General features: G+C 31.2%; 60 protein-coding genes and 1 tRNA gene (2 of these 61 only partly in view). 20 read left to right on the forward strand and 41 right to left on the reverse strand.

Going from position 1 to position 57671, the window contains the following annotated elements:
• Window positions 1-105: the final stretch of a PA0069 family radical SAM protein gene (locus tag BM549_RS03290; RefSeq protein ID WP_290468955.1), read on the forward strand. Its footprint begins 969 nt before the window's first position; the window shows 105 of its 1074 coding nt (coding positions 970-1074); its start codon lies beyond the left edge, outside the window; the stop codon is at window positions 103-105.
• A gap of 66 nt (window positions 106-171) precedes the next feature.
• Here BM549_RS03290 and BM549_RS03295 read toward each other — a convergent pair whose 3' ends face one another.
• On the reverse strand, window positions 172-768 hold the full coding sequence (locus BM549_RS03295; protein WP_290468956.1) for a hypothetical protein: 597 nt from the start codon (window positions 766-768) through the stop codon (window positions 172-174).
• A 202-nt stretch (window positions 769-970) separates the two neighbouring features.
• Here BM549_RS03295 and BM549_RS03300 point away from each other — a divergent pair, with 202 nt between their 5' ends.
• Window positions 971-1840 carry an AraC family transcriptional regulator gene (locus BM549_RS03300; RefSeq protein ID WP_013869759.1) on the forward strand — a complete coding sequence of 290 codons (870 nt, stop codon included), beginning with the start codon at window positions 971-973 and terminating at the stop codon, window positions 1838-1840.
• A 2-nt stretch (window positions 1841-1842) separates the two neighbouring features.
• Here the strand turns inward: BM549_RS03300 and BM549_RS03305 are convergent, their stop codons facing one another.
• The 3 genes from BM549_RS03305 to BM549_RS03315 all read right to left on the reverse strand — a co-directional run bounded on the left by BM549_RS03305 (window position 1843) and on the right by BM549_RS03315 (window position 3721).
• Entirely contained in the window at window positions 1843-2499 is a 657-nt protein-coding gene (locus BM549_RS03305; protein WP_290468957.1) for an HD domain-containing protein, read from the reverse strand.
• On the reverse strand, window positions 2492-3232 hold the full coding sequence (locus BM549_RS03310; RefSeq protein ID WP_290468958.1) for a 1-acyl-sn-glycerol-3-phosphate acyltransferase: 741 nt from the start codon (window positions 3230-3232) through the stop codon (window positions 2492-2494). Before BM549_RS03310 ends, BM549_RS03305 begins: the two co-directional genes overlap by 8 nt.
• Before the next feature lie 78 nt (window positions 3233-3310).
• Window positions 3311-3721: a BrxA/BrxB family bacilliredoxin gene (locus BM549_RS03315; RefSeq protein ID WP_290468959.1), complete on the reverse strand. Its 411-nt coding sequence runs from the start codon at window positions 3719-3721 to the stop codon at window positions 3311-3313.
• A gap of 261 nt (window positions 3722-3982) precedes the next feature.
• On the opposite strand from BM549_RS03315, the gene BM549_RS03320 reads away from it, so the two are divergent.
• Together BM549_RS03320 and BM549_RS03325 are read left to right on the forward strand one after the other, a co-directional pair.
• On the forward strand, window positions 3983-4768 hold the full coding sequence (locus tag BM549_RS03320; RefSeq protein WP_290468960.1) for a TerB family tellurite resistance protein: 786 nt from the start codon (window positions 3983-3985) through the stop codon (window positions 4766-4768).
• Window positions 4769-4810: 42 nt separating this feature from the next.
• Window positions 4811-5611 carry a hypothetical protein gene (locus BM549_RS03325; RefSeq protein WP_290468961.1) on the forward strand — a complete coding sequence of 267 codons (801 nt, stop codon included), beginning with the start codon at window positions 4811-4813 and terminating at the stop codon, window positions 5609-5611.
• On the opposite strand, the gene BM549_RS03330 is transcribed toward BM549_RS03325, so the two are convergent.
• From BM549_RS03330 to BM549_RS03355, 6 genes are read right to left on the reverse strand one after another with little or no spacing between them, the layout of a single operon-like run.
• Window positions 5608-6768 carry a metal ABC transporter permease gene (locus BM549_RS03330; protein WP_290468962.1) on the reverse strand — a complete coding sequence of 387 codons (1161 nt, stop codon included), beginning with the start codon at window positions 6766-6768 and terminating at the stop codon, window positions 5608-5610. The two genes, BM549_RS03325 and BM549_RS03330, sit on opposite strands and share 4 nt — an antisense overlap.
• The gene (locus BM549_RS03335; RefSeq protein WP_290468963.1) at window positions 6761-7888 is read right to left on the reverse strand and encodes a metal ABC transporter permease; all 1128 of its coding nucleotides are present in this window, start codon (window positions 7886-7888) and stop codon (window positions 6761-6763) included. The genes BM549_RS03330 and BM549_RS03335 overlap by 8 nt, the downstream gene beginning before the upstream one ends.
• Window positions 7888-8625, reverse strand: coding sequence for a metal ABC transporter ATP-binding protein (locus tag BM549_RS03340; protein ID WP_290468964.1), 738 nt, complete (start codon window positions 8623-8625; stop codon window positions 7888-7890). Before BM549_RS03340 ends, BM549_RS03335 begins: the two co-directional genes overlap by 1 nt.
• Complete coding sequence (locus tag BM549_RS03345) at window positions 8625-9533, reverse strand: zinc ABC transporter substrate-binding protein (RefSeq protein ID WP_290468965.1); 909 nt, start codon at window positions 9531-9533, stop codon at window positions 8625-8627. Before BM549_RS03345 ends, BM549_RS03340 begins: the two co-directional genes overlap by 1 nt.
• A 33-nt stretch (window positions 9534-9566) precedes the next feature.
• A complete protein-coding gene (locus BM549_RS03350; protein WP_290468966.1) occupies window positions 9567-10367 on the reverse strand; it encodes a transporter in 801 nt (266 codons plus the stop codon).
• Complete coding sequence (locus BM549_RS03355) at window positions 10354-11013, reverse strand: metal-dependent transcriptional regulator (RefSeq protein ID WP_290468967.1); 660 nt, start codon at window positions 11011-11013, stop codon at window positions 10354-10356. Before BM549_RS03355 ends, BM549_RS03350 begins: the two co-directional genes overlap by 14 nt.
• Window positions 11014-11135: 122 nt before the next feature.
• Here BM549_RS03355 and BM549_RS03360 point away from each other — a divergent pair, with 122 nt between their 5' ends.
• Window positions 11136-11558 carry a hypothetical protein gene (locus BM549_RS03360; protein WP_290468968.1) on the forward strand — a complete coding sequence of 141 codons (423 nt, stop codon included), beginning with the start codon at window positions 11136-11138 and terminating at the stop codon, window positions 11556-11558.
• Between the two features lie 136 nt (window positions 11559-11694).
• Here the strand turns inward: BM549_RS03360 and BM549_RS03365 are convergent, their stop codons facing one another.
• The 4 genes from BM549_RS03365 to BM549_RS03380 all read right to left on the reverse strand — a co-directional run bounded on the left by BM549_RS03365 (window position 11695) and on the right by BM549_RS03380 (window position 14902).
• The gene (locus tag BM549_RS03365; protein ID WP_013869775.1) at window positions 11695-11826 is read right to left on the reverse strand and encodes a FeoB-associated Cys-rich membrane protein; all 132 of its coding nucleotides are present in this window, start codon (window positions 11824-11826) and stop codon (window positions 11695-11697) included.
• On the reverse strand, window positions 11826-13928 hold the full coding sequence (gene feoB / locus BM549_RS03370; RefSeq protein WP_290468969.1) for a ferrous iron transport protein B: 2103 nt from the start codon (window positions 13926-13928) through the stop codon (window positions 11826-11828). The genes BM549_RS03365 and feoB overlap by 1 nt, the downstream gene beginning before the upstream one ends.
• On the reverse strand, window positions 13921-14154 hold the full coding sequence (locus tag BM549_RS03375) for a FeoA family protein (RefSeq protein WP_013869777.1): 234 nt from the start codon (window positions 14152-14154) through the stop codon (window positions 13921-13923). The genes feoB and BM549_RS03375 overlap by 8 nt, the downstream gene beginning before the upstream one ends.
• A 76-nt stretch (window positions 14155-14230) precedes the next feature.
• Window positions 14231-14902 (reverse strand): SCO family protein, encoded by a 672-nt coding sequence (locus BM549_RS03380; RefSeq protein ID WP_290468970.1) that lies wholly within the window; start codon window positions 14900-14902, stop codon window positions 14231-14233.
• 167 nt (window positions 14903-15069) lie between these two features.
• Between BM549_RS03380 and rseP the strand changes: the two genes are divergently transcribed.
• Together rseP and BM549_RS03390 are read left to right on the forward strand one after the other, a co-directional pair.
• Entirely contained in the window at window positions 15070-16416 is a 1347-nt protein-coding gene (rseP, locus tag BM549_RS03385; RefSeq protein WP_290468971.1) for an RIP metalloprotease RseP, read from the forward strand.
• A gap of 70 nt (window positions 16417-16486) precedes the next feature.
• Window positions 16487-16560 (forward strand) — tRNA-Asn (locus tag BM549_RS03390).
• Window positions 16561-16679: 119 nt separating this feature from the next.
• On the opposite strand, the gene BM549_RS03395 is transcribed toward BM549_RS03390, so the two are convergent.
• Entirely contained in the window at window positions 16680-17627 is a 948-nt protein-coding gene (locus BM549_RS03395; protein WP_290468972.1) for an NAD-dependent epimerase/dehydratase family protein, read from the reverse strand.
• Window positions 17628-17764: 137 nt separating this feature from the next.
• On the opposite strand from BM549_RS03395, the gene BM549_RS03400 reads away from it, so the two are divergent.
• The 5 genes from BM549_RS03400 to BM549_RS03420 all read left to right on the forward strand — a co-directional run bounded on the left by BM549_RS03400 (window position 17765) and on the right by BM549_RS03420 (window position 25212).
• Window positions 17765-18289, forward strand: coding sequence for a lipoprotein (locus tag BM549_RS03400; protein ID WP_290468973.1), 525 nt, complete (start codon window positions 17765-17767; stop codon window positions 18287-18289).
• Window positions 18286-18831 carry a nuclear transport factor 2 family protein gene (locus BM549_RS03405; protein WP_290468974.1) on the forward strand — a complete coding sequence of 182 codons (546 nt, stop codon included), beginning with the start codon at window positions 18286-18288 and terminating at the stop codon, window positions 18829-18831. Before BM549_RS03400 ends, BM549_RS03405 begins: the two co-directional genes overlap by 4 nt.
• A gap of 86 nt (window positions 18832-18917) precedes the next feature.
• Window positions 18918-22352, forward strand: a complete 3435-nt coding sequence (locus BM549_RS03410) for a T9SS type A sorting domain-containing protein (protein WP_290468975.1) — start codon at window positions 18918-18920, stop codon at window positions 22350-22352.
• 147 nt (window positions 22353-22499) lie between these two features.
• Entirely contained in the window at window positions 22500-24581 is a 2082-nt protein-coding gene (locus BM549_RS03415; protein WP_290468976.1) for a M13 family metallopeptidase, read from the forward strand.
• Window positions 24582-24738: 157 nt separating this feature from the next.
• Window positions 24739-25212, forward strand: coding sequence for a CBS domain-containing protein (locus BM549_RS03420; protein WP_290468977.1), 474 nt, complete (start codon window positions 24739-24741; stop codon window positions 25210-25212).
• Between the two features lies 1 nt (window position 25213).
• On the opposite strand, the gene BM549_RS03425 is transcribed toward BM549_RS03420, so the two are convergent.
• Genes BM549_RS03425 through BM549_RS03440 form a run of 4 tightly spaced genes read right to left on the reverse strand, consistent with a single transcriptional unit; the run spans window position 25214 to window position 27951 of the window.
• The gene (locus BM549_RS03425) at window positions 25214-25903 is read right to left on the reverse strand and encodes a hypothetical protein (protein ID WP_290468978.1); all 690 of its coding nucleotides are present in this window, start codon (window positions 25901-25903) and stop codon (window positions 25214-25216) included.
• Window positions 25904-25952: 49 nt separating this feature from the next.
• Window positions 25953-27068, reverse strand: coding sequence for a DUF2891 domain-containing protein (locus BM549_RS03430; protein ID WP_290468979.1), 1116 nt, complete (start codon window positions 27066-27068; stop codon window positions 25953-25955).
• A 3-nt stretch (window positions 27069-27071) separates the two neighbouring features.
• A complete protein-coding gene (locus tag BM549_RS03435; RefSeq protein ID WP_013869791.1) occupies window positions 27072-27419 on the reverse strand; it encodes a hypothetical protein in 348 nt (115 codons plus the stop codon).
• Window positions 27400-27951 carry a GNAT family N-acetyltransferase gene (locus BM549_RS03440; RefSeq protein WP_013869792.1) on the reverse strand — a complete coding sequence of 184 codons (552 nt, stop codon included), beginning with the start codon at window positions 27949-27951 and terminating at the stop codon, window positions 27400-27402. Before BM549_RS03440 ends, BM549_RS03435 begins: the two co-directional genes overlap by 20 nt.
• Before the next feature lie 200 nt (window positions 27952-28151).
• On the opposite strand from BM549_RS03440, the gene BM549_RS03445 reads away from it, so the two are divergent.
• Window positions 28152-28487 carry a single-stranded DNA-binding protein gene (locus tag BM549_RS03445; protein ID WP_013869793.1) on the forward strand — a complete coding sequence of 112 codons (336 nt, stop codon included), beginning with the start codon at window positions 28152-28154 and terminating at the stop codon, window positions 28485-28487.
• 46 nt (window positions 28488-28533) lie between these two features.
• Here BM549_RS03445 and BM549_RS03450 read toward each other — a convergent pair whose 3' ends face one another.
• Window positions 28534-29499 carry an endonuclease/exonuclease/phosphatase family protein gene (locus BM549_RS03450; RefSeq protein ID WP_290468980.1) on the reverse strand — a complete coding sequence of 322 codons (966 nt, stop codon included), beginning with the start codon at window positions 29497-29499 and terminating at the stop codon, window positions 28534-28536.
• 80 nt (window positions 29500-29579) lie between these two features.
• Between BM549_RS03450 and hflX the strand changes: the two genes are divergently transcribed.
• Together hflX and BM549_RS03460 are read left to right on the forward strand one after the other, a co-directional pair.
• Window positions 29580-30809: a GTPase HflX gene (hflX, locus tag BM549_RS03455; RefSeq protein WP_013869795.1), complete on the forward strand. Its 1230-nt coding sequence runs from the start codon at window positions 29580-29582 to the stop codon at window positions 30807-30809.
• 208 nt (window positions 30810-31017) lie between these two features.
• The gene (locus BM549_RS03460; protein ID WP_290468981.1) at window positions 31018-33279 is read left to right on the forward strand and encodes a transglycosylase domain-containing protein; all 2262 of its coding nucleotides are present in this window, start codon (window positions 31018-31020) and stop codon (window positions 33277-33279) included.
• An 18-nt stretch (window positions 33280-33297) separates the two neighbouring features.
• Here BM549_RS03460 and BM549_RS03465 read toward each other — a convergent pair whose 3' ends face one another.
• The 19 genes from BM549_RS03465 to BM549_RS03555 form a co-directional block, all read right to left on the reverse strand.
• Window positions 33298-33792, reverse strand: coding sequence for a DUF6265 family protein (locus tag BM549_RS03465; RefSeq protein ID WP_290468982.1), 495 nt, complete (start codon window positions 33790-33792; stop codon window positions 33298-33300).
• Window positions 33793-33874: 82 nt separating this feature from the next.
• Window positions 33875-34819: a DUF3078 domain-containing protein gene (locus BM549_RS03470; RefSeq protein ID WP_290468983.1), complete on the reverse strand. Its 945-nt coding sequence runs from the start codon at window positions 34817-34819 to the stop codon at window positions 33875-33877.
• Window positions 34820-34931: 112 nt separating this feature from the next.
• Entirely contained in the window at window positions 34932-35435 is a 504-nt protein-coding gene (locus tag BM549_RS03475) for a DUF2480 family protein (RefSeq protein ID WP_290468984.1), read from the reverse strand.
• A 17-nt stretch (window positions 35436-35452) separates the two neighbouring features.
• Window positions 35453-37288: an ABC transporter ATP-binding protein gene (locus BM549_RS03480; RefSeq protein ID WP_290468985.1), complete on the reverse strand. Its 1836-nt coding sequence runs from the start codon at window positions 37286-37288 to the stop codon at window positions 35453-35455.
• A gap of 10 nt (window positions 37289-37298) precedes the next feature.
• Window positions 37299-37625 (reverse strand): SUF system Fe-S cluster assembly protein, encoded by a 327-nt coding sequence (locus BM549_RS03485; protein ID WP_013869801.1) that lies wholly within the window; start codon window positions 37623-37625, stop codon window positions 37299-37301.
• A 40-nt stretch (window positions 37626-37665) separates the two neighbouring features.
• Window positions 37666-38091: a SufE family protein gene (locus BM549_RS03490; protein WP_013869802.1), complete on the reverse strand. Its 426-nt coding sequence runs from the start codon at window positions 38089-38091 to the stop codon at window positions 37666-37668.
• 39 nt (window positions 38092-38130) lie between these two features.
• Complete coding sequence (locus BM549_RS03495) at window positions 38131-38943, reverse strand: META domain-containing protein (protein WP_290468986.1); 813 nt, start codon at window positions 38941-38943, stop codon at window positions 38131-38133.
• A gap of 52 nt (window positions 38944-38995) precedes the next feature.
• Window positions 38996-40210 carry an aminotransferase class V-fold PLP-dependent enzyme gene (locus tag BM549_RS03500; protein WP_290468987.1) on the reverse strand — a complete coding sequence of 405 codons (1215 nt, stop codon included), beginning with the start codon at window positions 40208-40210 and terminating at the stop codon, window positions 38996-38998.
• A gap of 3 nt (window positions 40211-40213) precedes the next feature.
• Window positions 40214-41452: a hypothetical protein gene (locus BM549_RS03505; RefSeq protein ID WP_290468988.1), complete on the reverse strand. Its 1239-nt coding sequence runs from the start codon at window positions 41450-41452 to the stop codon at window positions 40214-40216.
• Between the two features lie 171 nt (window positions 41453-41623).
• Window positions 41624-42937 carry a Fe-S cluster assembly protein SufD gene (gene sufD, locus BM549_RS03510; protein ID WP_290468989.1) on the reverse strand — a complete coding sequence of 438 codons (1314 nt, stop codon included), beginning with the start codon at window positions 42935-42937 and terminating at the stop codon, window positions 41624-41626.
• A gap of 77 nt (window positions 42938-43014) precedes the next feature.
• Window positions 43015-43767 (reverse strand): Fe-S cluster assembly ATPase SufC, encoded by a 753-nt coding sequence (sufC, locus tag BM549_RS03515; RefSeq protein ID WP_290468990.1) that lies wholly within the window; start codon window positions 43765-43767, stop codon window positions 43015-43017.
• A gap of 4 nt (window positions 43768-43771) precedes the next feature.
• The gene (locus BM549_RS03520; protein ID WP_290468991.1) at window positions 43772-44185 is read right to left on the reverse strand and encodes a hypothetical protein; all 414 of its coding nucleotides are present in this window, start codon (window positions 44183-44185) and stop codon (window positions 43772-43774) included.
• A gap of 33 nt (window positions 44186-44218) precedes the next feature.
• Complete coding sequence (gene sufB, locus BM549_RS03525; RefSeq protein WP_013869808.1) at window positions 44219-45667, reverse strand: Fe-S cluster assembly protein SufB; 1449 nt, start codon at window positions 45665-45667, stop codon at window positions 44219-44221.
• Between the two features lie 17 nt (window positions 45668-45684).
• Window positions 45685-46014, reverse strand: coding sequence for an iron-sulfur cluster assembly accessory protein (locus tag BM549_RS03530; protein ID WP_290468992.1), 330 nt, complete (start codon window positions 46012-46014; stop codon window positions 45685-45687).
• Window positions 46015-46143: 129 nt separating this feature from the next.
• Window positions 46144-47202 (reverse strand): cytochrome c peroxidase, encoded by a 1059-nt coding sequence (locus tag BM549_RS03535; protein ID WP_290468993.1) that lies wholly within the window; start codon window positions 47200-47202, stop codon window positions 46144-46146.
• Between the two features lie 6 nt (window positions 47203-47208).
• Window positions 47209-47991 carry an MbnP family protein gene (locus BM549_RS03540; RefSeq protein WP_290468994.1) on the reverse strand — a complete coding sequence of 261 codons (783 nt, stop codon included), beginning with the start codon at window positions 47989-47991 and terminating at the stop codon, window positions 47209-47211.
• Window positions 47991-49340: a hypothetical protein gene (locus tag BM549_RS03545; RefSeq protein ID WP_290468995.1), complete on the reverse strand. Its 1350-nt coding sequence runs from the start codon at window positions 49338-49340 to the stop codon at window positions 47991-47993. The genes BM549_RS03540 and BM549_RS03545 overlap by 1 nt, the downstream gene beginning before the upstream one ends.
• 2 nt (window positions 49341-49342) lie before the next feature.
• The gene (locus BM549_RS03550; protein WP_290468996.1) at window positions 49343-50824 is read right to left on the reverse strand and encodes a choice-of-anchor B family protein; all 1482 of its coding nucleotides are present in this window, start codon (window positions 50822-50824) and stop codon (window positions 49343-49345) included.
• A 42-nt stretch (window positions 50825-50866) separates the two neighbouring features.
• Complete coding sequence (locus tag BM549_RS03555; RefSeq protein ID WP_290468997.1) at window positions 50867-52432, reverse strand: choice-of-anchor B family protein; 1566 nt, start codon at window positions 52430-52432, stop codon at window positions 50867-50869.
• 176 nt (window positions 52433-52608) lie between these two features.
• Between BM549_RS03555 and thiL the strand changes: the two genes are divergently transcribed.
• Entirely contained in the window at window positions 52609-53655 is a 1047-nt protein-coding gene (gene thiL / locus BM549_RS03560; protein WP_290468998.1) for a thiamine-phosphate kinase, read from the forward strand.
• On the opposite strand, the gene BM549_RS03565 is transcribed toward thiL, so the two are convergent.
• Window positions 53652-53930: a hypothetical protein gene (locus BM549_RS03565; protein WP_365336924.1), complete on the reverse strand. Its 279-nt coding sequence runs from the start codon at window positions 53928-53930 to the stop codon at window positions 53652-53654. The genes thiL and BM549_RS03565 overlap by 4 nt on opposite strands.
• 54 nt (window positions 53931-53984) lie before the next feature.
• On the reverse strand, window positions 53985-54764 hold the full coding sequence (locus BM549_RS03570; protein ID WP_290468999.1) for an alpha/beta hydrolase: 780 nt from the start codon (window positions 54762-54764) through the stop codon (window positions 53985-53987).
• Between the two features lie 35 nt (window positions 54765-54799).
• Here BM549_RS03570 and brnQ point away from each other — a divergent pair, with 35 nt between their 5' ends.
• The 4 genes from brnQ to BM549_RS03590 form a co-directional block, all read left to right on the forward strand.
• Entirely contained in the window at window positions 54800-56086 is a 1287-nt protein-coding gene (gene brnQ, locus BM549_RS03575; RefSeq protein ID WP_290469000.1) for a branched-chain amino acid transport system II carrier protein, read from the forward strand.
• A 7-nt stretch (window positions 56087-56093) separates the two neighbouring features.
• Window positions 56094-56933, forward strand: coding sequence for an AraC family transcriptional regulator (locus BM549_RS03580; protein ID WP_013869819.1), 840 nt, complete (start codon window positions 56094-56096; stop codon window positions 56931-56933).
• 242 nt (window positions 56934-57175) lie between these two features.
• Window positions 57176-57322, forward strand: coding sequence for a hypothetical protein (locus tag BM549_RS03585; RefSeq protein WP_290469001.1), 147 nt, complete (start codon window positions 57176-57178; stop codon window positions 57320-57322).
• Window positions 57323-57347: 25 nt separating this feature from the next.
• Window positions 57348-57671, forward strand: the 5' portion of a protein-coding gene (locus BM549_RS03590; protein WP_290469002.1) for a carboxymuconolactone decarboxylase family protein. The gene runs 213 nt beyond the window's last position; 324 of the gene's 537 nt are visible here — the first part of the coding sequence; the start codon lies at window positions 57348-57350; the stop codon falls past the right edge of the window.

The raw sequence follows: 57671 nt of genomic DNA on the forward strand, positions 1-57671 counted from the left end.
ATGGTAAGGCTTGCTAAAATAAAATACTTTAAAAACAAAACAATGCCTGTACTAAATAATACACTTCATGAGCAATGTAAAAATGGTCAATTCAAATTGTTTTAAAAATAAAAAAAGTGAGCACAAGGCTCACTTTAACTAACTAACTAAATTAAACTTCGTGTCTAAAGTTTAAAGATTTATATATTTTGTAAAAGTTCTGTTTTGAGTTTCAAACTGAAATAGATATGTTCCTTTTTTTGTACTATCTAAAGTAAATGCTTTTTGAATATCCATAGTATCTTTAATTTTTTCATTATAGATAACTTCTTTAGAACCAGCATTGTCATAGTAAATTGAAATGGTTACTGGTGATGCATTTAAAGATAAAGCTGTAACATATACAGTATTATTTTTAGCATCTACATGTGGTTTAAAAATTTTAGATTTTTCACTCTTTTTAAAATCTACAACGTTATTTAATACACTAAAAGGAATAACCTCAATAACTGTATCTTTATTTAATTCAAAAAAGTACTTTCCATCTGGTAAGGCTGTTAAATCAAACCCTTTTTTATAATCTCCAGATTTAGAGATGTTTTCTTTATATAAAATAATTTGGTTATAATCTTTAATTAACAATTGTTGTCCTTCCTTAACGTTCTCTAAAGTTAAAACGGTTTTCTTGCTGTCATCGTCCTTATTTAACGTAGTAATATTGGCTGCATAGTTTACCATAGTTACTAATAAAGCAACTAATACTAAATGATTTTTTACTGCTTTTTTCATAATGTTATTTGTTTATAATTAACACTACAAAGGTATATGCAAACACGCTTGTATAAAACGCCTATTTTAGCATATTTATATGCTATATTAACCTTTAAATAAACTCAACACGCTTATAAAGTTAAAATAAGCAACAAAAGGGTTAATTTAGCATAGATTTATATTTTTATATTATTTTAATTTTACAAACAAATAGATAGTTTTGAATAATAAGCCAATATTAGAGAAAATTTCACCTGGTTTCGGGAATTCTATTCTTGCAGTAAATAAACTTAAGAAGAGAAGGCGAGATCAAGCATTTTGGCATTTTCATCCAGAAATAGAATTGGTTTATGTTAATAAAGGAAAAGGGAGAAGGCATATTGGTAATCACATGTCTTACTTTAATAATAGCCAACTTATTCTTGTAGGTTCAAACTTACCGCATAACGGTTTTGAAAATAGACTAACTGCTAAAGGAAAAGAAACACTAATACAGTTTCATCCAGATTTTTTAGGAAAAGACTTTTTTAGTTTGCCTCAAATGAAAAGTATTGCTGCTCTATTAGAAAGAGGAAAAAAAGGAGTTCTTTTTCATACAGACACAAAAAAAAGAGTAGGAGAGAAAATAACTAAATTAACCAAATACGAAGGATTTAAACGTGTTATTAAGCTACTTGAAATACTTCATATTTTAGCAGAAGCCCAAGACTACGAGTTTTTAAATGCAGATGGTTATGCATTTGAGGCACAACCACAAGACAATGCAAAAATTGACATTATATATAAATATGTATATAGCAATTTTAAAAACCATATAAGTTTAGATACTATTGCAGAGCAGGTGAGCATGACAGTTCCAGCCTTTTGTAGATACTTTAAAAGAGCAACAGGAAAAACATTTACAAAACTAGTAAACGAATATAGAGTAGTGCATGCAACAAAATTATTGGTAGAAAGCCAATTAAGTATAACAGATGTTTGTTTTGAGTGTGGCTTTAATAACTTCTCACACTTTAATAAGCTATTTAAAGAAATAACAGGTAAAAATGCTTCAAAATATAGAGGTGAGATGAAACAAATTATACAATAAGTTTATTTTTTACCATTCCATTCTGCATAAAACTGTTCAAGAAAACCAAGCATATAATTATGGCGTTCTGTCGCAATTTTCTTACCAGTTTTAGTGTTCATTTTATCTTTTAACAGCAAAAGCTTTTCGTAAAAATGGTTAATAGTTGGCGCGTTAGAAGCTTTATATTCAGCCTTACTTAAATTTAAGTTTGGTTTAATATCTGGATTATAAAGAGACCTATTTTTAAAACCACCATAATTAAATGTACGGGCAATACCAATAGCGCCAATAGCATCTAAACGGTCTGCATCTTGTACAACTTGTAACTCAATAGAATTAAAAGTATTGGTTTTGTCAATGTTAGAGCTGTAAGAGATATTTTCAATAATTTTTACAACATGCTCAATAACACTAGAGTCTACGTTGTTTTTAAACAAAAATGTTCGCGCCATTTTAGGCCCAATAGTATCATCTCCATTATGAAATTTGCTATCTGCAATATCATGTAACAAAGCACCAAGAGCAACAACTAAATCATCAACAGGTTCTTGTTTAGCAATAAGTAAACTATTATTGTACACTCTTTCTATATGAAACCAGTCGTGGCCGCCTTCAGCATCTTTTAAAGTGTTTTTTACAAATAATTTAGTGTCTTCTATAAGTTGTATATTACTCATTAATTACAATGTCTTTTTTAATGGTAGCTTCAATAAGTGCTAGTAAATCATCAGAATTATAATCACTAATTTTTAAAGGCTTGTGTATTTTATATTTCATAGTAATACCAATACCATAAGGGAACTTGCCATATATTAATGTTTTCCAAGAATTGTTAATACTAATAGGAATAACATAAGCATTTGGAGCCTCGGCAAACAAAGTTCTTAAACCACGAGTTTGAAACGGTTTAGGTTTTCCATCACGGCTACGAGTACCTTCAGGAAAAATAACTACACCTCGATTATGTTTTTCAATATAAGCAGCCATTTTTTTAATAGCATTAACAGCTTGCATTGGGTCTTTTCTGTCAATTAAAACCGATCCGCCGTGACGTAAATTATAACTCACACTAGGTATGCCTTTTCCTAATTCTTTTTTACTAATAAATTTAGTGTGACATTTTCTTAAAAACCAAATTATTGGCGGTATGTCGTTCATGCTTTGGTGATTGGCAACAATAATAGTTGGTACATTTTTAGGTAAGTGCTCGCGACCCTTAATATCAAATCTAATACCTAAAAGATGTAGACAGCGAGTTAAAAAAAAGTTGAGATAATCTACACTTTTTTTATGTGCTTGATAACCAAAAACATTAAAACAAAGCCATTGTATTGGATGAAAAACCAATAAAAAAAACCCGAAAAACAGGAAGTAAATGCACGTTAAAGGATAAGCAATTAATTTTCTCATGTGTTGTAAAGTATCAACAACCAAAAATAAAAAAACCACGTTTAAAAAACGTGGTTTTTTTTAAAATTCTATATTTTATTAGCAGTGCTCATTGTAAGCATCCATAAGGTTTTCTGCAATTAACTCTGCAGGACGACCTTCAATATGGTGACGCTCTAGCATGTGTACTAATTCTCCATTTTTAAATAAAGCCATACTAGGCGAACTTGGAGGAAAAGGTACCATGTGAGCACGAGCTCTATCTGTAGCCTCTTTATCTACACCAGCAAAAACAGTAACGATGTTGCTAGGTTTTTTATCATTATTTAAACTCATTTTTGCACCTGGACGTGCATTTGCTGCCGCACAACCACAAACCGAATTTACAACCACTAAAGTAGTTCCTTCCTTTTTAACTGCTGCATCAACTGCTTCTGCAGTATGTAATGCTTCAAAACCTGCGTTCGTTAAATCTTCGCTCATAGGTTTTACTAATTCTGCTGGATACATATATTTTAAAATTTTATATTATTATTAAGCTCATGCAAAGTTAATCAAAAATAATGCTAAACTAGTTTTGGGCGTTACCTTATGTCACTTTGGTGCCATAAGGTCAGGCTGTTCGCTATATCTTTTTTGTGCATAAGCGCACACAAAAAAGGATGCCGCTACCATCCTTAACGCACATGTAAGTTAAGAGTCGTAACAGAACAGAGTTCTTGACAACTAACAAAGTATTATATTTACAGTTCTAAAAAATAAAACAATTACATGAGCGGATTAAAATGGATTGGTGCTACATTAGGTTGGTCTTTTGGCGGGCCAATAGGAGCAATAATTGGTTTAGCAATAGGTAGTATTGGTGATGCATTTGCAGGAAAAGGCGATTTTTTCTTAGGTCAAGGTGATCAAAACCAGTCACAAGGCAGGCAACGCCAACCTAATTATAGAACACAACAACAACGTCGTGCACAAACAACATCGGGAGATTTTGAAGTAAGTTTACTAATACTAGCAACTGTTGTAATTAAGGCAGATGGTAAACAAGACCAGCGAGAATTAGACTATGTGCGTGAACAGTTTGTAAGCATGTATGGTAAAGATAGAGCCAACAAAGCATTTCAGTTATTTAAAAAAGTAAGTCAACAATCGGTGCCATTACGTCGTGTTTGTGTGCAAATACAACAAATGATGGATCATCCATCTCGCTTACAACTTATACATTTTCTATTTGGTATAGCAAAAGCAGATGGCATGGTAACAGAAGACGAAGAGCGCCAAGTCTTTACTATAGCAGGTTACTTAGGTATAAATTCGCGAGATTATAATAGTATTAAAGCAATGTTTTATAATAGCAGTGATAATGCCTATAAAATATTAGAAATAACAAAATCTGCAACCAACGACGAGATTAAAAAAGCCTACCGTAAAATGGCTAAAAAATACCATCCAGATAAAGTAGAACACTTAGGCGAAGAACACAAAAAAGGAGCCGAAGATAAATTTAAACAAGTACAAAAAGCATACGAGCAATTGCAGAAGGAACGTGGGTTTTAAAATTTTTGATTTGTAAATATGAGTCACAATCACATTGCATGTATGAAGTTTATTTTTTTATTTATAAGTCTTTTTTTGTTTACAAATATTTTTGCGCAAGAATGTGGTTATAAGGATTATAATGAGTTAGTAAGTTTAGCAAATAAACAATCTAAAAACAAGGAATATAAATTAGCAAATTCGACTTTTAAAAAGGCTTTTAGTTCTGTAAATTTTCCATTAGGTCAAGATTTAGGCAATGCATTATCTGTTGCTAATAAAACTAACGATGAGTCTTGGGCAAAAGAGATAGCTGTTAAGCTAGCAAAAGGTGGCGTACCAATTAGATACTTTACAAAACTTTATAAAATGAATTGGTATAAAGACTTCAAAGCCAATTTTAAAGCATTTAATTTATATTATAAATCACAGTATAATCAAGTTTTAAAAAATAGATGGATTGCGCTTATTTTAAAAGATAGATACTTTAATTTAAATAGATATCATGCACATAGAGAAGGAAAAATTAAAATAACATTAGAAGAACTTATTGCAGAAGCTTCAGACATTTCTACAGAGTTAAAAACTATTGTTGAGACCTTTGGTTTTCCTCATGAAAAACAAATCGGTTATTTGTATATTCAAGGACAAAATAGAGTTATAGATTATCGCTCAGATGTTTTACTTAGACATATTTACCAAAGAGGAGAAGTGCTTTTTAAAGATACAGAAATTGATAATTTAATTTGTAGCGGAAACTTAAGAACTAAAGATGTTTTTTCGCAAAAATCTATAGGGTTTTGGTATGGTTTAGGTTTAGAAACTGTAATGGAAAAATTTTATAACAGATATAATAAAAACTAACCTCTAAATAAAAAGAAATCATCTTTCATGTCTTCAATCTGTGCGTCTTCGTTTGTTATAATATAATCGATAGCTTTAGAGGTAAATTTATCACCTTTTTTTGTTAGAGATACAATGTTATTTTCAACAATAATCATATTGTTTTTTGTTGCTAGCTCTAATACCGTTTTAGCTCTAACTTTTTGCCAATTAATGTGTTCTCTTAAATGGTTTACGTGTCTTTCTTCAAATTCATTATGGTTTTTTAAATGCAATAAAAAAGTAAGTAAAGAAACCTCTGTACGTTGTTGTTTTTCGCGGTACATTACAGCAATAATACCTTTGCTTGGAGCAAATAGATATACCAATAAAAATATTAAACCTAACATAGTGGTTATAGATCCAGCTATAGAAGCATCTAACCAATGCGCAAACCAATAACCAGAAATTGCGCTTAAAACACCAAAACTAATAGCAAGTGCAAGCATTCTTTTTAAATCTGTGGTTAGTAAATAGGCAATTGCAGCAGGCGCAATCATTAACGCAACAACTAAAATAGCGCCAACAGCATCAAAAGCACCAACAGTGGTAACAGATGCGACACTCATTAACCCATAATGAATAATTGCAGGAGAAAAACCAAGTGATGCGGCTAAACCAGCATCAAAAGTGCTTACTTTTAATTCTTTGAAAAAAGCGATTAATAATGTTATGGTAATTAATAGAATAACACCAATAATCCATAATGCTTTTGGTCCAACATCAACACCAGAAATTAATAACCTATCAAAAGGCGCAAAAGCTAATTCACCTAATAAAACGGCATCAACGTCTAAATGAACATCGTTTGCATTTTTAGCAATTAAAATTACACCAATACTAAATAGAGCAGGAAACACTAAACCAATGGCAGTATCTTCTTTTACTAAACCTGTTTTTTGAATATATTCTACCAAAATCACAGTAATAATACCTGTAAAAGCAGCAAATAAAATTAATAAAGGAGAGTTGAGGTTGTGTGTTATAAAGAAACCAATTACAATACCAGGTAAAATAGAGTGACTAATAGCATCACTTATCATAGCCATTTTTCTAAGTACTAAAAATGTACCAGGTATAGTACAAGCAATTGCTACAAGACTTGCAATAAGTTGTATTTCAATTTGAGCGCTATTCATCGTCTGTAGATTGTTTAGTATATAAATTTGCTGCGGTATTAAATCCTGTTTCGGTTAATCTCCACATTTTTCCTTCTAATTTCACATAATCTTTTTCTACTAATTTTTGCAACGTAGATTTTGTATAACCTTGAAAATTGTTTAAAAGTTTAATAGCGTGTGGATGTGAGATATTATCGTGCGTTTCTGCAATATGATACATAAAAGACAATGTTTTATGAAGCTCTAAATCACGACGATTTTTTATAACTCTAATGTGTTTAAACAGTAAGCCACGACTTGGTGAAAACACAAAAGAAAAAAACACAAATACTGAAGCCACTAAAACAATAACTGGTCCAGTAGATAAATTCGTTTGGCTGGCACTTATTGCTGTGCCAAAAACACCAGAAAAGGCACCAAAAACAGCTGCCAAAAATACCATAGTAGATAAACTGTTAGTCCATTGTCTTGCAGCTGCAGCAGGAGCTAAAAGCATAGCACTCATTAACACAACGCCAACAGTTTGTAGGCCTAATACAATGGCCAAAACAATAAAACTAGTAATTAAAATATCTATAATTTTAGTGTTAAAGCCAAGTGTTTTTGTGTAGTCTGCATCAAAAAGTAAAATTTTAAATTCTTTCCAAAATAATAGTAAAACGAACAAACATAAGCCAGTAACAATTGCCATTAACCAAACATCGCTTTCTACTAAAGTTGCTGCTTGACCAAATAAATACTTATCTAAACCTGCTTGATTTGCATTTGGTTGTTTTTGAATAAAGGTTAGGAGTAACATACCAAAACCAAAAAATAAAGATAAAATTAGCCCTAATGCAGTATCACTTTTTAAATGTGTTTTCTTAACAATTCCTCGAATCCAGAAAGTTCCAATTAATCCACTAACTAAAGCACCTAAAAGTAAAGTGTTAGAATCTTTTGCTCCAGTAATTAAAAAAGCAATGGCTATTCCTGGTAATGCAGCATGCGATATTGCATCACCAAGTAAACTTTGTTTTCTAAGCACAGCAAAACTACCAAGCATACCTGTTACTGCGCCTAAAATGGCTGTACCAAGTGTTATGGTACGAAGTGTGTAGTCGCTAAAAACTAATGAAAAATAGTCTTGAATATCCATTATTCTTGAATACTTACTTTGTAGTTAATACCATAGGTTTTAGTTAAGTTGTCATCATTAAAAATGTCTTTAACTGGACCTGTGGCAATCTTTTTTACATTTAAAAAGGTTACCCAATCAAAATATTCTGGTACGGTTTGTAAATCGTGATGCACAACAATAACCGTTTTACCTGCTTTTCGTAATTCTTTTAAAATATTAATTATTGCAATTTCGGTAGTAGCATCAACACCTTGAAACGGTTCATCCATAAAATAGATAGAAGCGTTTTGTACTAGAGCACGAGCTAAAAAAATACGTTGTTGTTGTCCGCCAGAAAGCTGGCTAATTTGCCTGCCTTTAAAGGCTAACATACCCACTTTTTCTAAAGCTTCAAGAGCTGCTTTTTTCTCTTTTTGTCTAGGTCTTTTAATCCAACCCAAACTGCCATAAGTTCCCATCATTACAACATCTAGTGCTGTTGTTGGGAAATCCCAATCTACACTTCCTTTTTGTGGAACATAAGCAACTAGTCTGCGTTGTTTTTCATAAGGTTTACCGTAAATAGCAACGCTTCCTGCTATAGGTTTTAATATGCCTAAAATAGACTTAATAAGTGTAGATTTTCCAGCGCCATTAGGTCCAACAATAGCCATTAAAACACCTTCTGGAATTTCTAAATCGATATCCCAAAGTACAGGTTTGTAGTTGTAAGCTACTGTAAGGTCGTCTACTTTTACGGCTATTTTTTTACTCATTATTTTAAAGCGTTAACAATTGTATTTACATTATACTCAAACATACCAATGTACGTGCCTTCAACAGTTCCTGCATTTCCAAGTGCATCAGAATATAAAGTGCCTCCAATTACTACATCGTGACCTTTAGATTTCACTGCAGCTTGTAATGCTTTAATGGTACGTTTTGGCACAGAACTTTCAACAAAAATGGCTTTAACTTTATTTTCTATTATAAAAGTAGCTAATTTTTGTACGTCTTGTACACCAGCTTCTGTCGCTGTACTTAAACCTTGTAAACCTACAACATTAAAACCGTAGTTTTTTCCGAAGTAATTAAAAGCATCATGAGCAGTTACTAATATTCTTTTTTCTTTTGGAAGTGTTTCTATTGTTGAAGAAATCTTTGTTTGTAAATCTTCTAATTGCTGAAGGTATTTTTTTTCATTTTCAGAAAAACGTGCAGCATTTTCAGGATCTTTTTCAATTAATACCAGAGTTACTTTTTTAGCAAATTGTTTAAAATAAGAAATATTAAACCATACATGCGGATCGTAATTAGAAGCAAAATAATCTGAACCAATTAAGCTAGATTTATCTAAATCATCTGCCAATGCAACAGGAGATTGTGTGTTCATTTTTTCGAAAACCTCTACTAATTTTCCTTCTAAATGTAAACCGTTGTAAAAAATAACATCTGCATTTACTAATTTAGTTACATCGCCTTCGCTGGCTTTATATAAATGCGGATCGACTCCAGAACCCATTAAGCCATTTACATTAACTAAATCGCCACCTATATTTTTAACCAAATCTGTAATCATGGTTGTAGTGGTAACAATATTTAGTTTGCCGTTGTCTTTGTTGCTATCATTTTTGCAATTAAAAAGTGATAGTGTTATTGCTAGAAATAGTATTATTTTTTTCATTATTAAGGTATTTAAATACTAATTTTTAATTTGTTATGATTTTGGAATTCTAAAACTAAATCCACCACTTATTAAAATGTCTTGTCCATCTGTTATACTAGAACCTACAGTGGCATCTAACTGTAAGTTGTTGGATATTAAGTAAGTAAAACCAGCATCCCAAAGGTGATTTGCTTTATTGTTTTCTGGAAAATCACCATATAATTCTACATAAGCGCCAAGTTTGCTTGTTAAGCTATAACCGTATGCAATTGTATAAAGGTAAGCGGCTTCAGGATTGTCGTTTTCCCAAGCAGCGCCTAAATTATATGATAAACTTGATTTTTCGCTTAAAGTATGTGCAAATGAAAACCTAAAGTCTACTCCAGTGTTTTCTGGTCTAAGTCCTTTTTTTACTGAAAAAGGCAAGTTTAAATGACCTAAAAAACCAATTTCTGGCATCCAACCATTTTCTTGTGCAATAGTTGTTTTAAAACCTAGCAGTAAAGGAGAAAAACTATTAGTTGAAGCAATTTCATTACCATTAAACTTTACTTTACTATTTGTATAATTGTAGCCTAAGCGTAATTCTAAATTATTTAATAAACCATAACGTACTAACATAGTATTGTATGTAAAGTCTTCGGTTTTAATATTGTTTTCTTCAAAACTTTCGTAAAATGCTCCTGTTTCTACTTGTAGAAATCCTTTTGGTAAAGCTGTAGGAGATTCTGTAGCGTCTGGTCTGTCTGTAATTAATGGCTCTAATGTGCTATTTTCTTGTGCAAAAGAAAATATTGAAACAGAAAATAGACATCCTGCTGTAATTGTTTTTAAGTACTTAGTTGGTGTCATTTACGTAAATTATATTAGTGAAATCTTCGTTTAAAAGAATGGTGTTATTATTAATTGAAATTTGTGTCATTTTATTTTTGCTAAACTGTTTTGTAACCAAAATAGAATTACCATACTTAAGTCCATTAAGTGCACAAAAATCAAAGAACTCTTTATCATCACTCATTAAGCGTGAAATAATATATTGTTTTCCTTCTTGAGTGTTAGATAGGCTTATTGAGGTGTCTATTGTGGTAATCTCTCCATTTTCATTTGGAATTGGATCACCATGCGGATCGAATTTTGGATTACCTAAATAGTCGCTTATTTTATTTGCTAAAAAATTTGACGTTTCATGTTCAAGAAACTCTGCTTCTCTATGTATTTCATGCAATGTCATGTCGAAGGTTTTATGAAGAAATGCTTCCCATAATCTATGTTTTCTAATAACGTTTAGTGCCATTTTCTCACCTTTATTAGTGAGTTGTAAGGCTTGGTATTTTTCGTAATTAAGTATGTCTTTTGCAGCTAATTTTTTTGCCATATCTGTTGCTGCTGCGTTAGATATGCCAAGCTTTTTTGCAATGTTACCGGGTTTAGTATCATTAACATCGTTATTGTTGTTTTTGTAAATGGCTTTTACAAAATTCTCTATTGCTACAGACATTTTTAATTGCTTTAATTAATTTTTAAGCTTACTTAAATTTTTTACAAATGTAACTAAAATTTTTAATTATTGTAAATTTGGTATGATTTAAGTTATATTTATTGTCTAAGACGTTAATGAATATGAAAAATCTACTTTTAATTTTTACACTCGTAATAACAAGTATAGTATCTGCTCAAGATTCTACAGCCGTTAAAGCAGAAGCGCCAAAAATTGTATCTAAATTAATGTATGGTAATACTCTTAAAGTTGAAGATTTAGAGTTTAAATTTGTTGCGGTAGAAAGTGATTCGCGCTGTCCAAAAGGTGTACAATGTGTTTGGGCTGGAGAGGCAATTGTTTTGGTTGATGTTTTTAAAAACGGAAACAAATTAGAGCAAAAACGATTGGTTTTTTCTCCTACTAGCCAATTGCAAAATGCTTTAGGAAATTTATTTTCTTCGGAAAGTCTAAAGGTTTCTGGTTTAAATATTGTGCCTTATCCAGAAAGTGGTAGTAAAATAAAAATAGAAGATTATTATATACAACTTGCCGTTAAAAACTAAGCTTTATAAGAGTATTTTTGCGTTAAGGATAGAACGGCATGTTTGAGCTCCTCGCAGAGAGCGAGTAGTGATAGCCTGACCAAAAGAATGCCTTTTAGCATTTTTTGGTAACGCCAAGATTATTTTTTTACTGCGTTTAGTGGCAGCCGCAATCGTCTGTACCACATGCTTTTTTTGCTTTCTTTTTCCAAATGTATTTTTTGAATAAAAAACTTAAAGCAAAAGCTAAAATGGCTAAAACAATTATATTTTGGAGTATAATATGCATTATTTTAAAAATTGAAATGATAATAAAGCTACAATATATGCAATAGCTGTCATGATAACGAATTGGTATGTTGGCCATTTCCAGCTATTGGTTTCTTTTTTTACTATGGCAAGCGTACTCATACATTGCATAGCAAAGGCATAAAATAGTAATAGTGATATACCAGATGCAAAGTTAAATAGTGGACCACCAAGTATTGGGTTTACTTCTCCTGCCATTCGGTTTTTTATAGTTTCCTCGTCGTCACTACCTACGCTGTAAATTGTTGCTAAGGTACCTACAAAAACTTCTCGAGCTGCAAAACTACTTATTATGGCAATACCTATTTTCCAGTCGTAACCTAGTGGTCTAATTGCTGGTTCTATTGCGCGTCCTGTAAGCCCTATAAATGAGTGCTCGAGTTTATGAGAAGCTATTTTTTGTTGTAATTGGTCTTGGCTTAAATTTTGAGTAGCATATTGCTCTGTAATAATAGTTTCGGCATTATTAAATTGTTCTCCTGGACCGTAAGATGCTAATACCCATAGTACAATTGAGATGGCTAATATTATTTTTCCGGCACCAAAAATAAAAGCTTTTGTTTTTTCTAATACGGTAAGTGCAACGTTTTTAAATAACGGCACTTTGTAGTTTGGCATTTCTACTACAAAAAAGGTTTTGCTTTTAATATTTAAAACTTTATTTAAAATCCATGCAGAGCCTACTGCAGCACCAAAACCTATTAAATATAATAGCATTAATGTAAGTGCTTGGTAGCTTAAACCAAGTATTCTGCCTTCTGGGATTACTAAGGAGATAATAATTAAATATACTGGTAAACGCGCAGAACAGGTTGTAAATGGTGTTACTAATATGGTAATTAATCGCTCTTTCCAGCTTTCTATATTTCTGGTTGCCATAATGGCTGGAATTGCACAAGCTGTCCCAGAAATTAATGGTACAATACTTTTGCCGCTTAATCCAAAACGACGCATAATTCTATCCATTAAAAATACGACGCGGCTCATATAGCCACTTTCTTCTAGTACTGCTATAAAAAGGAATAAAAAGGCTATTTGAGGTATAAAAATAACAATACCACCTAAACCGGCAATAATACCTTCGGCAATTAAATCGGTTACTTTTCCGCCGCCAGGAAAAGTGTCTTTTATCCAATTACTTAATGAGGCAAATGTAGAGTCAATCCAGTCCATTGGTATGCTAGACCAATCGTAAATGGCTTGAAAAATTAATAAAAGGATGAGAAAAAATATTAAATAGCCCCAAACTTTATGGGTAAGTATACGGTCTAATTTTGTGCGTAAATCTTTGGCTTGAGAAACATCTATGGTTTGTCCTTTTTTTAAAACGTTATTTATAAACTGGTAGCGTTTTATGGTTTCTTTTTGTTGAAGCCTTTTTAAGTCACTTTCAGATTTTGTTTTAAAACTTGCAATAGCATCAATCTCTTTTCTATTGGTTTTTCCAAAGTTTACATCTTGTGTAATTACAAGCCAAAGTTTGTATAATAATTGATTTGGAAATGCTTTACGAAGACTATTAAAATAGTTTGGGTCAATTTCTGATGCATTTAAACATGGTTTAACCGAGAGTTCTTTATAGTTGCTAATTTGTTGTTTTAAATTGGCAATACCTTCGTTTTTACGTGTGCTTATTACGGCAATTTTTGTTTCTAATTGCTGTTCTAAATAACCAACATCTAGCGAGATGCCTTTTCTACGCATTCTGTCTGCCATGTTAATTACAAGCAGGCAAGGAATTTCAAGATCTTTAATTTGTGTAAAAAGAAGTAGGTTTCGTTTTAAATTTTCTACATCACTAACCACAACGGCTACGTCTGGAAAATCTTTATCGTTTTTATTTAAAAGCAATTCTATTACAACATTCTCATCTAAAGATGATGCGTTTAAACTATATGTACCAGGTAAATCTATTATGTGAGCTTTTACGCCACGAGGTAATTTACAAATCCCTTCTTTTTTTTCAACAGTAATACCTGGGTAGTTTCCTACTTGCTGGTTTAAGCCTGTTAAAGCGTTAAAAACTGATGTTTTTCCTGTATTAGGATTTCCTATTAAGGCAACGTTAATTTGCTTACTCATTAATTTTATCTATTAAAATATGAATAGCTGTCTCTTTTCTAATAGCAAGATGGCTTCCGTTAATATTTAAATACATTGGGTCCGAGAAGGGAGCAACTTGTACTAATTCAACAAAGTTTCCTGGCAAACAACCCATTTCTAGGAGTTTAAGTGGAATGGAATTTGAAGACACATCTGTTATAATGCCTTTTTCACCGCGTTTTAATTGTGCTAAAGAGTACTTCAAGCTTATTTAGATTGATTTTAAAGAAGCAAAAGTAAGAGAAAAAAATAAGGCTAAAAAATTGTAGTCTAATAAACCGCTATTTTTCCATACGTTTTAACTTTTCGATATCATCAAGTAATTGAGAAATAGCCTCAGGATCTGTACCATCGTAGAAGCCACGAATTTGTCTTTTTTTATCTATAAGCATAAAATTTTCGGTATGTATCATATCGTATTTATCGCCGTTACCTGCAGATTTTACTGCTAAATAACTTTTTCTTGCTAGCTCATAAATTTGTTTTTTATCGCCAGTAACTAAATTCCATTTGGCATCGTTAACACCTTTTAGTTTTGCGTATTTTTTTAATTGTGCAACACTATCTATTACAGGTGTTACAGAGTGCGATAACAGCATAATATCATCATCGTTAATAATCTCTTTTTGTATGTCTCGCATATGGTCTGTCATTATAGGACAAATAGTTTGACAGGTTGTAAAGAAAAAATCAGCAACATAAATTTTACCTTTATAATCATTTTGAGTGATTGTTTTTCCGTTTTGGTTGGTTAAACTAAAATCTGCAATTTTATGGTATTTCTTTACGTGTTGTATTGTACTGTCTACCAAAGTAGCATCAATAGTATCAGGATTGTAAATAGGTAAGGGTTTTTCGACATTTAAAACCGAATAGATAATAGAAATTATAATTACTGAAAGTATAAAAAAACCTATGGCAAATTTTTTATAACCTTTAAAAAATGAAAGCATAAAGTAAGATTTGAATCGCTATGCTACAAAAATACAACGCAAAGTATTCATAAACCATTTTTTTGGCTCACAAATTGCTATAAAACAGAAAGCAAACGAATAATAGCTTTTTAAACTAAGTCTAAATACTTACTTTTGGGCGTTATAAAAAAGAACAATTAAATTAAATGGGAATTACTATACAAATATCTCAGTTTTTACTGAGTTTGTCTTTACTAATTATACTTCACGAGCTTGGACATTTTATACCAGCAAAATTATTTAAAACACGCGTAGAAAAGTTTTATCTGTTTTTTGATATTAAATTTTCACTATTTAAAAAGAAAATTGGCGAAACAGTTTATGGTATTGGCTGGTTGCCACTTGGTGGTTATGTAAAAATCTCTGGTATGATTGACGAGAGTATGGATACCGATGCTATGGCCGAAGAGCCAAAACCTTGGGAGTTTAGATCTAAACCAGCATGGCAGCGCTTAATAATAATGCTTGGTGGTGTTTTTGTAAACTTTTTATTAGCATATATTATATATGTGTTTTTATCTTTTGTTTATGGAGATAGGTTTATTGATGCCTCTACAATTAACGATGGTTATTTAATTGAAAACCCTTTATTAACAGATTTAGGTTTTAAAACAGGAGATAACATTATAAAAGTTGGAGATTATGATGTTGAAAACGTATCAGACATCAAAGGAAATTTTATAGGAGCAAAAACAGTTACTTTTAAACGTAATGGAGCAGAGCAAACTATTACACTTCCAGAAGACTTTTTAGGACAATTATCTAGTAGTAAAAATAGAGATTTGTTTGAAATGCGATATCCATTTATTGTTGCCGAAGTTCCAGACTCTTCTTTAAACAAATCTGTTAACCTAAAACAAGGTGATGTTTTAACTAAAATAGGAAACGATACGGTTAAGTATTTTGACCAAACAGAATCTATTTTAAAACGCTATAAAGGGCAACAGGTTGAAGTAGAAATTTTAAGAGAGGATAAAAAATTAACTGAAAGCATAAAAGTAAGTGACGAAGGAAAAATGGAAGTAGTGCCATTTGCTAGAATTGGTAGCATATCAATGGAAAAGTTAGGTTACTATAAAATGAAAACCAAAGAATATACTTTTGGAGAGAGTTTTGGAGCAGGTTACAACAAGTTTACAGGACAAATAGGGAAGTACTTTGGGCAGCTTAAAGAAATAGGAAATGTAAAAACAGGAGCTTATAAAGGTGTTGGTGGTTTTTATGCCATATTAAATGTTTTTCCAGATTTTTGGAGCTGGCAAAACTTTTGGAGTATTACAGCATTTTTATCAATTATGTTAGGTGTACTTAATTTATTACCAATTCCTGCTTTAGATGGTGGACATGTTATGTTTTTACTTTACGAAATGATTTCTGGACGTAAGCCTAGCGATAAATTTATGGAGTACGCACAAACAGTTGGATTCTTTATTTTAATAGGTTTAGTACTCTTTGCAAACGGAAATGATATCTTCAAAGCAATTTTTAACTAAAAAAAATTAAAAAATATTTTGCAGTATCTAAAAAACATTTTATATTTGCGCTCGCAACAGCGAAAAACACTCCTCTTTAGCTCAGTTGGTTAGAGCATCTGACTGTTAATCAGAGGGTCCTTAGTTCGAGCCTAAGAAGAGGAGCAAGTTTGAATAAGCCACTAGAAATAGTGGCTTTTTTTATGCACAAAAAAAAGAACCCAAATGCATGATTTGCAATGGGTTCTCTTAGGTTTTAAAACAATAATTAATTGTTTTATATATTAATATTTAGGCTTTAATTGCTTTAGCATTTCTTCGGTTATAGCTTCTAAATCAAAACTATGTTTCCAATTCCAGTGATTTTGCGCCATTGTATCATCTATACTTTGTGGCCAAGAATTTGCAATTTGCTGTCTAAAATCTGGAGTGTAGGAAATTTTAAATTCAGGAATATGTTTTTTAATTGAAGCAGCAATTTCTTCTGGAGTAAAAGATATTCCTGCAAGATTGTAAGAAGATCTTATTTTTACAGCATCTGCATCTGCACTCATAATATCTACAGTAGCTTTAATGGCGTCGTCCATATAAAGCATTGGTAAAGCGGTGTCTTTAGATAAAAAACAATCGTATTCTTTATTTTTTAAGGCCTCATGATATATTTCTACAGCATAATCTGTAGTACCGCCACCAGGTAATGTTTTCCAGCTAATTATACCAGGATATCTAATAGAACGCACATCTACATCATACTTTTCGTTATAATATTCACACCAACGTTCGCCAACTTGTTTTGTAATACCGTAAACAGTAGATGGTTCCATGGTTGTATATTGTGGTGTATTTTCCTTTGGTGTTGTTGGGCCAAAAACAGCAATACTAGAAGGCCAAAACACTTTTTTAATAAACTTAGCTTTTGCAAGATCTAAAACGTGAAATAAAGACGTCATATTTAAGTCCCAAGCTTTCATTGGGTACTTTTCTCCAGTAGCACTTAACATTGCAGCCATTAAATAAACGGTATCTACATTGTGCTTTTCAATACAAACTTTAACAGATTTGTAATCCATAGCATCAACAATTTCAAAAATACCAGAGTTAACAATATCTAAATTATTGTAGCTAATATCACTGGCAATAACATTATCATCACCATGAAGTGCTCTAAGTTTATAAGTAAGTTCAGATCCAATTTGGCCACAAGCGCCAATAATTAATATTTTTGAAGACATAAATTTTGTATTAAATAAGGGAATCAAAAATAATTAAGATTTTCAAGATTTATAAGTAAATCAACTACTTTTATGATATAATTATTAAACCAAAATTATTAATACAATATATTTGTGTTTCTATAGCTTACAATAACATGAAAAAATTATTTCTTGCCATTACATTATTATTTTTTTTATCGTCATGTAATAACAATCAAAATGCTCAAACAGTAGAGACTGTTGTAAAAAAAGATACCACACTACTAACAAAAAAAGACATCGATAAAATAAACTATATAGATTATGGTGTCGATAAAAAAGCTAAAAATACTTTAGATTCTTGGCAATCTTACAACACTATTGCAATGGCAATTAGTAGGTTAAAATCTGCAGATTTTAGCTTTTTTAAAGAAGATAATACAGTATTTGTTTCGAGTGTAAATGACTTAGAAACTACTATACCAGAAAACATTAATACAGAACCAATTCAAGCACGATTGTTAATTTTAAGAACTAAACTCTTAAAATTAGAAGAAGTTTTAAATTTATCTACTACAGAAAAAAAAGAGCAATTGTTAGTGATTAAAGAAGTGTTTGAGGCTTTTTCAAACGTAACTTTACAGATTAATAAAAAGTTTGAAAAGGAAGCTCAAAACATTATAAAACCAAACGAAATATGAAACTAGTTAAGTACATTGTTATATTATTTGTTTTAGTCTCTTGTAATGATGCTTCTAAAAATGAATCTAAAAATTTAGCCGAAGCACAAATTGTAAATCCAGAAGAAATAAAAAATCTAATAAACAAGTCTTTAGACAATTGGCATAAAGCAGCAGCAGAAGCAAATTTTAACGAGTATTTTGATTTAATGACTAAAAAAGGCGTTTTTTTAGGAACCGATGCGACAGAGAATTGGCAAAATGAAGCATTTAGAGCATTTTCAAAACCCTATTTTGATAATGGTAAAGCATGGAGTTTTACAAGTGTAGAAAGAAATATTTATCTTTATAAGGATAATAAAATAGCTTGGTTTGATGAGTTGTTAGATACTCAAATGAAATTATGTCGAGGCTCTGGAGTTATGAAATTAGAAGGTGGAAAATGGAAAATTGCACATTATGTATTGTCTATAACCATACCAAATAAAAACGTAGGTGAAGTTGTTAAGTTAAAATCTGCCACAGATAGTATATATACAAGAGAACTTAAAAACAAGCTATAAAATGTTCTCTATCAGTTGTTAGAAGCGTTAATTTTTTTATAGTAACAACTTTTTGCTTTATTTTAGCACACCCAAATAAAATGAATATGAAAAAATTACTTGTAATTTTAAGTTTTTTCACCTGCGTGCTATCTCAAGCACAATATATCGAGAATACTCCTTGGATGAAGAACATAGATGTTAAATCTAGAGCAGCATCCAGCAATCCTGTAACCTTTCAAGAAGTAGTAGATGCCTTTAATAATTATTGGAAATCTAATAATGCCAATGTAAAAGGAAGTGGTTATAAACCTTTTAAAAGATGGGAAACATATTGGGAAAATTTTGTAAAAGAAGACGGAACATTACCTACGCAAAAAGAGTTGTGGCAGTCTTACTTAAGTACTAAAAATATATCATCTCAAAAAAACTTTTTAACAGATTTAAGCGATTGGCAACCCGTTGGTCCATTTTCGCATACAAATACTGGTAGTTGGTCTTCTGGACAAGGAAGAGTTAATATTATTGTTAAAGATACTGCATTAGCAAATACATACTACGCAGGAGCACCAGCAGGTGGTTTTTGGAAATCTATAGATAATGGAACAACATGGGAAACATCTACAGATTTTTTACCTCAAATTGGAGTTTCTGGAATTGCTATAGATTATAATAATCCTGGAACAATTTATATCGCTACAGGAGATGACGATGGCGGAGATTCTTATAGCATTGGTGTTTTAAAATCTATTGATGGTGGAGAAACTTGGAATACTACAGGTTTAAACGCTACAAATTCGCCAAACTCAATGAACGAAATTTATATACATCCAACAAATAGTAATATACTTTGGGTAGCAACTAGTAGTGGCGTATATAAATCTTTAGATGCTGGTGCTACTTGGTCTAATGCAAATGGAACACAAAATTTAAATATAAAAGATTTAAAAGTTAAACCCAACGACCCAAGTGTAGTTTATGCAGTTTCATCAAATAGATTTTTTAAATCTTCAAATGGAGGAGACGTATTTGGAGCAATTTTAACAAATACTCAAGGCTTTCCGCTATCAGATATTTCAAGATTAGTAATAGATGTAACACCAGCAAACCCTAATGTTGTTTATGTATTAGCGGCAACAGGCTCGTATACTTTTAAAGGTGTTTATAAATCTTCAGATTCTGGAAATAACTTTACTACAGTTGCGTCTCCAGCAACTGTAGGTGATATTTTTGAATCTACACAAACATGGTTTGATATGGCATTAGCAATATCAGACACTAATGAAAATGAAATTTACACAGGAGTATTAAATATTTGGAAAGGTTTAGTAAATAATAACCAAGCAAGTTTTACTAAAATTAATAATTGGAGTTCGCCATTTAGTTCAACATACACTCATGCAGATATTCATTACTTGAGATATTTTAATGGCGAATTACTTGTTGGATCAGATGGAGGTTTTTATAAATCTACCAATAATGCTGTTAGTTTTACAGACTTAACTGCAGGTATGCAAATAAGCCAATTTTATCGTATTTCTGTGTCTAAAAACTCTTCAAACAAAATGGTTGGAGGTTTGCAAGATAATGGAGGTCATGCTTTTAGTAACAATCAATGGTATAATTATTATGGAGCAGATGGAATGGATACAGCAATAGATCCAAATAATTCAAATCTATATTATGGTTTTATACAAAATGGAAGTGGATTATATATTTCAAATTCTGCGGGAGCTACAGCCAGTAGCAGTGTGGCAGGTCCAGAAAGCGGAAATTGGATAACACCACTTACAATGAATAGTGATAGTGAACTTTTTGCAGGATATTCAGCGTTATATAAATTAGAAAACGGCGCATTTAATCAGATATCTCAAACTTTTACTAATAACATTAATGTTGTTGAAATCGATAAAATAAATCCAGACTTAATTTATATTGTTACAAATAACGGTACTAATCAAGGAACATTAAGAAAAAGTACAGATAGAGGTGTTACTTTTAATACTATGCAAGTTTTTAACTCTGCAATAACATCTGTTGAAATAAATGAAGCTAATAGCGATATTGTATACGTTACAACCTCTGGTTTAAGCGGTCAGGTTTTAAAATCTATTGATGCTGGAGTTACTTTTACAAATATATCTTCAGGTTTGCCAAATGTAACCAAAAATAGTATTAAACATCAAAACTTACATTCAAAAAACCCTTTATATTTAGGCACAAGCCTTGGGGTTTATAGATACGATGATGATACTTTAACTTGGGAATTATTTAATATTGGGCTACCTAATGTAACTGTTAGAGATATAGAAATTAATGTAATAGATAATAAAATTACAGCAGCAACTTATGGAAGAGGTATTTGGCAATCACCTATTCCTGTAGAATTAGCTCCAACAGATGTTAAATTATTATCTGTAAGCGGTATAAGTGATGCTATAGATTGTAATTCTACAATTTCGCCACAAGTTACAATTGCAAATAATGGACTTTCTACCATTACATCTGTAGATGTTACATATACAGTAGATGGTGTTGATTCTGTCTACACTTGGACAGGAACTTTAAATACTGAAAGTAGTACAATAATAAATATTCCTTCTATTAATCTAACAAAAGGAACACATACTTTTAAAAGCACCGTAACTACAACTAACGATGCATATGACGTAAATAATGATTCAGAACAAAAAACAATTTACACTAACGGTTTAGGTACCGTTAATGTTACCAATACTTTTACAACTGAATCTGAAAATTTATTAGTACAAGATGAAGCATCTGCAACTCAATACTGGCAAAGAGGCATCCCTAATGGACTATTACTAAACGATAGTGCAAACCCATCAAATCAAGTTTATGCTACTAATTTAAATGGTGAATACGCAAATAATGTTAAAAGCTACCTTATTAGTGAATGCTATGATTTATCACAATTAGAAAACCCAGAATTAAAATTTGATATGGCTTTCGATTTAGAAACAGATTGGGATATTGTATATATGGAGTATTCAACAAATCAAGGATTAAACTGGAATATTTTAGGTTCTGCAACAAACACTAATTGGTACAATAGTGATACTTTACCAAGTACAAACTGTTACAATTGTCCTGGTGCGCAATGGACAGGACAAAACACAACATTATCCCAGTACAGTTATGACTTAGCTGCATTTGCGAGCGAGCAAAATATTATGTTTAGGTTTGTATTCCATTCAGACCAAGCTGTAACTCAAGAAGGTGTAATAATAGATAATTTTTTAATTACAGGAAGCGTTTTAAGTGTAGATACATTTAAGGCAAGTACTTTTAGTGTTTACCCAAATCCATCGAAAGGTGTTTTTAAAATAAATACAAATACAGCCAATGTATTTAACTTTAATATTTTCGATGTAACAGGAAAACTAATTCTTCAAAAACAAAATGTAAAACCTGTTAATAAAGAATATGAAATTAATTTAGAAGGGTATGCTACAGGAGTTTATTTTCTTCATTTAAAAAGTGGAAGTAATACTGTTGTAAAAAAATTAATTCTTAAATAAAGACTTATAAATAAGATGATACAATGGTGTTTTTATACAAAAACACCATTTTTTTTGCGAAATTAATACCTCAGTAGTGTTAATTATTTTTTAGCTAACAAATATCTAATTAACTTAGTCGTTTATAACCAAAATAACACCAATACAATGAAAAAAATAACAGCAATAGGTGCTTTTGCTCTATTATGTGTTTTTGCATGTAAAGATGATGCAAAAAAAGAAACAGCACAACTAGAAGTAACACCAGGTATCAACCTTGATTACATGGATACTAATGTAAATCCTAATGAGGATTTCTTTAAGTATGTAAATGGAAAATGGTTAGAGAATAATGAAATACCAGACGATCAATCTACTTGGGGAAGTTTTCAAGAATTAAGAAAAAATACAGATGCAGATGCACTAAGTATTTTAAAAGCTGCAATGTCAGACAATAAAGACTTAGAAAAAATTCAAGTCTTACCAGGATCAGATCAAGAAAAAGCAGTACATTATTTTCAAACAATAATGGATACTATTGGTAGAGATAAACAAGGTATCGAGCCATTAAAACCATATTTAGCAAAAATTGACGCTATTAAAAACATTGAAGACCTTCAAGCCTACATGATAGAAATGGAGCCTCAAGGTGGCGGCGGATTGTATGGGTTTGGTGTACGTCCAGATCCTAAAGATAGTAACAGAAATGTTGCATATTTAGGAGGAGGAAGCACAGGTTTACCAGATAGAGATTACTACGTAAAAGACGATGAAGACTCAAAAGAAAAAAGAGCATTATATGTAGCGCACATTACAAGAATGTTACAAGAATTAGGTAGTACAGAAGCAGAAGCTAAGGAAGAAGCAGAAAGAATTTTAGTGTTCGAAACACAACTTGAAGAAGCTAAAATGGATAAAGTAGATAGACGTGATGCACGTAAAAGGTATAACCCGAGATCAATTGAGCAAGTACAAAAAATGGTGCCAGCTGTAAATTGGAAAAACTTTTTAGAAGGAATTGGTGTTAAAGATCTTGATACAGTAATTGTTGGTGATTTAGGATACTTTAATAGATTACAAGAAGTATTAGCAAAAAATAATGTAGAAAATTGGAAATCGTATTTAAAATGGAACACATTTAATAGTGCAGCAGGATTTTTAACTACAGACTTAGAAACTGCTAATTGGGAGTTTTATGGTAGAGATTTAAACGGATCTAAAAAACAAAGAGCTAGAGATGAAAGAGCTTTAGGTTCTTTAAATAGAACTATTGGTGAAGCGTTAGGAAAACTTTATGTAGATAAAAAATTCCCGCCAGAAGCAAAAGAAAAGGCCGAAAAAATGATTCAAAATGTAATTCTTGCTTTCGAAGGTAGAATTAATAACTTGGATTGGATGAGCGATGAAACTAAGAAAAAAGCTATTGAAAAATTAAAAGCAACTAAAATTAAAATTGCATATCCAGACAAATGGAAAGATTATAGCGCTTTAGAAATTAAAAGTGTAGAAGATGGAGGTTCATACCTTCAAAACGCTTTAAATGCAAGAGCCTGGAATTTTAAAAAAAATATAGACAAATTAGGTAAGCCTGTAGATAAAAGCGAATGGTTTATGGCACCACAAATTGTTAATGCCTACTTTAATCCAGCTTATAACGAAATCGTATTTCCAGCAGCCATATTACAACCACCATTTTATAATTATACTGCAGACGATGCTGTAAATTATGGAGGAATTGGAGCTGTAATTGGACATGAAATATCGCATAGTTTTGATGATTCTGGTTCTCGTTATGACAAAGACGGAAACTTAAACAATTGGTGGACAGACGAAGATTTAAAACAATTTGAGGATTTAGGAGAAGCTTTAGCTAACCAATACAGCGCAATAGAAGTATTACCAGAAACAAACATTAATGGTAAATTTACTTTAGGAGAAAACATTGGCGATTTAGGAGGTGTTTTAGCAGCTTACGATGCATTACAATTAAGTTACAAAGAAAACGGAAGACCAGAACCTATAGATGGTTTCACACCAGAACAACGTTTCTTTATGAGTTGGGCTACTGTATGGAGAACTAAAATGAGAGATGACGCATTAAAAACAAAAATTAAAACAGATCCTCATTCACCAGGAATGAATAGAGCTGTTCAACCTTTATTAAATATTGATGCATTTTATAAAGCATTTGATATTAAAGAAGGAGATAAAATGTATATAGCACCAGAGGATCGTGTGAGAATTTGGTAGTAAAACAATTATTTTAAAAAAAAAGGACAACAATCAAGTTGTCCTTTTTTTTATTAAACCAAGTTTTAAACAAATTTAGTTGTTTGTTAATTTTCTATATTTTTAGGATAAATGCCTTAAAATAAGTAACTTTAGTTAAAACTTAAATAATTATATCATGGGAATAAAAAGTTTTCAAGGAGCTAGAAAAGCCACACAGCAAAACAATAATAGCATTCAATCTAACTTTAAAGTTAGTGATTTTATGACACGTGATTTAATAACATTTAAAGCAACACAATCTGTAGAAGATGTTGTTAATACATTAATTAAGCATAAAATTTCTGGTGGTCCTGTTGTTAACGAGAATAATGAATTAATAGGTATAATTTCTGAAGGAGATTGTATTAAACAAATAAGCGATAGTAGATATTATAATATGCCTATGGAAAATGATTCTATAGAAAAACACATGGTAACTAATGTTGAAACCATAGATGGTAATTTAAATGTTTTTGATGCAGCAAAACAGTTTTTAGATTCTAAAAGAAGGCGTTTTCCAATAGTTGAAGATGGTAAACTGGTAGGTCAAATAAGCCAAAAAGACATATTAAAAGCAGCTATGCAATTAAAACAGCAAAACTGGAAATAGTTTATAATTTACGTTTTGGTTTATGTGCCTCAGGAGTATCTGTAATAATAATTTTACTTTTTGCATTTCCAATTATTGAGGCTATACTAGAATAATTATAATCTGCTATAGGGTTTTCTAAATCCATCCATTTAATATTTCCAGCAACTACAATTCTTTCTCCTACTTCTACAATGGCTTCAGTATATCGAAAGCTTTTTGTAAAACCAAATACGCCTTTAGCTTCTATATTATAAGCATTTAATAGCTCTATAAACTCCGGGCTCGATGTGCCAAAAGTGCCAATACGTACCGTTTTATCTGTAATTAAATATTCGTTATAATTCTGTGGTACTTTTTTAGGAAATACAACTACACGTTCACCATTTTGTTCAATAAAAAAATCTTGAATTTCTTCTTCGTAAACTAAAGTTTTCCAATGTGAAGACTTTCCTCTTTTTACCTTTTTTTCAATTTTCATTTTATAAAAAACACAAGGACGTTTGCTTAGTGGAGCAATTAAAGGCGATTCTATATTTAAAGCTTTTCCTTCAATTTTAGAAAAACTATGCGTTCTTAAACTACCAACGCGCTGGTATGGTAGTTTTTTTAGCGTTCTTAAAATAATAGTACTAGCGCTATAATAGTAAATTAAATAAATAATTGCAGCTACAATGCTAATACCTATTCCAATTAGTATAAGTTGGTGCATTTGGTTAAGGTTTTATTTATATGTAGTGTTTTTTTATAATAAGTTACACTTACTCTTTTCCTGCTTTTAAAGCGTAAGCAGCAAATGAGGCTAACCAATGTGAGCCAGCATAAGCTCCAGAATCCATTTTATTATAACTTGCATTAAAATGTGTGTTTGCAAGCGCAATCATTTTATTATTATTTAGTGCTTTTCCTATTTCGAATAAACACCAAGCACGACTAAAATTTAAACCATCAAGATGTGCCATTTTACCATCGGTTTTATCTACAACTTCAACAGGAAATATATGCTGCGAAGGATTTGTAGTGAATCCAGGCATAAATTTACTTAGCCAAATATTATATTCTTCTTCAGGTAAAACATTTAGCATTAAAGCAGCTTCTTGCAAACAAGGAGATAAAAAGTCAAAACCACCAGGCTCCCAACTTAGCGGGCAATTTTCATCTGTATAATAAAAATCTTTTGCTTTCTTTTTAATAACTGTTTCTAAGGTTTTATTATATTTTTTTGCATAATCTAAAGCAAAAGACATCCCAAATGCTGTATTTGGATGTTCTCCAACTCTTATAGGGTAATTAAGTTTTTCTAAAAAAATAATAAATTTATCTTCAATAAGTTTTGTTAATGGCGCTAAATCTTTCGCCATTTTTTTACCGTTTTCAGTTTCATACTCGTTTAAGCTTTCGGCAAGTTTTAATAACCAGGCCCAACCGTAAGTACGTTCAAAAGTTTTATTATGTATATCGTTAAAATAAGCGACTTCTTTTTCAATGTTTTCTTTAGTAATATTAGCGTTTAGTTTTTTTAAAATGGCTTCTTTATGTTTAAATTCGGGAAACTCAATTAATAAGTTTACTAAAGTCCAATGGCCATGTACAGACGAGTGCCAATCAAAACAACCATAAAAAGCAGGATGTAACTCTCGAGGTGTTTTTAAATAAGAAGCATCACCAATTACTTGGTTTAGTTTATTTGGGTATTCCTGGTCAATGCAATTATAGGCAAAGTGATAGAGATAATTAGCTTTGTCCTCTGTAAAATTTATAGCTTTGGTTGTTATATTTTTAGTACTAACAGGTTTCGTTTTTATTGGTTTGTTTTTTGCTTTATCACAGCTAAAAACTGTAATTAAAAAACATAATAATATTAGAGTATTTTTCATGAGTTATTTTCGTTTTACTAAAGCAAAAAAATCGTTTTCTAATGGTAAATAACCTTGATCATAAACAAAGTAGTAAACAGTACCAGCTTTGGTAGTATAAATACTTGTAAAGTAATTAAAATCGAACCCTTTTTCTATAAGTTTCGTTTTTGTGGTTTTGGTTTTTTGCTCTGGATTCAAGTTTTCTAATATTCTCCAGTTTTTTCTTAAACGGTTATTAATATTTCTTATTAAGTTTTTTCCATCTTTATTAATTTTATTATTAAATGCATTTCGACAGCCATCACTACAGAATTTTTTATCGATTCTGCCAACAATTTTGTCACCACATTCAGGGCATTTTTTTTGCATAATTGTTTTTATTTAGTTCGTACCAATTAATCATCTCGTTTTCAAAAGGAAATTGCTCAATATAATTTAAGCCTATTTTTTTTAGTATTTTATTAGATGCTATATTTCCTGTTTCTGCAGCACCTACTATGGTGTCTAAATTCATTGTGTTGAATCCATATTCTAATGATGCGATTGCAGTTTCAAAGGCATAACCTTTGTTCCAGAAACGTTCTATTAATCTATAGCCAACATCGTAAAAGTCTCTTTTATCACCTAATGTTTCTTGCTCTCCTGTATTAAATTTTAATCCAGACCAACCAATAAATTCATTTGAAGCTTTTTCTATAACAGCAAATCTTCCAATACCACGAGTTTGATATTGATTTATAATTTTATTTATATTTTCTTGTGCCTCTGCTTTAGTTTTAATAGGTTTTTTACCTAAGTATACATGTACATTTGGGTTGGAGTCCAACTCAAACATACCATCTAAATCTGTAGCTCTTATTTCTCTTAAAATTAGCCTTTGGGTTTCTATGTGTGTACTCATTTTATTTGTGTTTGTTTAAACAGTGTTTTGAAAATCAGTAGTGTAAGATACTAATTAATCGTTTACAAACGACAACAAACGCTTACAATCGACATTAAATACGTAAATACCGAATAACTTTTTACTTCTACAAGATCTTTGCAGTGTCGAAACATAAGAACTCGATGGTATTAACTGTTTAACACGAAAAATTAAAAATTATGAACACGCTTAAAAACAAAGTACAGTTAATTGGTAACTTAGGTCAAGATCCAGAAATTATCAATTTAGAATCAGGAAAAATGTTAGCTAAATTTTCTATCGCAACAAACGATAGCTATAAAAATGCTAATGGTGAAAAAATCACCGATACGCAATGGCACAATGTTGTTGCTTGGGGAAAAACAGCACAAATTATAGAGAAGTATGTAACAAAAGGAAAAGAAGTTGCTATAGAAGGAAAACTTACAACAAGAAGTTGGGAAGATAAAGATGGAATGAAACGCTACATAACAGAGGTTGTATGTAACGAGCTATTAATGCTTGGAAATAAATAAGCATATAAAACATAATAAAAAAAGGCTCACTTAAGTGAGCCTTTTTTTATTTTTTAGAGAGTATTAAATACACAGGGAAATGGTCACTATAACCACCTTTGTAGCGTTTGCCAACATACGTTCTATAAGGAGAACCTTTATATTTGCCGTCGCGTTCTTTTAAAAAATCTTCATCAAAAATATTAGCATTCACAAATCTTAAGGCATTTTTTTTACGTTCAAAAAAATTGTGAGTAATTAAAACTTGATCAAATAAATTCCATCTTTGGTTATGGCTAGTTGTACCGCGATCTCGAGACAAAAGTGTTCGCATTGGGTTAAACAAGCCATGACTAAGCTCTAGAGATTTTATACTTTTACTAAAAGGATCATCGTTAAAATCACCCATTACAATTATTTTAGCTTCACTGTTTTTTTCTTTTAATTCTGTTATTATTTCGGTTACTTTTTGCGAAGCTTTCATACGTTTATATTCAGTTTCCACATCACCAGATCGTCGAGATGGCCAATGGTTAACAAGCACATGTAGCTCTAAGCCTTCAAATAAACCACTAACTAATAATATATCTCTTGTTAAATCTACTACACCCAAATCGTCTACTAAATCTAGAGTATAAGATTTAGAATAGGCAACTTTAAACACAGACTCATCGTAAAGTAAAGCAACATCAATGCCTCGCTCATCTGGAGAATCATAATGTACAAAATCGTAGTTATATTCCTTAAGGTGTTTAGAGTTTACTAAATCTTTTAAAACAGCTTCGTTTTCAATTTCAGCTAAACCAACAATTGCAGGATGTCTATTAACATCTTTTTTTCCAATATTAGAAATAACGTAACCAATTTTTCGTAGTTTATTATTGTAACGTTTTATACTCCATTTTTTTTCAGAATTAGGAGTCATATCACTGTCTCGTGTTAATTCATCATCATAAACATCAAATAGGTTTTCAATATTATAAAAAGCGATACAGTGTCTTTTTCTTTTAGATTTAAAGAAGTTTAATTTCAATTTTTTTAGATTTGATAGAGTTAAAAATAGCAAATTTAATCTGCTTTCAATTGATTAACTTTGTGTTTTAAAATAAATTTATGTTAGAAAAGAAAGATGTAGAATTAGAAAGTGCTGTTCTAATAGGAATTATTACTAAAGATCAGGACGAAGAACGCTCTAAAGAATATTTAGATGAGTTGGAGTTTTTAACTTACACAGCCGGTGGAGATGTAAAAAAGCGTTTTACACAAAAAATGGATATGCCTAATCCTAAAACCTTTATTGGTACAGGAAAAATGGAAGATGTTCGCCAGTATATTGAAGCTAATAATATTAGTACTGCAATTTTTGATGATGAGTTGTCTGCAGCTCAAGAACGTAATATCTCTAAAATATTAAACTGTAAAGTATTAGACAGAACAAATTTAATATTAGATATTTTTGCACAACGAGCACAAACCAGTGCGGCAAGAACACAAGTAGAATTAGCACAATTTGAATATTTATTACCGCGACTAAAAGGAATGTGGACACACCTTGAAAGACAAAAAGGTGGTATAGGTATGCGTGGACCTGGAGAAACAGAAATTGAAACAGATAGACGTATAGTTCGTGACCGTATTGCATTATTAAAAGCAAAAATTAAAACAATAGACAAACAAATGTCTGTGCAACGCGGTAATCGAGGTAAAATGGTTCGTGTCGCTTTAGTTGGGTATACCAACGTAGGTAAATCTACCTTAATGAATACCATTAGTAAAAGTAAAGTATTTGCAGAAAACAAGCTTTTTGCAACTTTAGATACTACAGTTAGAAAAGTAGTAATACAAAACCTACCATTTTTATTAAGCGATACAGTAGGTTTTATACGTAAACTACCTACGCAATTAGTAGAGAGTTTTAAAAGTACATTAGACGAGGTTCGTGAGGCAGATTTATTACTACATGTTGTAGATATTTCTCACCCTAATTTTGAAGACCATATAGCATCTGTAAACAAAATTCTTGGTGAAATAGATAGTAGCAATAAGCCAACAATAATGGTTTTTAATAAAATTGATGCTTATCAAGCCAAACCATACGATGAAACCGATTTAATTGCAGAAAGAACCGAAGAACATTACAGTCTTGCCGAGTGGAAAAGAACTTGGATGAATCGAGTTGGTGAGGATAATGCATTATTTATTTCGGCATTAAACAAGAAAAACTTAGAAGACTTTAAAAAACGTGTTTACGATGAGGTAAGACAAATACACATTACACGTTTCCCATATAATCATTTTCTATATCCAGATTACGATTATGAAAACATGGGAGAAGAAGAATAAATTAATAAGGGCGTTACCTAAAGGTCAGGCTATACGTTATATCTTTTTTTTGCCATATATGGCAGCAAAAAAAAGGATGCCACTACTATCCTTAACGCAAAAAAAGCACTTCTTTTATTAGAAGTGCTTTTTTTAATATAATTAGAACCAACATTATATATAATACCGTATCTAAATAAAGCAAGATATTTTCACGTTATAAATATTCATGATAAAACAAAAAATAAATTCAGTACTAAAAAATAAATGGGTAAAAAAATGCTTAGCAGCAGGTGTAATAGCCTTAATTTTAGCTATTATTTTTTACCTAAGCATCTATTTTGGAGCCTTTGGAAAATTACCAAATACAGCAGCGCTAACAAATTTAAAGCAAGCCGAAGCAACCCAAGTTTTAGATAAAGACAGCACACTTATTGGTAAATATTATATTTACGATAGGCAGCCACTAACATACCAAGAATTCCCTAAACACCTTCTAAATGCCTTAATAGCAACAGAAGATGTAAGATTTTATGAGCATGATGGTGTAGATAATGTTAGTTTATTACGCGTATTTTTTAAAACAATATTATTTCAAGACCAATCCTCAGGTGGCGGTAGTACAATAACTTTACAATTAGCAAAAAATCTATTTGGAAGAGATAATCACTTTGTATTTAGTACAGTAATTAATAAAATAAAAGAATCTATTGTTGCAAAACGAATAGAAGAAATTTACTCTAAAAAAGAAATACTTACACTGTATCTTAATACTGTACCATTTCCAGACAACACATATGGAATAGAAAGCGCATCGCGCAAATTTTTTAATGTATCTACAAGTAATTTAACAGTGTCGCAAGCGGCAACATTAGTAGGTAGTTTAAAAGCAAACAGCTATTATAATCCCAGGCGAAATTTAGAAAATAGCCAAAAACGGCGTGATGTAGTACTACATCAAATGTTTAAATACAATTTTTTAAAAGAAGCAGAATTAAACAAAGCAAAGCAAGATTCTTTAATTTTAGACTATCAGTCTTTTAATCACGATTTAGGTTTAGCACCTTATTTTAGAGCACAATTAAAAAAAGAATTAAGCATAATTTTAGCCAATTATAAAAAGCCAAATGGCGAACCTTACGATTTGTATAACGATGGTTTAATAGTGCACACAACATTAGACCAACAAATGCAAAAGTATGCGGAAGAAGCTATGCAATCTCACTTAACAAAACTGCAAAAAGCTTACGAAGCTTCATACGGTAATAATGCACCTTGGAAAACAAATAAAACAATAATTGAGAGCGCTTTAAAAACGTTGCCAGAATATAAAAAATATGAAGCATTAGGTTTAGAAAAAAATCAAATTATAGACTCACTTTCTGTAAAACATGAAGTAGAATTATTTAGTTGGGATGGTGTTACAAAAAAACAAGTATCTACAATAGATAGTTTACAACATTATTTAAAATTTTTAAATACAGGTATGATTGCTTTAGACCCTAAAACTGGAGCAGTAAGAACCTATGTTGGTGGTACAGATTATAGATTTTTTAAATACGATCATGTGTCGCAAAGTGAACGTCAAGTAGGTTCAACCTTTAAGCCATTTGTATACACTGCAGCTATAGAAAACGGTATGAAACCGTGTACTTATTTTTCGCCAAAAGCCATTACTTATACAGATTATAAAAACTGGACACCAACCAATTCTGGAAGTAAAGCCGAAGATCCACATATTAACTACAACTTAGAAACTGCCTTAAGCCAGTCTATGAATACCATTGCAGTTAAGGTTTTAAATGAAGTAGGAATAGATAATGTTTTGCAGCAAGCTAAAAAATTAGGTATTACAAAAGACTTACCTAAAGAACCATCTTTAGCTTTGGGTGTAGCAGAAATTAATATAAAAGAACTTGCCGGCGCTTATGCCAGTTATGTAAACAATAGTAAACCGGTTAAGCCTTATTTTATTACTAAAATTGAAGATAAAAACGGAGTAGAAATTGTGTCTTTTAAACCAGAAGAAAACACAACAAAAGCTTATAGTGATAATACAAGGCAAGTTATGTTACAAATAATGAAATCTACTGTAAACTCAGGAACAGCAGCAAGACTTCGTTCCACATATAACTTAAAAAATAATATTGCAGGTAAAACAGGAACTACTCAAGATAATAAAGATGGTTGGTTTGTAGGTATAACACCAAATTTGATTACTGTAAATTGGGTTGGTAACGATAATTATAATATTGGTTTTAAAACCACAGGATTAGGGCAAGGTGCAAATTCAGCATTGCCAATTTTTGCTAAATTTTATCAGAAATTAAATTTAGATTCAAATTATAATTCAATAACAAAAAGTAATTTTGAAAATCCTTCACCAGATGTTATTGATGCTTTAAACTGTGAAGATGAAAAACGTGATGGTTTCTTAAAACGTTTATTTGGTAAAAAGAAAAACGAACGAAAATTTAATAAAAGAGATTAATTTTATTATTTATAAACTTTATTTCGCTCTTTTGTAATAAAAATCTACGGTTATAGGTTCTTTATCCATTTTACCTTCAATCCAAGCATGTATAGAATCTTTTACAGGATTTGAGTAAGATATTTTTGAAGGAAAATCATGTTTTAAATTCTCGAAAGTAAAAACACCATTATTAGTAGGTTTCAGCCTAAAAGTTACAGGTTTGTTATCATTTTGGTTATACGCTACAACTGTAAATGTTACAGCGTTATCAACTTGTTGTAGTGTTACACGCTCGGCAAAAACGGTATCGTTTTCTACAATAGTATAGCTGTGCGCTTTTAAAGTACTATCGTTTGTTTTGTGCCAATTTTCAAAAGATTGTTTTTCTTCAGTAATATTTGTCCAACTTCCAACTAACCATTGTAGTTGTTCAATTTTTTCGTAATTCTTTTTTGATATTTCTGCTTGTTTTTCTTCTTTTTTACAAGAAATAAAAACTAGAATTAAACATAGTAGCGATAATTTTTTCATTTTAAACGCCTATAAAACAGTAAGGTACAAAAAAACGCGTCTCTAAAAAGAAACGCGTTTTATATTTAAGTATTTTAAAGGTTTATAGGTTATAGCTTAAACCTATTAACCAGTAAGATTGTAATTTGTTATCTACATTATCAAATGTAGGAATTGCTTGAAGCGGTGTAGCTAAAGGATCGTGTTGCCCTAAAGCATAGTTAAGCGCTTCTTGTTTGTTGCTTCTTAAACCAAAATCGAAACCAACACCAATCATTTTCCATAATGTGTAGCTAAAAGAGTTTGTCCAAGTTATGTTAGATAAATCTCCACTTTTATAGCTTTGAAAAGTAGATAAGTTAGATTTAAAGCTAACAGCTCCAATTTGTCTTGTGTAATCTGCAACAATTTTAGCACCTAAAGACGATTCAAAAACAGAATCACCATCAGCAAATACAAAATTGTAGTTTAATGGGTGCACAACAACTATTAAGTTTTCTAAAGGTGTCCAAGTACCACCAACACCAACATCTAAGTATCCTGGATCATTAAAGTTGTCTAGTAAAGTAGTTCTGTATTCTGCTAAACCAGAAACAGCAAAGTTTTTAGTAAGGTTTCTTCCGTATAAAGAAGAAATGTTAAAAACATCTGTAGTTGGGTTAAAACTATCATCATCAGTTGGATCGTTTTTATCATCTAACTTAACCCAGTTTAAATTAGTTGTTAACGCGTTTCTCCAGAAAAACTTTTCTTCAATTAAATTAGCAAAACCATTAATAGAAACACCAATGTTACCAGAAGAGTTATCTGGTGTACCTTGAGCATACCAATTGCTAAAGTTAGAAATGGTTCCACCTATAGTACCAAAAAGACCTTTTCTCCATCCTGGAAGTGCGTCTATTTGAGCTTGTAATGCATTTGCTTCAGCTTGAAATTTATCTGCTTCGGCTTGTTTTTCTGCTTTTTGAGCTTGAAGCTCTTCTTTAGTCTGTGCGTTAATTGTAAATGTTCCAATTGATAACGCTAGTAATAATAAAAGTTTTTTCATTTTAAATCTTAAAAATTTTATGTTGTAAAAGTAGTAGAAATAGAAATAATAGCTAAAATTACTGTAGCTATTTAGTATAAAATATAGATTAAGTGTGCTTTTTAAACGATTATTAGCGCTTATAAAGTGGCACAGAAGAACAGGCTTCACCAAATAATATAGATTTTACTACTGGCTTTAATTTGTTACTTAACATAATTAATGCACTATTTGGTACTGGCTTTTTAGAGCATCCTTTTATAATAACAGGTTTATCTTTGTAAGTACTAGTGTCTAAATTAGCGATTATTTCTTGATATATTTCTGTTTCTAACGCTTCTAAACTCCCTAAAACTGTTTTTTTAGTATATGGTTGAAGCTGTAACGTAATTAACATAAATGCCCAAGCTGGTACAATAGCATCGGTAGAGCAGGTAAGTGCAACGTATTGGTTTTCATGTTGTGACCAATTATAGTTTTTTACGCTTTCGCGGAAGTCTTTCTCACGTAAAACAAAACCTTCGTACAACCAGTCTTTAATATCAAAAACGACACGTTTTCCTTCAGGATAAAAATCCTCAAGATCAAAAACAACTAATTTACTATTTGCAACGCGATTTATAATTTCTTCTGCCATAATACAAATTTAAATATTTATTGGTATCCTTCTGCCTGTAGTGTAAATAAATCGGCATATAATAATTTGTTTTCCATTAACTCTTCATGTGTTCCTATTTCTAAAACACGACCTTCTTCTAAAACTAAAATTCTATCTGCTTGCCTAACGGTACTAAATCTATGAGAAATAATAATACTTGTTTTTCCTTGTGTTAAGCCAATAAAACGCTCAAAAACTTCACTTTCTGCTTTGGCGTCTAATGCTGAGGTTGGCTCATCTAATATCATAACCTTTGCATCTTTCATGTAAGCTCTTGCTAATGCTACTTTTTGCCATTGACCTCCAGAGAGTTCTTGTCCTTTAGCAAAACGTTTTCCTAGCTGTTGGTTATAACCAAACTTTAAATCTTGCACGACTTCGTTAGCTAAACTTAATTGTGCTGCGTTTTCAATTTTAATTTGGTTATCTATTTCTTCTATATCGCCAATGGCAATGTTTTCTTTAACGGTAAATTCGTATTTAAAGAAATCTTGAAAAATAACGCCAAAATATTCTTGATAGTTTGCTTTATTAAACCTATTAATATTAATGCCATCTAGTAATATTTCACCAGATGTTGGCTCGTAAAACCGTAATATAAGTTTGGTTAAGGTTGTTTTTCCTGCTCCATTTTGTCCTACAAAAGCAAGCTTTTCGCCAGCTTTCATGGTAAAACTAATGCCTTTTAATATTTCATTATCGGATCCTGGATAAGCAAAACGAACGTTTTTAAATTCGAATCCTTTTTTAATGGTTTTAGGAAGTGGCGTGTCTTCCTTATGGTTAGGTTCTATAGAAATGTCTAAAAAATCGAAATAATCTTTTAAGTACAAGGCACTTTCTGTAATTCTAGTAAATTTTGAGAAGAAGTCTTGTAAATTTTTAGTAAGCCTGTTAAACGATCCTGAGAGAAAAGTTAGTTCACCTAAAGTAATGGCTCCAGAAATTACTCTGTAAATTATAAATACATAAGCGCCATAATAGCTTAATGTACCTAAAACATTAAATAGGAAGCCTAAAGCTGATCGTTTTACTGCTAGCTTTTTATTTAAATCATAATACTCATGAGAAAGGTTTTTAAACCTGTTAACCACAAAATCTGTTAGCCCAAAAAGTTTTATTTCTTTTGCTGTTTTATCGTTAGCACCAATAAAACGCAAATAATCGAGTTCTCTGCGCTCTGCAGTCCAACCTCTAGCTAAAGAGTATTGCTGTTGGCTAAACCAAATTTCGTTTATAAACGATGGTATAATGCTTAATACTAAAAGGATAATTAAGTAAGGTTCAAAATAAACTAAACCGGCAACTAAAGTTAGTATAGATATAAGGCTTTGTACTTCTCCTAAAGCGTTAGACATTAATCCAACGCGGCCAGTTGTTTGTGTTCTGGCGCGCTCTAATTTATCATAAAACTCTGAGTTTTCTAACAGACTTATGTTTATTTGATTTGTTTTTTTTATGATTCTTACAGAAGAACCTATAGAATAAGAATCGCCTAATAAACCATCTGTTAATGATATGGCTCTACTTATTAAATCTGAAAGTATTATTAACCCAAACTCTATGGCAACATAGGTCCAGAGTTGTGTTAAATCTGAAACATCTGCTTTAGTTTGTAAAATAATTTCATCTATAATTATTTTACCAATCCAAAGTATTACTACAGGTAAAACTGCACCAACAAGCCTACAAAAAGCAGAAAGTAAAAACAGTTTTTTATTGGTTTTCCAAATTTCTTTAAAAAACCTAGGAATGAAAACCAGTGCACTAAAAGACTGTTTTAAACTGGTTTTTTTATTGTCTTTAAGTGATGTTAGTTTACGTCTTGGCATTCAATAGTATTTATAACATACCAAGTTCCAGCTTAGCTTCTTCACTCATTAAGTCTTGAGTCCAAGGCGGATCGAAAGTAATTTCTACTTCGGCATCTTTAACTGCTTTAAGAGATTTTACTTTTTCTTCAACCTCTAAAGGCAATGTTTCGGCTACAGGACAATTAGGAGTTGTTAAAGTCATTAAAATTTTAACGTCGTAGTCTTCATTTACAAAAACGTCGTAAATTAATCCTAATTCATATATATCAACAGGAATTTCTGGATCGTAAATTGTTTTTAATACAGCTACTATTTTTTCGCCTAATTCTGTAGTGTCTATTGTTGTTTCGCTCATGGAAAATATATTTTGTTTTTCTTTTTAAAAAAGAAAGGTATTATTTTAATTGCGTTTGGTAGGCAATAGCATACATTTTAAGTTGCTTAATCATGCTTACTAAACCATTTGCTCTTGTTGGCGATAAATGTTCTTTTAAACCAATTTTATCTATAAAATCTGTATTAGCATCAATTATATCTTTTGGGTGCTGGTTAGAGAATGCTCTAATTAAAATAGCAATTATACCTTTTGTAATTATAGCATCACTATCTGCTGTAAAAGCAACTTTATCGTCGTTCATTTCTGCATGAACCCAAACCTTACTTTGGCAGCCTTTTATAATATTATTATCGGTTTTAAATTGGTCGTCTATAAGTGGTAATTCTTTACCTAAATCTATCATGTATTGATAGCGTTCTTCCCAATCTTCAAACATTGAAAACTCGTCTATTATTTCGTCTTGTATTTCTTGAATACTTTGCATTTTTAATTTTAATTTTCTATTGCAAAATTACGCAAATCTTTAATTCTTTTCTTCACTTTGGTTTGCAATCTTTAAAAGTAAAGTGACTAAAGGCTCTATTTCTTTATTTGGTTTTCCAGCATCAAAAACCGGAACATTAAATGTTTCTCCGTTTTTGGTTATAGAAAAATTTGCCATGGCTGCACCATCGTATTGATGTGCTTTTGTTGGTGGCTGTAAGTTTGAAAGTGCTTTAAGGTTTAAATTCTCAACTAAGTTTTTAGCTGTCGACCAATTTTCGTTAGAACAAACTTTAGCAACTGGTTCTGCGCCATGACCTTTTTGAATACTTACCGCTTTGTTATCTAGTACAATTTTATTAAAACTTCCTCTAGACTGTGTTTTATATTCAATTTTAAAAGTCTCTTGAGAAACTTTTTGATTTATAGTATTTGTTGCAGTTAGTAATGTACTATCATTATAGCTTAGCGTTAACTTTCCCTTTTCAATTTTATAACTATTAGCTTTACTTAAATGATTTAGTAATTGTCTTTCAATAGAATTTACAGCATTATCTGCACACATTTTTTTTGTAGATGCAAGTTTACTGAACTCAATGGTATTATTTAGTGTTGAAAAGCTTCCAGAAAAATTATTACATCCAGAAAAACCTGATACTATATTACTTTTGCTATCAAAATTAAGTGTAAGTTTTTGATCAATATTATTAGTATCAATAGATGAAATAAAAAACTCACCACTTGGTGTATTTTGAGAAGTAGTATTATTATCGTTTGTAAGATTTGAAGCTGCTTGATTGGCGCCACAAGCGTTTAAAATAACAGTAAAAAAAAGCATTGTAATTGTTTTCATTTTGTAATAGTTGTTTGTTGTGATATAATATTACAAAAAAGAAGCCAAAGTTTTACGATAACATCATTTTTGCTTTTTTTATGCCTTCTACTAAAGCATCAATCTCTTGTTTTGTATTATAAAATGCGAATGATGCACGAATAGTTCCTGGGATTTTAAAGTAATCCATTATTGGTTGAGCGCAATGGTGACCTGTTCTAACAGCGATTCCCATTTTGTCTAATAATGTACCAACATCGTAAGGATGAATACCATCTAAATTAAAAGAAATAACAGATGTTTTATTTTTGGCAGTACCATAAATTTTTAAACCGTCTATTTCTAATAGTTTTTCTGTACCGTATTTTAATAATTCGTTTTCGTAATTAGCTATAGTTTCAAAACCTACAGTATTCATATAATCTATGGCTGCACCAAAAGCAATACCGCCACAAATATTTGGTGTTCCTGCTTCAAATTTATGAGGTAATCCTGCGTAAGTTGTTTTTTCGAAAGATACTTGATCTATCATTTCGCCACCACCTTGATATGGAGGAAGTTTTTCTAACCATTCTTGTTTTCCATATAACATTCCAACGCCTGTTGGTCCACACATTTTGTGTGCAGATGTTACATAAAAATCTACGTTTAATGCTTGAACATCTGGTTTTACATGCGGACAAGCTTGTGCGCCATCTATTAATACAGCTGCGCCAACATTATGCGCTTGTTTTATAATAGATTCTATAGGGTTTATAGTCCCTAATGCATTTGATATATGGTTTACAAATACCAGTTTTGTTTTATTAGAAAGTAATTGAGCATAAACAACCATATCTAATTCACCTTCTTGGTTCATAGGTATGACTTTTAAAGTAGCTCCTGTTTTTTCACATAACATTTGCCAAGGTACAATGTTACTGTGATGCTCTAATGCAGAAACTATAACCTCATCACTTTTATTAAGTAATGCAGCAAAACCATGTGCTACTAGATTTATACTTTCTGTTGTTCCTGAAGTATATATAATCTCGTAAGCATGTTTTGCGTTAAAATGGTTTTGTATGGTTAGTCTAGCAGCCTCGTATTTATCTGTAGCTTCTTGGCTTAATGCATGAACGCCTCTATGTATATTTGCATTATAATTACTGTAGTAATCTACAATAACATCTATAACCTGTTGTGGTGTTTGCGATGTTGCTGCGTTATCAAAATACACCAAAGGTTTGCCGTTTACTTTGCGGTTAAGTATTGGAAAATCTTTTCTTATTTTATCTATGTCTAACATCTGTTATCTGTAATATTTTATTTTATGACCATTATAATAACCAAGACCATTTAAGTTTGTCAAAAATACGAAACGTTTTTCATCTATAAACTCAAATTTTTTAACTGCCATTTGTGAACCAACTGAATGAGGCAAGCCACCTTTCCAGAATAATATTGGTTTAAAAATTAATTCTTTTGAAAACTTTTTACCTTTTTCAATTATCTTGAAAAAACCTTTGTTAGAATAATAATACATTGAATCATTATATGGGTTATAGGTTACTGGTCCTAAGTATTCAACTAATTTTTTAACTGTTACCTTTTTATTGTTTCTAACTATTTCTCTTTCAGTGTGTTCTAAAATATAATCTATTGATATACTGTTGTAAAAATCTAAAAATTTTGTTTTAGAATAAATTGATATGCCTCCGCTAATAAAAAAGTGATGCGTGCTTTGGGAGATGAAAATTTTTCCATTTTTATCTTCAGCTATACCTTTAACTCCATTATGTATTGGTATTTGTGCAGGGAATTTATAAATCAACTCGTTATGTATTAGTTTAATTTTGGTTGGAAAAGTATCAATAACTGCTTTTTTATAGTCATGCTCTTTGTTCCATTTCTTTTCCTCTTTATAAGTTAAATGAGAATTAATATCTAAATATTCTTCTTCAAAAAATGTTTTTTTATTAATGTCAAAAAACCATGTGTATTGACCAAATTCGCCTCTGTCGTATGTTAACCAAAGTCTATTTTCTTTATCTAAATATGAAAGACTAGGTTTTCTTAAGTATTTAGTTATGGTATCAGTACTTCTGTGTCTAGAATTATATATTCTATTTCTTCCTTTTGGATAAAATAGTTTTTTGTCTAAATAAATTCCTCTATTGGATAGTATTAATGTTTTATTTTTCGAAGTAATAAAAGTTGAAAACGCTTCTCCTTTAAAAGTGTCTTTTTGTTTCCAATTATTGTCATTTATAAATTCAAGAACTTGACCTTTTGTTGTAGTAGCTACTAATCTGTTTTTATGTGACTTTGCAATTGTATTAATATTTGATTTTATTCCATTTATCGTGTTTGTTTTAATATCCCAAATAACTAAACTATCACCTTTTGTAATTGAATAAATTTCATTATCAATAATTATAAAATCTTTATAATTGGTTTTTAAAGCTTCGAATTTTATTGAAGGAATACTGTCTTGTGCTATTAATAAAAATGGAATTAGAATAAAATAAAGTAACTGTACTTTTTTCATAATAGCTGGTTTTAAATTATAATTTAAAACTATAACAAATTAATCATTTTAAAAGCATTAATGAGTAAATATGCTCTTTGATTGAGTGAAAGGCATAAAAAAACTGTTTCTAAATATTAGAAACAGTTTTTAATTATTTTCAGAATTATATAATTTCTGTTTTTCAGAATTTTATAAATCAAAACCAATATTAACACCTAATTTATTGGCAATTAATTTAGTTATACGTTGTTTAAGTTCTGGAATTTTTACTGAGTCTAATACATTATTACTAAAGGCAAACATTAATAATGCTCTAGCTTCTTTTTCTGGAATACCACGTTGTTTCATGTAAAACAATGCACTATCATCTAATTGTCCAATAGTACAACCATGAGAACATTTAACATCGTCTGCAAAAATCTCAAGTTGTGGTTTTGTATTTATGGTAGCTTTGTCGCTTAATAATATGTTGTTATTAGCTTGAAATGCATTTGTTTTTTGTGCTTCTTTATTTACAACTACTTTTCCATTAAAAACACCTATTGCATTATCACTAAAAATACCTTTATAATCTTGATGACTTTCACAGTTTGGCTCGATATGGTGTACTAATGTGTTATGGTCTACATGTTGTTTATCTCCAATAATAGTAATACCTTTCATTGTAGAATCTATACGCTCACCGTTTTGATAAAAATTTAGATTATTACGTGTAATTTTTCCACCAAAACTAAAAGTATGAACTAAACAATGACTTTGCTCTTTTTGGTCTACGTAAGTATTATCTATTAATGAGGCATTTTTATTATCGTTTTGAATTTTATAATAATCTACTATTGCTCGTTTATTACCATAAATTTCTGTAACGCTATTAGTAAATACAGGGTTTTCTGTTAAACTTTGGTGACGTTCTATAATTTGCACATGTGAGTTTTCGTCTACAACAATTAAGTTTCTAGGCTGAAGCATTAATGCTGCTTCATTTCCTGTAGAGAAATGTATAATTTGTATTGGTTTTTCTACCAATTTATTTTTTGGAATGTGTATGTATGCTCCTTCGTTTGAAAATGCAGTGTTTAAAGAGGTTAAACTTTCTTTAGGTGCAATTTTATTAAAATAATTTTCTATTACAGGTCTATATTTTGGCTTATTTAAAGCCGAAGACATTAAGCAAACATCTATACCATCATGTGTTACATGAGATAGGTGAGATGAATATTTACCATCAATAAAAATAATTTTATAAGTATCTATATCGTGTATAAAGTATTTTTGTATTTCTTTATAGTCTAATGCATTTTGCTGTTTAGGAAAAACACTATAGTCTTCTTTTAAAATACTTTTTAAAGATGTGTATTTCCAAGCTTCATCTTTTTTTGAAGGAAAGCCTGTAGTCTCAAAAGTTTTTATTGCCTCTGTTCTTATATCATGAACAGGTGAGTCTACATCGATTGTGTTTTCGAATGCTAAAAAAGATGATACTAATTTTTCTTTTAAATCCATGTTGTTAAGTCTTCAGTTTTTAGTTTTTTATTACAGTTAAACAACTGCTTAGTGTAACTATTAACTGGTTACTAATTTTACGAGTTCACTTCTTCTTTGATCCAGTCGTATCCTTTTTCTTCTAATTCGTGTGCTAATTCTTTACCACCAGATTTAACTATACGCCCATTGTATAAAACATGTACAAAATCTGGTACGATATAATCTAATAAACGTTGGTAATGTGTTATAACAACAACAGCATTATCTTTAGATTTTAGTTTATTAACACCATTTGCTACAATACGTAAAGCATCAATATCTAAACCAGAATCTGTTTCATCTAAGATTGCTAGTTTTGGTTCTAGCATTGCCATTTGAAAAATTTCATTACGTTTCTTTTCTCCTCCAGAAAATCCTTCGTTTAAAGAACGTGATAAAAACTTACGGTCTATTTCTAATAATTCAGATTTTTCACGAATCATTTTAAGCATGTCTTTAGCAGGCATGTCTTCTAAACCTTTTGCTTTACGTGTTTCGTTAATTGCAGTCTTCATGAAATTTGTAACAGAAACACCTGGAATTTCTACAGGATACTGAAACGATAAGAAAATACCTTTATGTGCACGCTCTTCGGCAGCTAAATCTTCAAGGTCTTCACCATCTAGTAAAATTTCACCTTTTTCAACTTCGTATTCTTCTTTTCCAGCAATAACTGAAGCTAAGGTACTTTTTCCTGAACCATTTGGTCCCATTATAGCATGTACTTCTCCTGGTTTTACTTCAAGGTTAATGCCTTTTAAAATCGATTTGTCTTCAACACTTGCGTGCAAATCTTTTATTTGTAACATAGTCTTATTTTCCTATTTTAATCACTTCTTTTTTAGCGTCTTGTTTTTTAACGCTAATAATTTCTTTAATATCTATACTGTATGGCCAAGCTTCTTCGCCTTCTTTTTTAGGTATTAACTTACCTCTAACTTGTACTAAAACACCATCTGTAGCTTCTTCTTTAAAAGGTTCGCTCATTTTGTTTAGTTCCTTTGATTTATTATTAATAACTACGCCGTAAATAGAGCTATTTCCTACTTGTAAAACAGCGGCATCTCCATAAAATGAAAACTCTCCACTTAGAGTTGTTAAGCCGTCTTTTGCTTGAGATCTATCTACACCATCTGCATCTATAGTTGTTGTTTCAACTTGTTTTGCATCTGTTTTACAGTTTGTAAACACTGTAACACATAAAAGGAGTATTAAAACTTTTTTCATATTTAAAAAATAATAAATCTGGTTAGTTTTTAATTATCCTACAGAACCTTCTAAGCTAATTTCTAAAAGCTTTTGTGCTTCTACTGCAAATTCCATTGGTAATTTATTTAACACTTCTTTACTAAAACCATTTACTATTAATGCAATAGCTTTTTCTGTGTCTATACCACGTTGGTTACAGTAAAATATTTGGTCTTCACCAATTTTACTTGTAGTAGCTTCGTGCTCTATCATGGCGCTTTTATTTTTTGCTTCTATATATGGAAACGTATGTGCGCCACACTCGTTACCCATAAGTAAACTATCACATTGTGAAAAGTTACGTGCATTTTCTGCGCGAGAACTTACTTGTACTAATCCACGGTATGAGTTTTGTGATTTACCTGCAGAAATACCTTTTGATATAATGGTTGATTTAGTGTTTTTACCTAAATGAATCATTTTAGTACCTGTATCTGCTTGTTGGTAATTGTTTGTTACTGCTATAGAGTAAAATTCACCTACAGAGTTATCACCTTTTAATACGCATGAAGGATATTTCCAGGTTACTGCACTTCCAGTTTCAACTTGAGTCCAAGAAATTTTTGCGTTTTTCTCACATAAACCTCTTTTTGTAACAAAGTTAAAAACACCACCTTTTCCTTCTGCATTTCCAGGATACCAGTTTTGTACTGTACTGTATTTAATTTCTGCATCGTCAAGAGCAATAAGCTCTACAACCGCTGCGTGTAATTGGTTTTCATCACGGCTTGGTGCTGTACAACCTTCTAAATATGATACATAACTACCTTCGTCTGCAACTACAAGTGTTCTTTCAAACTGTCCTGTTCCTGCTTGATTAATTCTAAAGTATGTAGATAGTTCCATTGGGCAACGTACACCTTTAGGTATGTAACAGAAAGAACCGTCACTAAATACTGCAGAGTTTAATGCTGCATAAAAGTTGTCTTTAGTTGGTACAACTGTTCCTAAGTGTTTTCTTACAAGTTCTGGATGCTCTTTAATGGCTTCAGAAATACTCATAAAAATTATACCTTTTTCACCTAATGTTTTTTTAAAGGTTGTTGCTACAGAAACTGAGTCTACAACAACATCCATTGCTACATTGGCTAGCTTTTTTTGTTCGTCTATAGAAATTCCAAGCTTTTCAAAAGTTGCTAGTAATTCTGGATCAACCTCATCTAAACTATCGTATTTAGGTTTACTGTTGGGAGCAGAGTAATAAGAAATTGCTTGAAAATCTGGTTTTTGGTAGTTTACATTAGCCCAATCTGGTTCTTCCATTTCTTTCCAAACCTTGAAGGCTTCTAGTCTCCATTCTGTCATCCATTCTGGTTCTTCTTTTTTCTTAGAAATTGCTCTAACAATATCTTCGTTTAAACCAACAGGAAATGTTTCAGATTCTATATCTGTATAAAAACCGTATTCGTATTCTTTGGTTTTAAGTTCTTCTCTTAAATCGTCTTCTGTGTACTTCGACATAATTCGCTCTTTCAATTTTATAATGAGAAACTTTCTCCACAACCGCAAGTTCGGTTTGCATTAGGGTTATTAAACACAAAACCAGTGCCGTTTAATCCACCAGAATATTCTAGTGTTGTACCAATTAGGTACAAGAAACTTTTTTTATCAACTATGATTTTTACACCATTATCTTCAAAAACTTTATCGTCTTGTTCTTGTGCTTTATCAAACTTTAAATCATAAGATAAACCAGAGCAGCCGCCACTTTTTACGCCAACGCGTACAAAGTCTGTGGTTGCATTGTAGCCCTCGTCGCTCATTAGCTCAACGACTTTCTTTTTAGCTGTATCAGAAACTTTTATCATATTCGTATATAGACTTTATCTAAATAGGTTGCAAATATACAATTTAAGTCCCTTTTTACCATATAACCTAACATTATATTAGCATATGGTTTTATAGTAATTTTTTATTGCAGTTTTTTTTTAAAAAAATTAGTCCTGAAAATCTGTGTTGGTAAGAAAAGATGGGTCTGAAAGTGATAGTAAAAAAGCTTTTAAATCTGCCTTATCTTGTGTGGTTAAATTTACGCCACCTTGATCAAGTTTTTTCATTAATGAATCTACTGTTGGAGAATCTTGCAAGCCTGTACTGTAAAATTCTATGACCTCATCTAATGTGTTAAATCTACCATCATGCATATAAGGTGCTGTGTAGGCTAAATTTCTTAGAGATGGACTTCTAAATTTACCATTATCATTTGAGTCTCCAGTTACTGCTCCCAAACCAAGGTCTGTAAAGTTAGCATCTAAGCCATTGTTATGGAAAATATTATCTGTCCATAATGGATTGTTAGGGCTGCCATGACAATGAAAACAATCGCCACGAGTTTCGTCCATAAACACATTTAAACCATTTTGTTCTTGAGGTGTAAGTGTTGCTTGACCTAATAAGAATTTATCAAACTTTGAATTGGCAGAAATTAATGTACGTTCAAATTGTGCAATAGCCATTGTTACAAGTTCTTTTGTAATTGTTGAAGTTTTAAAGGCTAGACGAAAAAGCTCTGGGTAGTCTGGGTCGTTTTGAAGTTTTAAAACAACATCTTCCCAATTAGCATGCATTTCTATTGGGTTTTGTACTGGTTCTAATGCTTGTCTTTCTAAACTTAATGCTTGGCCATCCCAATTGAAACGTTCACCATAATTCCATGCTAAATTAAATAAAGGCATGGCGTTTCTGGTTCCAAAAATACCATCTATACCATCGCTAGTTGCTGTGTTATCTGTAAATGCTAATTGTGGTGAGTGGCATGAAGCACAAGACATGGTTTCGTCTCCAGAGAGTTTGTTGTCGAAAAATAATTTTTTACCTAAGGCAACACCTTCAACTGTTTGTGGATTATTGTTAGGTATTACTGGAGAAATAATGTTTTGCTCAAAAATTTCGGGAATATTTAAAGCTAATGGTGTTGGCTCATAAGTTTCGGTTTTGTCGTCACTTGAACAAGCAAAGACAAGAACTAAAATTAAAAATAGGAGCCAATTTTTCATTTTTGCTTATTGTATTATGTTTTCTAAACTAAATACTGAAGCTCCATTTTCATACATCATTATTTGTGCTGTAGAATTTGGCATTAGCATTTGGTTGTATTGGTTTAAATCCCATAAGTTTGGGCTTTTAAACCATTCGGCAATATTCATTTGGACTTGAAAAGTGGCATTGTTTGTAATTGTTACTGCACCTAGGTTGACTTCAAAAAAAGTGTCTTGAGGAAATGTTGGGTTCATTCCTGGATTATCTACTGCACGAATAGCGTGGTAATTAAATCCTTGTTCTGCGTCGCTTGAGTTTATAAACTTACCATCAAATTGCATATAATGATAGCCACCACCAAGCATTTCTGGTACATTAAAATTTTCGGTATTTAAATCTATATAATTTTCGGCGTTATCTTCATTATCTAAACCAAACGTAAATGAAACATTGGTATACACACCGGTAGGAATATTTTCATCTAAACTTAATGTCGTATTATTATTGTTTGTAACATCTACTAGATTATAGATATCAAAAACAATATCATCTTGACCATCTCGAGAAAATGTAATGTCTGATATTACGTATCGAAGTCTTTCTATACTTAACATTTCGCCATTTTCATTTGTATATTGAATCGTGTTGAAATCTGCACTTGTAACTTCGGTATCATTCCAGGTGTGCTTAAAACTAAATGTTGTTTGTGCTTCGGTATTTAATGTGATATTATCATCGTTATCATCACTACAAGATGAGAATGTTAAAGCAGCTATTATTGCTAGTAAAGAAAAGATTTTTTTCATTATTTTATTTTAATTAAAAGTAGGTCTGAAAACCCTTTGTTTTCTGTAATGTCGCCATCGTCACTTGTTGTGTCTCCAACTGCTACAATTGTTTTGTCGTTTAATTGGGCTACACCATACGAGAAATCTATGTTAGAACCTCCAACGGTTTGTTGCCATTCTATATTGCCTTCACTATCTACTTTTACAACCCAAGCATCATTTTGACCTTGGTTGATTGTAACGTCGCCATCTGAGCTTCGCGAACTTCCAGAAAGTAAAAAGCCATTATCTTGAGTTTTTACTATATCTCTAGCAACATCAAAGCTTGTGCCTCCTAAGGTTTTTTCCCAAAGTAATTGACCTTCTGGAGAAATTTTGATTAACCATAAATCTGCGGCTCCGTTATTGTTAGTTACATCAATATCACTACTTCTGGTATCTCCAGCTATAATATAATTGCCGTCATTAGATGTTGTTATTGCTCTAGCTTCATCTATTTCGCTGCCTCCAAAAGATTTTTCCCATATTAAATCTCCTGTATTTGAGATTTTAATAACCCAAAAATCATAAGAACCTTTGTTGTTTGAAATGTCTGTGTCATCACTATCTGAACCTCCCGCAATAATATATGCATTGTCATTAGTTTCTACAATTCCTTCTGGAGTGTCTGTAAATAGGCCTCCAAAATATTTGCTCCATTGTAATTCTCCTAAAGCGTTAAGTTTTATTGTCCAGTAATCTCCACCTGCATGTCTGTTATTGTTCCTTGATGTGTTTCCTTCGCCATTAGAGGCTGTTACGTCTAAAACACCAGAAATTAAATAACCGTTGTCGTTTGTTTGAATTAAGGTTATACCAGAGTCTGTTCCAGAAAAACCAAAAGATTTTTGCCAGATTATATTTCCAGAGTTATCAAGTTTTGCTAACCAATAATCTTCCTGACCTGCGTTTTGAGTTACATCTAAATCACTACTAAAGCTAGAGCCTAAAATGGCAAAACCACCATCTTGGGTTTGAATGATACTTTTTCCTCTATCGTCTTGTGAACCGCCGTAAGTTTTGTTCCATTGTATTTGGCTTTCGCTATCAAATTTTAACACCCAGAAATCAAAATTATCATCAGTTTTATCTATAATATCGCCATCTGTACTTTGTGTATAGCCTAATATTGCATAACCACCATCTAAGGTGTTAGTAACAGATTGGGCGCTTTCATTTTTAGAACCTCCGTAATTTTTAATAAAATCTATTTCTCCAGTAATGGTATTAGTACTTGTTGGAATTGCGTTGTCGTCGTCATTTTTGCAATTAAAAAAAGTGATAGTAAGTACTAATATTAAAGATGTTTTGATGAATTTAAAATTCATAATTAGTTGCTCTTTTTAATAATAAATAAACCTCTATCAATATCACTAATAAGTATATTGCCACTTTCAAAATATGGGTACACATTCCACGCACCATTAAAATTAGCGCTATTGCTACCTGGATAAGTATCAAAAAAACCAACTTCTGTCATAGTGTTAGAGCCTATGTTTGTAATATCTATCATACGAACACCAGCTCGATAATTTGCCTGGTAGTAAATATTATCTTTTACATAACCATTGTGGTCTATGGCTAAGGTTGGGCCAAAATATTCCATTTGAAAAGTTGGGTTGTCTAAGTCTGAAAAATCAAATACTAAAGACCTAGTGTTTCCTCCAAAATTTTGTTCATCTAACTCATCTCCTAAAATAAAATATTGCTGATTTTCTGTAAACCAACCTTGATGCGTGTACCCTACGTTATTATAACTTATAGTAGATATTTCTATTGGGTTTGCTTTATCTGTTATATCTACTAAAACAATTTCTGTTTCATTACTGCCAATTAAAATTTCTCTACCTATGTAAGAACTAACACCTGGAATTTCGGCGTTATTATCTGGGCCATTATAAGTAACTACTTGTGCATCGTGCGAATAGCCTCCATTTGCATATCCACCAGCAGCGACTGGATTTGTTGGATTTTGAATATTTACAAAGTGTGGTCCGCCGTTAAATGTTGTTGTACCAACACCATAGGCATAACCACTATCTTCGTTAATTACAATGTTGTGTGCGCTACCAAAACCGGTATAATGAGCATCTGGTGTAAAAGTTTCTGGAGCATTAGTTACATTGCGTAAGCGTGTTAAATCAAAAACTTGCATTCCATGATTTGAAGCTTCGCTAACTATAAAAGCATGATTATTATAAACTTTAATATCTCTCCAGCTACTATTACTTGTAGCTGTTGGTAATATGCCTACAACTGTTAATTGAGAAGTGTTTGAAATGTCTACAAAAACAGAGCCTGAAGAGGTGCCAACTAAAGCATATTCTTTTCCGTTTAATGGATCTGTCCATCCCCAAGAATCGTTTCCAGAACCTGCAGCTCCCATTTCAGCAATAGAAAGGGTTGCCATTAAATCGTAATCATTACATGGAAACTCTCCTGCCATACCATTAATACATGGAAATAATGGTTGTATATTATCTTCACAAGCGTCACCAATTCCATTATTATTACTGTCTAATTGATCTGGATTAGGCTCGTTTGGGCAATTATCTTCACTGTCTACAATACCATCGCCATCACGGTCATCACAAACATCACCTATACCATTATCATCACTATCTAGTTGGTTTGGATTACTTGTTTCTGGACAATTGTCTAATGTGTCACTAACTCCATCGCCGTCTTGGTCACTAAATGCTTGTGTAGTATTATCATCATCACTAGAGCAACTTGATGCTATTGCTATAAAAAAAGTTAGTGTAAAACATAGTATGGCAAGTTTTGAAATGTAATTTATTTGTTTTTTCATAGTTGTTGATAACAGATAATTTTTTTTATAAAACAACAAGGCTTATTTTACAATAAGTTTTTTTGTTATTCTACTATTTATTTTAATTAAATAAACTCCAGAACGGTAGTTTTTTACTGGTAGAACGAATGTTTCATTATTAATATTGTTCTTATTAAATACTTTTTGACCTAGTATATTGTAGATCTCTACACTGTTGATTATGTTTTTTTTGGTTCCTTTAATTATTGAATTTGAGGTTGTTGGGTTTGGAGAAATTGTAAAGTTGTTAGCCAGTTGAAAGTTTGGGTTGCTTAAAGTATTACTTTCTCTAACTACAAAAAGTCCACTTTCAATGTCACTTATAATAATATTTCCACTTTGAAAATAAGGGTAAATACTCCAAGCGCCATTAAAAGCTGTGCTGTTGCTACTTGGGTATGTGTCAAAATACCCAATCTCTGTCATAGAATTATTGTTGTCTGCTGTAGTCGATGGATTTGCATCGTTAGTGTTTGAGATGTTAGTAATATCAAAAACTCTCATGCCTGCACGATAGTTTGCTAAATAAAATTCGTTTCCTTTAACATAGCCATTATGATCTATAGCATCAAATGGAGCGACATAGGTAGAAGATAAAACAGGATTGTCTAGATCTAGCATATCAAAAACAAAAGTAGTTGTATTAGATCCTAAACCAGATTCGTCTAATTCATCTCCCATTATAAAATATCTATGGTCATCTGTAAACCAGCCTTGATGAGCATATCCTGCTTGTGGATACACTACTTCTTGTATAAATTTAGGGTCGTTTTTATCTGTTACATCTATTAAAACAATTTTATCTGTTCCTCCACCGGTTGCACCGTTTGCAGCAACTAATATTTCTCGACCTACATAGCTGCTTACTCCTGCAATTTCTGCATTGGTATCTTGACCATTATAAGTAATTACTTGAGCGTCGTGAGTATAACCGCTAGCAGAATAACTTCCTGTAGTTATTGGTGATAGCGGATTTGAAATATCTATAAAAATTGGTCCGCCATTTGCAGCACCACAACCTACTAAATATGCTGTAGCAGCAGTTTCATTAATAACAATATTATGACAACTACCAATGTTTAATCCACCATTATCACCTGTATAGGTTATTACATTACCATCTAAAGGATCTGAGGTGTAGGTTAAATCGGGATTTGGTCCATCTCTTAGTATAGTTAAATCAAATATTTGCATACCATGGTTGCCAACGCCATCTGCAACAATAAATGCATGGTTGTCGTAAACTTTTACATCCCTCCAAAAATTATTAGCGTTATTAGTAGATTCTATTCTGCCTAAAAAAATAGGGTTAACAGGGTTGGTTATATCAACAAAAGCTGTACTATTTGTTGTTGCCATAATAGCATACTCATTATTGTTTAATGGATCTGTCCAGCCCCAAATATCACTTCCTTCTGGAGTGCCGTCTGTAGTAGCTAAAATGGAAATAGGAATATTAGACATTAAATCATAATTATCACAAGGATAAATGCCAGCCATTCCTGTTGTAGCATCGCATGGAGTTTGGGCTAAAAAAAGAGAATGGAAACTAATAAACAATAGTGTTAAAATGTAGCTTTTTTGCATTAGAATTTTTTTAAATTTGCTAAGCGAAATTAGTATAAAAAAACGATAAAACGCACTTTTTGAGTGTTAAATAGCATGTGTGTCAAGTGTATATAATAGTTTTTAAGTTTTAAAATTGATTTTTATAAACTTTAAAATCTATCGTTTTTCACTACTTCTTTTTATATTTTTGCATTATGATAGAAGATAAAAATCAACAGCTAACACCTTTAAGCGAATTAGGTGAGTTTAAATTAATTGAACATTTAACTCAACAATTTGAAATTAAACATAATTCCACAATAAAAGGTATTGGAGATGATGCCGCTGTATTAGATGCTAAGAATAAACAAACTGTTGTTACAACAGATATGTTGGTGGAAGGTGTACATTTCGATTTGAGTTATGTACCATTAAAGCATTTAGGTTACAAGGCTATTGTTGTTAATCTATCTGATGTTTTTGCTATGAATGCAGAAGCAAAACAAGTTACTGTATCTGTTGCGGTTTCTAATAGATTTCCTTTGGAGGCATTAGAAGAATTATATGAAGGAATAGCTTTAGCTGCAAAAATTTATAATGTAGATGTTGTTGGCGGAGATACTACGTCTTCAACCTCTGGTTTGTTAATTTCTGTTACAGCAATTGGTGAAGTTAAACCAGAAGATGTAGTATATAGAAGTGGTGCAAAACCAAATGATTTACTTGTAGTTTCGGGAGATTTAGGAGGTGCTTATATGGGACTTCAAATTCTTGAAAGAGAGAAAGAGGTTTTTAAAGTTAACCCAAATAATCAACCAGATTTAGATGCTTATACTTATATAATGGAGCGTCAATTAAAACCTGAAGCGAGAAAAGATATTATTAAGCTTTTAAAAGATTTAGATGTTAAACCAACTTCTATGATTGATTTAAGTGATGGTTTATCCTCTGAAATTTTACATATATGTAAAGCCAGTAAAGTAGGTTGCGATTTATATGAAGATAAAATACCTTTAGATCCACAAGTAATTTCTACTTGCGAAGAATTTAACATAGATAGTACTACCGTAGCTTTAAATGGAGGAGAAGATTATGAGTTATTAATGACTATTTCTCAAAAAGATTTCCCTAAAATTAAAGCAAATCCAAATCTTACTGTTATAGGTTTTATGACAGAAGAAAATATAGGTGCTAATTTAGTGACAAGAGCAGAAACAAAAATTCCTATAACTGCTCAAGGTTGGAAAAATTTTGATAGTTAAGAACTCATTTTATAAGCAGTAAGTAATTCTTCTCTTCTAATTCTTGCTTGTCGCTTTAAATGAATTCTTGATAAAATAGAATTGATTTCTCTATACTTAGGTGTTAATTCTATTAAATCTCCATTACAATCTGTAGTAAGCTCTTTGCTGCATTTTTTACATTTGTACTCCTTTACGTGGTAGGTAACTTGTCTTGAAACCTCATATTTGTGTCCTAATACACTGCAAAGAAAATGAGGAATAATCGCTGTTTTTTGGTTTGTTTGTTTCATCATTTTAAATTCTGATGTTTAAACTTAAATAAAAAAACCGATATATCCGACCAATAGCTATTTTTTTTCGACGAAATGCACTAATTGTTTGATAAAATCTACTTTATTCTCGATATAGCTCATATGTCCTTCAGAAAATAGGTGTAATTCAATATTTTGATTTTCAGCATATTTAGCAATTGAATTAATATCAATTAATGTATCTTTTTTTCCTAATAAAATTAATTTTTTAAACGATGCATTTGCAAAGAAATCTGAAAAATCTTCTCGTTGTCTCATGCCTTCATTAGCAGCCATATAACCTTGTAAAGATGTTTTTAATGCAATGTCTAATGCTTTAATGTAGTCTTCTTTATATTTAATTTTACTTTGGGCACTAAATAAGTTGGCAAAACTCATTTTCACTAAATTTTCAAAATTATTTTGTGCCATTTTGTTGGCTCTTAATCTTAGTTCTTTTCTTTCGTTAGTATCACTTTTAAAAGTAGAATTAAGCAAGCATAGTCCTGTTACATGTTTTGGAAATAGCTTAGAAAATGAAAGCGCGACATAGCCGCCCATAGAGTGCCCAATAAATATTAATTTTTTTAGGTTTAAATATTTTATAACCGCATGAACAGCTACTGCCATATCTTCCATAGTATGTATGTAACCTAAAGAATTTGTGTTTCCGTGTCCTAAAAGATCTATTGAAATAACTCTATTTTTTTTAGAGAGTTGTGGTGTTAAGTCGTTCCACATAGTGAGGTCTTCCAAAAAACCGTGAAGTAATATTACTGCAGGTCCATTACCTGTATCCGTATAAAAAATATTAATGCCTTTATATTCTAAAATCATAATTAACTATATTCGACAAAAATACATGTTAACTTTTGAATAAAACGAAAGAAATATTAGTTGTTGGTTTTGCCTTATTTTCAATGTTTTTTGGAGCAGGTAACCTTATTTTGCCTCCTTTTTTAGGAGTACAGGCAGGAGAGCAGTGGCTACTTGTTGCTTTGGGTTTTGTAATTACGGCAGTTATAATCCCAATATTTGGTATACTTGCACATGCGAGATTGCAAGGTACAATGTACGATTTTGGTAAAAAAGTATCTCCAGTTTTTAGTACTGTATACTGTATTATTGTTTACGCAATATCTATTTCTTTACCAGCGCCACGTACAGCTTCTGTTGTTCATGAAATGGCGATAGCTCCTTTTTTTAATACCAGTACTTTGCTTACCAGTGGTCTTTATTTTTCGTTGGTATTCTTATTTGTAATTAATCGCTCAAAAGTTATAAATTTATTAGGTAAATTTTTAACGCCATTAATAATAATAATTTTACTATCTATTATTGTAGTAGGTGTTGTTTCTGCTCCAGTAGTTGTAAACCCATCATCTTTTAAAACACCAATAATTAGTGGTTTGTTAGAAGGTTACCAAACATTCGATGCTATTGGTGCTGTAGTTATTGGGAGTGTTGTTGTTATTTCTTTAAAATTAAAAGGTTATAGTGCTTTCGAGGCGAAAAAAGAACTCATTAAAAAGTCCGGATTTGTGGCAGGATTAGGTTTATTTATAATATATACAGGACTAATTTTATGCGGCTCACTATATAATACTACATTTGCTGAGGCATCTTCAAGAACACAAATATTGTCTAGTTTAAGCACTCAAACACTGGGTCATGTAGGTACTATATTTTTAAGTGTTTTAGTGTCTTTAGCATGTTTTACTACTGCAATAGGTATTGTAACAGGAACTGCAGATTATGTTAAAAGCTTATTTAAAGAATCTCAAACAGCATATTATATTACAGCCTTTTTAGGTTGTATTCTTGGTGTTATTGTTGGTAAATTTAATGTTGGTTTTATAATTGATATTGCTCTTCCTGCATTAATGTTTATATACCCAATAACTATAATTTTAATTTTATTAAATGTTCTATCAGTAAAATATACATCTAAGCTAGTATTTAGAGGTGTTGTTTTGGTAACTTTTTTATTCTCTATACCAGACTTTTTAAAGTTTATTGTATCATCTCCGCAAAAATTAGAACAAATAACAAACCTAATACCTATGGCGAAATATAGCTTGGGTTGGGTTATGCCTGCAGTAATTATATTTTTAGTGTTAAATATTAAAAATTTTTCGACTAAGTCACTAACTAATTAAAAGTCAAGTGGCATTACAAGATATAGAAACATATACATTTAAAGATATTTTTTCATTAAGTGTGGTCCAGTTTGATAAAGCTTGTGTTGTAAATAAACCAGAACAAGTAGATGTTTATAGTATTTATTGGATAAAAAAAGGAAAAGGACTTTATAATATAGATTTTAAAAGTTTTGAGTTTAGTGAAAATGTACTGTTTTTTCTGTCTCCAGGACAAGTGTTTTCTGTAGAAAACGAAAGTATAAAAGAAGCCTATAAAATTACCTTTATAAAAGATTTTTATTGCATACAAACACATGATAAAGAAGTATCATGTAATGGTGTACTTTTTAACAATGTATATAAGGTGCCTTTTATTAAACCATGTAAAAGCGATACTCAAAAACTAAGTTTTATACTCGATAGTTTAATAGAAGAATTTAAAAACGTTAACACTGCTCAACATGATATGCTGCAAAGCTATTTAAAGCAATTCATTATCCATTCAGTTCGCATACAAAGTGAAAACTATCCAGTAGATAAAAATATAGAAACCAGGCTTTTTAAAGATTTTAGTACAATCTTAGAACAAAATTATAAAACAATACACTCTGTAACAGAATATGCAAAACGCCTAGGAATATCACCAAAATCACTCACCAAAAATTTTCAAAAAATTGGCGCTCAAACACCAAGCGATATTATAAAAAACCGAATAATAATAGAAGCAAAACGTCAATTAATATACACTAAGCAATCTGTAAAAGAAATAGCTTATAGTTTAGGTTTTAACGACTCTGCCTACTTTAGCAGGTACTTTAGTAAAGCCACATCAAAATCACCATTACAATTTAGAAAAGACTATTAATTTATAATGGCGTGTCCAAAATGAGCAGAAGCATCATTTAGGTCAGGCTGTACGTTATATCTTTTTTTGCCATATAGGCAAGCAAAAAAAGGATGCCACTGCCATCCTTCACGCAAAATTACCGGTACCAAACTCTAGTAAAACGTAAATAATAATCACTGTCCAAGCATAAGGAACTTTTGTCCATTTTAACAAGCCTGTTTGTGTCGCACCTTTGTAGTGTAACAAAAAACAATGTAAAAATGAAACCACATACATCGCTATTTAGTTTAATAGCAACCTTTACAAAAGCAAAGCAAACCATATCAAAATTTGTAACAAAAAAAGAACACTGTCAATCTCAACAATTACATGACTTTTACTGTAATACAATTACCAACAACAAATAAATAAATCAATAAAATAAATAAAATTATGAGCACATTTAATGTACCAACAAAAAACGAAGTCTCTCAAAAAAATCAGGAGATATTTAATCAATTAGAAAAAGGATTAGGATTTGTACCAAACCTATATGCAACAATGGCGTATAGTGAAAACGCGCTAAGTAATTTCTTGAATTTTTCAAATTCAAAAACATCCTTTTCAGTTAAAGAAAAAGAGGTTATAAACCTTGCAGTTAGTCAAGTAAATCAATGCGAATACTGTCTAGCAGCACATACAGCAATAGGAAAAATGAATGGCTTTTCAGATAGTGAAATAATAGAACTTCGTCAAGGAAAAGCAAGTTTCGATTCG

Origin of the sequence: Lacinutrix sp. MedPE-SW, assembly GCF_001874145.1 — a bacterium.
Lineage (GTDB): Bacteria > Bacteroidota > Bacteroidia > Flavobacteriales > Flavobacteriaceae > Lacinutrix.

Excerpts from the sequence above, each read along its gene's own strand:
- BM549_RS03295 (WP_290468956.1), bottom strand. The coding sequence starts at position 768 with ATGAAAAAAGCAGTAAAAAATCATTTAGTATTAGTTGCTTTATTAGTA.
- BM549_RS03305 (WP_290468957.1), bottom strand. The coding sequence starts at position 2,499 with ATGAGTAATATACAACTTATAGAAGACACTAAATTATTTGTAAAAAAC.
- BM549_RS03310 (WP_290468958.1), bottom strand. The coding sequence starts at position 3,232 with ATGAGAAAATTAATTGCTTATCCTTTAACGTGCATTTACTTCCTGTTT.
- BM549_RS03315 (WP_290468959.1), bottom strand. The coding sequence starts at position 3,721 with ATGTATCCAGCAGAATTAGTAAAACCTATGAGCGAAGATTTAACGAAC.
- BM549_RS03320 (WP_290468960.1), top strand. The coding sequence starts at position 3,983 with ATGAGCGGATTAAAATGGATTGGTGCTACATTAGGTTGGTCTTTTGGC.
- BM549_RS03325 (WP_290468961.1), top strand. The coding sequence starts at position 4,811 with ATGAAGTTTATTTTTTTATTTATAAGTCTTTTTTTGTTTACAAATATT.
- BM549_RS03330 (WP_290468962.1), bottom strand. The coding sequence starts at position 6,768 with ATGAATAGCGCTCAAATTGAAATACAACTTATTGCAAGTCTTGTAGCA.
- BM549_RS03335 (WP_290468963.1), bottom strand. The coding sequence starts at position 7,888 with ATGGATATTCAAGACTATTTTTCATTAGTTTTTAGCGACTACACACTT.
- BM549_RS03340 (WP_290468964.1), bottom strand. The coding sequence starts at position 8,625 with ATGAGTAAAAAAATAGCCGTAAAAGTAGACGACCTTACAGTAGCTTAC.
- BM549_RS03345 (WP_290468965.1), bottom strand. The coding sequence starts at position 9,533 with ATGAAAAAAATAATACTATTTCTAGCAATAACACTATCACTTTTTAAT.
- BM549_RS03350 (WP_290468966.1), bottom strand. The coding sequence starts at position 10,367 with ATGACACCAACTAAGTACTTAAAAACAATTACAGCAGGATGTCTATTT.
- BM549_RS03355 (WP_290468967.1), bottom strand. The coding sequence starts at position 11,013 with ATGTCTGTAGCAATAGAGAATTTTGTAAAAGCCATTTACAAAAACAAC.
- BM549_RS03360 (WP_290468968.1), top strand. The coding sequence starts at position 11,136 with ATGAAAAATCTACTTTTAATTTTTACACTCGTAATAACAAGTATAGTA.
- BM549_RS03365 (WP_013869775.1), bottom strand. The coding sequence starts at position 11,826 with ATGCATATTATACTCCAAAATATAATTGTTTTAGCCATTTTAGCTTTT.
- feoB (WP_290468969.1), bottom strand. The coding sequence starts at position 13,928 with ATGAGTAAGCAAATTAACGTTGCCTTAATAGGAAATCCTAATACAGGA.
- BM549_RS03380 (WP_290468970.1), bottom strand. The coding sequence starts at position 14,902 with ATGCTTTCATTTTTTAAAGGTTATAAAAAATTTGCCATAGGTTTTTTT.
- rseP (WP_290468971.1), top strand. The coding sequence starts at position 15,070 with ATGGGAATTACTATACAAATATCTCAGTTTTTACTGAGTTTGTCTTTA.
- BM549_RS03395 (WP_290468972.1), bottom strand. The coding sequence starts at position 17,627 with ATGTCTTCAAAAATATTAATTATTGGCGCTTGTGGCCAAATTGGATCT.
- BM549_RS03400 (WP_290468973.1), top strand. The coding sequence starts at position 17,765 with ATGAAAAAATTATTTCTTGCCATTACATTATTATTTTTTTTATCGTCA.
- BM549_RS03405 (WP_290468974.1), top strand. The coding sequence starts at position 18,286 with ATGAAACTAGTTAAGTACATTGTTATATTATTTGTTTTAGTCTCTTGT.
- BM549_RS03410 (WP_290468975.1), top strand. The coding sequence starts at position 18,918 with ATGAAAAAATTACTTGTAATTTTAAGTTTTTTCACCTGCGTGCTATCT.
- BM549_RS03415 (WP_290468976.1), top strand. The coding sequence starts at position 22,500 with ATGAAAAAAATAACAGCAATAGGTGCTTTTGCTCTATTATGTGTTTTT.
- BM549_RS03420 (WP_290468977.1), top strand. The coding sequence starts at position 24,739 with ATGGGAATAAAAAGTTTTCAAGGAGCTAGAAAAGCCACACAGCAAAAC.
- BM549_RS03425 (WP_290468978.1), bottom strand. The coding sequence starts at position 25,903 with ATGCACCAACTTATACTAATTGGAATAGGTATTAGCATTGTAGCTGCA.
- BM549_RS03430 (WP_290468979.1), bottom strand. The coding sequence starts at position 27,068 with ATGAAAAATACTCTAATATTATTATGTTTTTTAATTACAGTTTTTAGC.
- BM549_RS03435 (WP_013869791.1), bottom strand. The coding sequence starts at position 27,419 with ATGCAAAAAAAATGCCCTGAATGTGGTGACAAAATTGTTGGCAGAATC.
- BM549_RS03440 (WP_013869792.1), bottom strand. The coding sequence starts at position 27,951 with ATGAGTACACACATAGAAACCCAAAGGCTAATTTTAAGAGAAATAAGA.
- BM549_RS03445 (WP_013869793.1), top strand. The coding sequence starts at position 28,152 with ATGAACACGCTTAAAAACAAAGTACAGTTAATTGGTAACTTAGGTCAA.
- hflX (WP_013869795.1), top strand. The coding sequence starts at position 29,580 with ATGTTAGAAAAGAAAGATGTAGAATTAGAAAGTGCTGTTCTAATAGGA.
- BM549_RS03460 (WP_290468981.1), top strand. The coding sequence starts at position 31,018 with ATGATAAAACAAAAAATAAATTCAGTACTAAAAAATAAATGGGTAAAA.
- BM549_RS03465 (WP_290468982.1), bottom strand. The coding sequence starts at position 33,792 with ATGAAAAAATTATCGCTACTATGTTTAATTCTAGTTTTTATTTCTTGT.
- BM549_RS03470 (WP_290468983.1), bottom strand. The coding sequence starts at position 34,819 with ATGAAAAAACTTTTATTATTACTAGCGTTATCAATTGGAACATTTACA.
- BM549_RS03475 (WP_290468984.1), bottom strand. The coding sequence starts at position 35,435 with ATGGCAGAAGAAATTATAAATCGCGTTGCAAATAGTAAATTAGTTGTT.
- BM549_RS03480 (WP_290468985.1), bottom strand. The coding sequence starts at position 37,288 with ATGCCAAGACGTAAACTAACATCACTTAAAGACAATAAAAAAACCAGT.
- BM549_RS03485 (WP_013869801.1), bottom strand. The coding sequence starts at position 37,625 with ATGAGCGAAACAACAATAGACACTACAGAATTAGGCGAAAAAATAGTA.
- BM549_RS03490 (WP_013869802.1), bottom strand. The coding sequence starts at position 38,091 with ATGCAAAGTATTCAAGAAATACAAGACGAAATAATAGACGAGTTTTCA.
- BM549_RS03495 (WP_290468986.1), bottom strand. The coding sequence starts at position 38,943 with ATGAAAACAATTACAATGCTTTTTTTTACTGTTATTTTAAACGCTTGT.
- BM549_RS03500 (WP_290468987.1), bottom strand. The coding sequence starts at position 40,210 with ATGTTAGACATAGATAAAATAAGAAAAGATTTTCCAATACTTAACCGC.
- BM549_RS03505 (WP_290468988.1), bottom strand. The coding sequence starts at position 41,452 with ATGAAAAAAGTACAGTTACTTTATTTTATTCTAATTCCATTTTTATTA.
- sufD (WP_290468989.1), bottom strand. The coding sequence starts at position 42,937 with ATGGATTTAAAAGAAAAATTAGTATCATCTTTTTTAGCATTCGAAAAC.
- sufC (WP_290468990.1), bottom strand. The coding sequence starts at position 43,767 with ATGTTACAAATAAAAGATTTGCACGCAAGTGTTGAAGACAAATCGATT.
- BM549_RS03520 (WP_290468991.1), bottom strand. The coding sequence starts at position 44,185 with ATGAAAAAAGTTTTAATACTCCTTTTATGTGTTACAGTGTTTACAAAC.
- sufB (WP_013869808.1), bottom strand. The coding sequence starts at position 45,667 with ATGTCGAAGTACACAGAAGACGATTTAAGAGAAGAACTTAAAACCAAA.
- BM549_RS03530 (WP_290468992.1), bottom strand. The coding sequence starts at position 46,014 with ATGATAAAAGTTTCTGATACAGCTAAAAAGAAAGTCGTTGAGCTAATG.
- BM549_RS03535 (WP_290468993.1), bottom strand. The coding sequence starts at position 47,202 with ATGAAAAATTGGCTCCTATTTTTAATTTTAGTTCTTGTCTTTGCTTGT.
- BM549_RS03540 (WP_290468994.1), bottom strand. The coding sequence starts at position 47,991 with ATGAAAAAAATCTTTTCTTTACTAGCAATAATAGCTGCTTTAACATTC.
- BM549_RS03545 (WP_290468995.1), bottom strand. The coding sequence starts at position 49,340 with ATGAATTTTAAATTCATCAAAACATCTTTAATATTAGTACTTACTATC.
- BM549_RS03550 (WP_290468996.1), bottom strand. The coding sequence starts at position 50,824 with ATGAAAAAACAAATAAATTACATTTCAAAACTTGCCATACTATGTTTT.
- BM549_RS03555 (WP_290468997.1), bottom strand. The coding sequence starts at position 52,432 with ATGCAAAAAAGCTACATTTTAACACTATTGTTTATTAGTTTCCATTCT.
- thiL (WP_290468998.1), top strand. The coding sequence starts at position 52,609 with ATGATAGAAGATAAAAATCAACAGCTAACACCTTTAAGCGAATTAGGT.
- BM549_RS03565 (WP_365336924.1), bottom strand. The coding sequence starts at position 53,930 with ATGATGAAACAAACAAACCAAAAAACAGCGATTATTCCTCATTTTCTT.
- BM549_RS03570 (WP_290468999.1), bottom strand. The coding sequence starts at position 54,764 with ATGATTTTAGAATATAAAGGCATTAATATTTTTTATACGGATACAGGT.
- BM549_RS03585 (WP_290469001.1), top strand. The coding sequence starts at position 57,176 with ATGAAACCACATACATCGCTATTTAGTTTAATAGCAACCTTTACAAAA.